Here is a 57671-nt window from a genome sequence, read left to right on the forward strand (position 1 = left end):
GGAGTTCCGGAGCCGCTCCCGCCACACGATCGTATGGTCACGACCGATCTCCGTCCCGATCTGACGGTCCGTATGGCCCGCCCGAATCCCCACCGCAATGTCCGCCCGATCAGCAAAAGGTTAACAACCTCCGCGCCACCAGCAACTCCCTCTACCCAACAATGTTTGTTGCTACGAGGCTATGACACCAAGCGGGTTTGTCAGCGGGAAAAGCTTCGCGTACTGGCTTTGTCACCCGAAGAGCCAGCCGCATTCGGTTCTCAAGCGACCCGCCGTAGTCGTCGGACCGCGGATTCGACCGTGGTGAGAGGAACTGATGCAACAGATACCCGTGGGCGGCATGGATCTCGACGACATCGTATCCGGCATGATCAGCTAGGCGCGCAGACTCCTCGAAATCCTCCACGACCACATCGATGTCCGCCATGGTCATCTCCCGCGGAACCGTCAGTCCACCAAACGGCACTGCCGAAGGAGCCCATGGGATCCACCCACCTTCGTCGAGTGGCACTGGGCTGTTCTGTCCGCCACCCTGCCACGGCACCTGATGCAAACTCTTGCGCCCCGCACACTGCAACTGCACTGCGGGAATTGCTCCGTTGCTGCGGATGATCCCTGCGAGACGGGCATGCGCTGCCACCTGGTCCTCGCTCGAGAGACCCAGATCCGCCGCCGTGGTCCGGTGGTCGGGACCAATACCGGTGGATTCCACCATCACAAGTCCACATCCGCCGACGGCACGTGAGCCGTAGTGCACCAGATGCCAGTCGGTCGGCAGCTACATCCACACCCGGTTGGGAATGGTGACCCCGCGAAGTGTGAGCCGAGTGTTCACAGCTGTTCGGCCGGCGGTTTCCATTAGTTTCGACCTCCCTGAGCCGACGCGACTGGTTCCTTTGCGGCGGCAGACAGGCCGGCCAGCAGTCCAGCCGCAAGACAGGTGCGTTCCAGCATCCCGTCGATGCTGATCCACTCCGTTCGGGGGCGTGCGCGCCGTCGCCGACAGCACCCAGACCATCCGCACCGGCAGGCCGAGGGCTGCCGCGAAGTTGCCGTCACTGGCACCGCCGACCGAGGTATCCTCCAGCGGAACCCCAGCTCTCCGGCGACGGCGAGCGCCTTACCGATCAAGCTTGCGATGTCCTCCGAGCGGACCATGACCGGTCGGTTCCATCCCCCGGTGACCTCGCATGCTTTGGCATTGTGTGGAGTCAATCCCGCCAGCACCCCATCGATGCGCTCGGCTTCCTCATCGGAGGACACCCGGACGTCAATGTTGGCGGTCGCCCGACCAGCCTTCACGTTAGCGCGGGTGCCACCCTTGAGCAGACCGACGTTAGGCGTCGTGCCGGCATCCAGGTCGGCTGCGCCGTGAAGTTCAAGGACCAGACGGGCGATCTCGTCGACAGCGCTGACGCCGGCGTCAGGATCAAGACCGGCGTGGGCTTCTTCCCCGCGGGCCTGGACCTGGAAGATGCCGACCCCCTTACGGGCGGCCTTCAGCGCTCCGTGGGCACTGGCTTCAAACACGAGCTCCGACTCGCCGCGCACCACTTCTTCCTCGATGACGGGTCGGGAAACAGGGCTGCCGATTTCTTATCACCGTTGAGGATCAGCCGCACATTAGGTCGGGGCAGCCCGAGAGATGCTGCGGCTTTCATGGCCCAGACCAGCTGGATCAAGCCGCCCTTCATATCAAAGGCACCGGGTCCGGTGAACCTGTCGCCGTCGACAGTGGCAGGCCACTGGCCATGGTGCCAGCGGACCAGACGGTGTCGTAGTGGCACAACGCAGTGACCCAGGGGCCGGCGTCGTCGTCGGCCGGGTAATCCAGGATCGCAATGTCACCCAGCTCGCCGCCGTCGACAATGCGACGAGACGCGGGATCGCCAATCCGGCGCCGCAGCCACCCTTCGATCCATTGCAGACCCTGTTCCAACAGGATCTTGTCATCCGAGGGGGTCTCGGCGCTGACGTAATCGGTGAGGTCCTGGACCATGGCGTCGCGGTGCTGGGCAACCCAGCCGGGCAGGGAATCGAGAGTGCTCATGCGCGGGCTGCCGCCTTCGTGTCGAGAGCTGTCAGGTGCTCCTCGGTCATCTGGATGGACTGGTTTTCCAGTTGCTGAATCAGGGACACCAGTTCGATTAGCAGGGGCTTAGCTATGCCGTGCTCTGCCCCGAGTTGGATAACCGGCAGATACTGGGTCGGCACCTCGGTGGGGCGTTTCCGCACCGCAATGTCGCGCCAGATCCCTGACCGGGTTTTCGTCTGGGTGACGAGCTGCGCCTTACAAAAGGCAGAGCCAACGACGTAGTCTGAAGAAGTAACGTCAATGGTGGCGTGCGGTGCACTAACCCAGCTGGGGAAAAGCGTGTCAACATTCTTCGGACGGTTCTCTGAACTCGAACTCCGGGAAGCTATGTCATTAGCTACCAAAGAGGCGACAAATCTTGGACGCGTAAAGTTGCGCCAGAAATACGGATTTGGATCAGCCACAAAGTTCGTAGCCGTTCTCGCGGGACATCATTTTGACAGCAAAGCTCTTGTGGCTGCGGCTGCCGCGCATCTAACTCCGCCCCTGGTGCTCACTCCCGACTTATCTTGGGGAGGGAACGCCACAACACGCATCCTTGATGTCTGCGAAATTTCTTGGGTAGAGACCAATCCTTTCCTGAATGTCCCTGGGCTTAGGGGCACTACAGACCAAGACAGCAACGACCTATCCAGTCCGAAATATTGGTGGGTCAACCAGAACAACAACTTTTCCGCAGTTATCGAACAAGGCTCCTTGTGGGCACCGGACCTCAGGGCAGACGGACAACAAGGACATGAAGATTGGCGAGCACTTCACCACATGTCTCCTGGGGACATTGTCTTTCACTACGCATCACAGCAGTTTCGGGCAATCAGTGTGATCGCAACTGGCGGTGTGAAGGCAGATCGTCCGCCCGACTATCTTCCGCTCGATGGATACCGGCACGGCACACTCGTGCTTCTCGATCCACTCATCACTGACATGGAAGTCCGAATCGATGCGCTTAAACATATTTTCCCTCCCGGGGTCGGCCCAATAAATAGCGCCGGTCAAGTGGGCCGGGTCTACACGGCACCAATTCCCCGATCGATTGGTGGAACGCTTGCCGAATACCTAACTGGTGGCATGCCCCGTCTGAGTACGCTTGTGGAACACGAGCTCCCAAATAGGGACTATGACCATCTCCCAAATTGGGTTGGAACAACGGACCTAGTCGGCACGACAGTCCGGCGTGCTGAGCAACGATTCCTCAGAAGGTCCCTCCTCTCCCGTTTCGGAAATCAGTGTGCTCTTTGCGGCAAGATACTTCCGGAAAACCTACTGGTTGCAGCGCACATTAAGCGACGTTCCGAATCAAGTGAAGAAGAACGTCTCAATTTCGAAGGGGTCGCAATGCTTGCATGTTCACTGGGATGCGACGCACTGTTCGAAGACGGCTACATCACTGTCGACGAAGCAGGTCTTGTGAAGCCCGGCGTCACAGCCAATTCTGATCTGTCGCAGATACTGAATGGTTTAGCGGGATCCAGGTGTCTAGCCTTCTCGGAGTCGACCAAGGAAAGCTTCGAATTCCATCGTCGTCAGCACTCTGGCCGGGATAAATCATGACGACTCCTCCGTTGGCGGACGGATGACCAGATTGAAGGGCCGCGACCCACTGACCTATTGATCGCGCGTTCGGTCGAATCGGCGGAAGGATCTGAGGCCCCGCCAGGCCCCGGTAGACCACAGCGCCCACACAACCAGGACCGGCTGAAAGAAGAGCCTCGTGAGACGAGCCAAGTCGGTGTCCAGACCGAAAGCGTCGACGCGGTCGACGTACTGGGCGATGTTGCCAGGAAAAACTGCCACGAAAAACAGTGCGACGATCCATCCGATCTGCACGCGCCAGCGCGGAAGGAAGACGAGCGCAGCACCCAGAACCAGCTCGACGATCCCGGACGCTATCACCACAAAGTCAGTATCAAGTGGCATCCACGCAGGAACCTGGGCTGCGAACTCGGCGCGGGCGAAAAACAGGTGAGCTGCCCCAGCGAAGAGCAAGAAGACGCCCAGCACGATGCGGGCGATAGTTCGGAGCGGGGACAGGGGGCGAAGGTCACGATTGTCGGTCACCCCGGGAAGCCTAGATGTATTGACCTGAGAGGTTGGTGACGCGGCTGGCTGGTGGCTGACCTTTGAGTGCGGTGTGGCCTCGGTGATGATTGTAGTGATGCAGCCATGCACCGAACGCGGCGACACGCTCGGCTTCTGAGCGGTAGGGGCGGGCGTAGGCCCATTCCTCGAGCATGGTGCGGTTGAAGCGTTCGACCTTGCCATTGGTTTGGGGCCGATAGGGGCGGGTGCGTTTGTGCTTGATCTCGCCGAGGGCGTCTTTGAAGGCGTGGGAGCGGTAGCAGGCTCCGTTGTCGGTCAGTACGCGTTGGACGGTGATCCCGCAGGACTCGAAGTACGCATTGGCCCGTATCCAGAAGCCTGCAGCTGTTTCCTTTTTCTCGTCGGGGAGATTCTCGGTGTAGGCCAGCCGGGAGTAATCATCGACCGCGTTATGCAGGTACGCGTAACCGGGTCGCCGGTTGGCTGCGGTGCCGGTCTTGTTCCGCTTTCCTTGACCGCGGCTCATCACCTTGTGCCCGCCGCCGTCGGGGATCCGGCCGAGCTTCTTGATATCCACGTGGACCAGATCCCCCGGCGCGGTGTGTTCGTAGCGGCGGATCACCCGGCCGGTGCCCCGGTCCATCCAGGACAGCCGGGCCAGTTTGTACCGTGTCAGGACCCTGTGCACCGTGGACGGATGGATGCCGAGCTGGTACCCAATCCGCGCCGGCCCCCACCGCTTGGTTACCCGGATCCCGATGATCCGCCGCTCGGTACGCGTCGGCGTACGACGGGGTGAGGTATGCGGGCGGCTGGAGCGATCGCCCATCCCATACTCACCGTATTCACGGTACCGATGAGCCCAGCGGGACGCGGTCGGTACCGAGACTTGAAACCGCTCCGCAGCCCGACGCAACGGCCACCCATCGTCAACAACACACTGAGCTAGTAATAACCGCCCGCGAGGCGTGAGTAGGGCGTTAGGGTGGGACATTGAAGACCTCCTGGTTCGGTGGATGCTCTTGACAAGCCCCACTTCACCCGGAGGTCTTCTTCATGTCACCAAACCACGCCGACCGTCACCAACCTCTGTGGTCAATACACCTAGCAGCGACAACTGGGGACCGGGATGTACTCGATCCCCAGCTGTGATCTATCGTCGCCGGTCGTTTCCTAGGTCAGCGGATCCTACCGATTGCGGAGTGCCTATGGGGCCCCAGGAAGGGACTCGCAGACAATACCGTCCTTGTTCCGGTCAAGCTGTGCCACATCGCCGTAGTACGGGAAGTACTTCTCGTACCAGTTCTGCGCTTCCCGCCAGGTACTGAAGTCCGAGCAGTTCTTTGAATCCCCAGGGTTCGCCGGCTTGGGTGGCGGGGTCGGCTTTGGGGTGGGTTTCGGCGTCGGCTTTGGTGCGGGCGCCGGAGCTGGGGCGGGTTTCGGCGCCGGGGTCATGACAACGGGAGCTGGTTGGGTAACTGCGGCAGGCTGACCGGCGCACTTGCTCAGCACTCCTGCCATTGCGTCACGCTCCGCCTGCGTCACCCATAGGCCATGGATCGCCTTGGCCGAGATCTGCCGGGAAACGTAGATGCAGCGATAGGAGTTGTTCGGCGGCAGCCAGGTGGCGGCGTCGCCGTCGCCCTTTTGACCGTTGGTGGGACCGTCAGTGGCCTGCAGGTTCAGGGGATCGTTGGCGAACATGAGCCGCTGATCCTTGCTGAGCTGCTGAGCACCCTTTTGCCAGGCATCGGACAAGGCCACCACGTGGTCAATTTGGACCGCAGTGCTCGTGGTGGTCCCCCGCACGAAGTTGATCACCATGCCGGTGTAGGGGTCGTTCAGGACACCGGTCGCAATCTGGCAGTTTCCATACGTGTAGGTGATGTTGGTGAGCTGGCGCTTCAACATGTCGTTGCGGGTGTCGCACCCGTTGTTGTCGGTATCGAACCAGGTGGGTCCGAACTGGTCCCGGGTGTACCCGGTTTTCGGGGCACGGCCCTTGACCGGGATGGTCTGCAGCACCTGGACCGCCGTCGAGCCGTAGGCGGCGGGACGGTTCAGCGGAAGCTCACTCTTCGTCCGGTACATGAAGGCGGCCATCGCGTCGCGCTTGACGGATTGCAGGGGCAGGAAGCGGCCGTCGGGCCAGCCGGTCGAGATCCCGATGTTCGCGAGCCAGCTGATCTCCTTGTAGAACATGTTTGAGGTCGGCACATCGCGGAATGCGCTGGACTTGGATGCGGTGAATGCGGGCTTGACGGAGAACCGGTAGAGGAACGCAGCCATAGCATCCCTATTGACTGAGCTGAGTGGCTTGAAGGTCCGGTCCGGGTAGCCGGTGGTGATCCCCTGGGACGCCAGCCAATGGATCTCCTTATAGAACTGTGTTCCCACTGGGACATCGGTGAACCACGACTGTGCGGGTGGTTGGTAGGCAGGCGAGCCAGCCAACCGGAAAAGGAAAGCTGCCATCGCGTCCCGCGCTACCGACTGCAGCGGGCGGAACGTGCCATCCGACCATCCCTTCGAGATCCCCTGATCGGCAAGCCACGTGATCTCGGTATGGAACTGGCTGGTCGATGGAACGTCCTTGAAGGTGGTGGCCGCACTGACGTGAGAGGGTGCCACCAGGGTGCCGGCGCCGATCACCAGCACAGTGAGCATCATGACGGCGGCTCTGATTGTTTTCATAGGTTCTCCAGTGAGTGCTAACGCGGATGAAAATGGCACAACGCGACACACAGGTAGAAGAACTTTGAACGCCTGAAACCCCAGCGCATGACGTCCCCCGCTCATGCTCGTGACTGAAGCTTACGGGCGGCCGGTACCTTCTCACTGGTTACTTGGCACAGCATTGCGTCAGGATTACCGAAAGAAGCGCCGTCCGCGGGGAGCCATCGGCAATGCTGAACCTGGAACGTTCACAAGTACGGGGGAAGCAGTGCCATGGGGGCAATGGATCGTGAGTGGTTCTATAAGGACAACGACACCAAACCGGTCCGTCGACCGGCGTCCGGGCCCGGAGTGGGATCCGGTGTACAGCGGTCACCTTCCGGCCGGGTACCTCTGTGGGCGCTCGAAGAATCCCTGAACGGACAACTCATCGAGTACGCGCCGAGTCGCGCGTCGCGCGGTCGGAAACCGAAACGCGTCAGTAGGCAACGACGTCGGAGGGCTGGCCGCGGACTCAGACTCGGCACGGTCGGTGTCATTGCACTGGTGGTGGGTCTGTACCTGACGCCGACCATCTTCGACCGGTACATTCTCGCCGCTGCACTCCCGTACCTTCCGGGTTCGCCTGTTCCGCCTCGCGGGGTCGACGCATCGGATGTTCCACTCAATCTGCCACCGGCGAGCAACGGGGCCACGTCCTTCGTTCTTCTGGAATCTCCGGACGATTCACAGGATTTTGTCGCGTACGACCCCTGCCGACCCGTGGATTACGTGGTTCGGCCGGACTTCGCACCAGCTGGCACGGACGGGTTGATCGAAGAGGCCGTCGCCGAAATATCTGCCGCTACCGGACTGACCTTTGCCTACCGGGGAATCACCACCGAGGCGCCCAGCGAGGACCGGGACGCCTACCAGCCCGACCGCTACGGCAAGCGCTGGGCCCCCGTCCTTATCTCCTGGACCAGCCCTTCAGAGATCCCGGGGCTTGAGGGAGACGTCGCCGGCCTCGGAGGCAGCCTTTACGCGCATACCCCTGGCAAGCCGTTCGTTTATATTGCCGGTCAGGTGCAGCTCGATGCACCCGACCTTACGGACCACCTTCAATATCCTGGCGGGCGCGACCAGGTAAGAGCACTTATTGTGCACGAGTTGGCTCACGTCGTCGGGCTCGATCATGTCGATGACCCCAGCCAGCTGATGTACGAGGAGAACAACGGGCTCACCACCCTGGGCGACGGCGACCGTGCGGGACTCGCACTGCTCGGCGCCGGCCCCTGCGTGCCGCAACTCTAAGGACCGCGGAACGCAGGAGCACTTCCCGCAATGCTCCGCCACGGGCGGACATCTGGCAGCCAGTGGAACAGGCGTAACAACTTAAGCCGCTCCCGGAACAACCGGACTCCTACCCGGGACCCAACCGTTGGCCGGAAGGAAATCCTGCCTTGAGAAGATTCATCTGAACCTGGAACAGCATGACCCATCAGCGCTTGGACGCTATGGAGAGCTATCGTGACCTGCAACTCGCTATTGGCCGCAATCAAGTTATCGCTCGCGACGAGTTGTCAGAGCCGGACGCTAGGATCAACTTTACGCCGAACACTAAAGTGGCGAAGACGTCAAAGGGGACCATGTCTTGGATACAAACGTTAAAACTCTTCAAGAGGTATTTCAAACGGGTCAGCGCTTACTTGTACCGCTGTTCCAGAGACCGTACGTCTGGAACGAGGACAAGCAATGGGAACCACTGTGGGAAGACGTTGAACGCCTAGCTAGTGCCGTTGCAGATAATGAAGTCGATATTGAGCCTCATTTCATGGGCGCCATCGTGCTCCAAAAGGTTGCTGGTTCATCACCCGTTCAGACCCGAACAATCATTGACGGACAACAGAGGTTAACGACGTTACAGCTACTTTTTAACGCTGCGTTTCTCGCAACAAGCGCCCATCAGGCGCCTGAGGCAGAGTATCTGCGCGCACACTTCAAGAATAGTGAAACATTCCTCCCGACGTCGGAGCGCTACAAGCTAACACCCACAACGAGAGATAAAAACGAGTACCTATCGTTGATCTCACAAGGTGACGAGAACTCATCGCCAAACATTCCCGAGTTCGCTCCCGGACTGCTTTCGGGGGCACACGAGTTCTTCAAAACTAAAATAGAATCTTGGCTCGGCAGGTCCGACCCCTTAGAACAGTCCAAAGCGCTTGCTACAGCGCTCATGCAGAAACTTAACCTTGTCTCGATAGAGCTAGAGCACAACGAAGATTCCCAGCAAATTTTCGAAACCCTCAATGCGCGAGGCACCCCCCTATCCGGCGCGGACCTGATAAAAAACTTCGTGTTCCAGAAACTCGAGATCGAACAAGTGAACACCGGCACCATGTATCAGCGGTACTGGTCCGATTTTGAGACCGCTTTTTGGGAGAAAGGAGTCAGTGTTGGGCGGGTACCAACACCAAGGATTTCGGTGTTCTTGAGTCACTGGCTGGTATCACAATCTGGACAAGAAACCCCGGTCCACGAGGTTTTCAGGAGGTTCAAGCTACAGGCGGACGGAGCTCCAGTTAGGTCCATGTCAGACACACTCCCAAAAATTCACGCAAGCGCTGAGACTTACCGCGGTTGGAGCCAAGCCTCCACGGTCAAGTCGGGAGATCTCGACCGAATTGGGCTCTTTGCTTACAGGACATCCGTACTCGGCACCCAAAGCGCGGGCGCGCTTCTTGTCTGGGCAACAGATCCCTCCAAGGACACAATTCCGCCGGACCAGCTCGAGCAGTTCCTTAGCTCTTTGGAGAGTTGGCTTATCCGAAGGGCTCTCTTACGGTCAGGAAACGGAGGAATCGGACAATTTATGGCGTTCCTCGTTTCACGGCTCGAGGAATCCTCGCGAGACGTTGCCGGTGACCGACTTTCCCAGCTCTTGGTGGAATCAAGCACCGTAAATCTAGCGTGGCCTTCCGATGAAGACTTGGTGTCAGAACTGAAGTTTGCGCCGGCATACAGGCGCTTCCGGCGGCCATTCACAAGAATGATCCTCGAGGCAGTTGAAGACCACCTAAGAGGTTACGGAACGGGAAAGAATTCGTTTGCCGAAGGACGAGTTCAACGTGAAACTCATTCGATCGAACACTTGTTGCCGCAACAATGGAGGACGAACTGGTCTGTCGGTCGAGATGTGGCCGCGCAGGACGAGCGGGATCGGCACGTACATCGGCTCGGCAATTTGACACTGGTAGCCGGCGGTCTGAATAGCAAGATCTCTAATGGCTCATGGGGTGGCCCAAAAGGAAAGCTCTCTAAGCTCAACCAACACAGCGTTCTTTTGATGAATCAAAATATTGGGCAGATTGGTGAATCCGGCTGGAACGAGGAATCTATTAGTAGCCGGACTGATCTTCTGATCGACGCCATGACGCAGATTTGGCCAGTGCCAGCCGAGGCGCTCGGTCTGAACCAGGGTCTGGTGAGTGAGGGAAGCAATCATGACGTGTCTGTTTATGATCTCGTTCGAGCGGGCCTGCTAAATGCTGGTCAGCGCATCCATGCGGGAAGCTCAGCAAATGGAACTTTGGGAACGGTGCTCGAAGACGGAGGCATCTTTGTCTCAGAATTCCGGTTCGACACGCCCTCTGGAGCCGCCAAAAAGGTCACGAAGCGGAACACTAACGGTTGGACCTTCTGGGTCGTCGATAAAGACCAGGGAGTAACTCTGTCGACCCTTCGAAGCAGGCTAGTTCGGTCCCGGTTAAGCTCGGGCTCCGTAAACTCGAACACGGCATAGGCTCTCCGGTCGCGCAAGGTTGCAGCCTGGAGCAGGGAGACAAATCGGATTGTGTACCTCGCGGGCCTTACATATATCACCTTACTTACATAGAACGGTGGCCAGGAGGCTCGGATAGAAACCCGAGCCGCCCGGCCACCGTTGAAAAGAACTCGCTGGATCAGCCGAGGATTGCGTTAGCGATGAACAGCAACGGGATAGAACCTGCCCAGACCGCCGTCGTGATGCCCGACCAACCCTTGAGAGCCGCAATGCCGTCGAGGCCGGCGAAGCGGGTGACTACCCAGAAGTAGGAGTCGTTGAAGTAGCTGAACACCATCGAACCGGCAGTGCAGGCCAGTGCTGCAACGATGGGGTCGATGCCTAGTGAACCCACCAGCGGAGCCGTCACTGACGCTGCAGTGATCATTGCGACGGTGCCCGAACCCTGAGCGATACGCACCAGCGTGGCAATGAGGAACGGCACCAGGAACGCTGGCAACGGCGTACCGGCGATTGCTTCGGCGAGGGCATCGCCCACACCGGAGCTGCGCAACACCTGGCCGAGTGCGCCACCGGCACCGGTGATGAGCAAAATCAGACCGGCCGAGGCAGCAGCCTCACCGAACCAGCCCTGCACCTTGTTACGCGGAGTCCAGCGAGGCAGCAGGACGTAGACGGCGAGGATGACGCCGATCACCAGAGCAACAACGGGGTTGCCAATGAACGCGAGGGGAACCACCCAGTCTGACGGCGTGTAATCGCCGCCGCCAACAACACCCTGGTTGTTCTGGTCGATGGCACCGCTCACGGTGTTCATGATGATGAGAAGCAGCGGTACCAACAGTGGCAGGGACGCGACAAACGCGCCAACCTTGTGCGGCTTGGCGCCAGCGGGAGGGGTGCCGAGGGTGTTGTTGTCGACGTCCATTGAGGGAGCGTCTTCCTCGGTGGTGTCAGCGCCGCCGTCGTGATCGGCAACAGCGGTACCGCCGCTACGGCGACCCGACTGGACGTGCGCCGTGCCGTATACGGCTTCGCGGACTGTCTGGTTCATGGAGGGTTCGATCTTCGGACCGATCCACTGGGCGTAGAAGACGACGATCGGCAGCAGCAGCACGGTGAACGCGAGACCCGCGAGGATCAGCGCACCCAGGTCGGCGCCGAGGATGCCGGCGACGGCCAGCGGGCCGGGCGTCGGTGGCACCAGGTGGTGGGTCAGGGTCATGCCACAGCCGAGGGCGAGCGCAAGGGTGATGTACCCGGCGCGCTTGACCCGTGCAATGGAGCGGGCCAGCGGGTTCATGATGACGTAGCCGGAGTCGCAGAACACCGGGATGGACACGAGTGCGCCCACGCTGCCGAGCGCCCAGGGTTCACGGCCCTTGCCGAAGAGCTTCAGGAACGCCATGGCCAGCGAGTTGGCGGCTCCCGAGACTTCGAGGATCTTGCCGATGCCGACACCCAGGCCAATCACGATGCCGATCGACGCCAGGGTGTTGCCGAATCCCGTCGTGATCGACGAGACGATATCCAGCGGGGCCTGGCCAGCGACAATGCCGGTCACCAGCGCCGCGATCAAGAGTGCTACAAACGCATCGAGCCGGGTCCGCAACACCAAAACAATAATGGTGGCGATACCCAGGACGAGCGCCAAAAGAAGTTGTATATCCACGTACTGCTCCTCGTTGAGCTGAGCAGGCCTCGTTGCCATCTCAGGGACTGCACCGGCCGGGTCTCGTACTTTTGACGGGCACTGTGCTGGGTGTCACACTAGCACTAGACATATGACATCTGACAAGTGCTCGTGGTGAAGACCCGGGAACGAAAGTGCGGACCAGTGATACTCGAAGAAGAGTTGCTCAGCGGCTACCCAGCTGTTCAGGCCATCAACCCGGAGGTGATCGCTGCAGCTGTCCGGACGTCCGACCGAATTCTGGTGGTGCTCGACGACGACCCCACCGGCACCCAGTCCGTCGCCGACCTTCCGGTCCTCACATCGTGGGAGCCGAGCGACTTCGAGTGGGCCTTCGCCCAGCGCATCGGTGGCGCACCGGCACCGGCGGTCTACGTCCTCACCAACACCCGCAGCCTCGACCCGGAGACCGCTGCATCGCGCAACCGGGAGATCGTCACCAACTCCCTCGACGCCGCCACCGCAGCGGGCGTCACCATCGGGTTTGTGAGCCGCAGCGACTCGACCCTCCGCGGCCACTTCCCGCTGGAGACCGACGTCATCGCCGCCACCCTGCTGTCCCTGGCAAACATCGCGACCGACGGCGTCGTCATGGTTCCCGCCTTTCCCGACGCCGGCCGCGTCACCATCGGCAGCGTTCACTACCTCCGCGGGAACGACGGCGCCCTCACCCCCGTCGCCGACACCGAGTTCGCCCAGGACGCCACGTTCGGATTCACCTCCTCGGACCTCGGCGACTATGTGGCGGAGAAAACCGGCGGGTCCGCGAGCGCTGTCATCCGCTTGGGCCTGTCGATCATCCGCGGCGGCGCGCAGGGCATTGCCGACGCTCTGATCCACGCGTCCGACGCCGTCCCGATTGTGGTGGACGCCGTCACCGAGGACGACCTTCGCGCACTCGCCCTCGGCCTTGAGGAAGCCGAAAGCCGTGGCAAGAAGCTGCTCTACCGCGTCGGACCACCATTTGTCCGCGCTCGGATCGGGCAGCAGGAACGCCCGCCGCTGATGGCCGAGGAAGTGTTCGCCGGCCTGGACGCTCCGGCCTCCGGTGGCCTGATTGTGGTGGGCTCCCATGTGGGACTGACCACCCGCCAGCTGGACGCCCTGGTGGCGCGACACCCCGACGCGCGACTCGTGGAACTCGATGTCGAGGCCGTCTTGGACCCCGAACGCCGGGATGCGGGAGTCGCCGAGGCGGTGCGCGCCGTCGTCGACGGCCTCCCCACCGGCGAGGTCATCCTCCACACCAGCCGCACCCTGATCCGCTCCGATGACCCGGAGCACAGCCTGGACATTGCCCGCACCATTTCGCAGGCAGTGGTCGACGTCGTCCGCGAAACCATCGCGACGGGTCCCGTGCGCTTTGTCATCGCGAAGGGCGGCATCACCTCGTCCGACGTCGCCGCCCACGGGCTGAGTATCCGCCACGCGCTGGTGCGTGGGCCGATGCTCCCGGGCATCGTCTCCCTGTGGCAGCCCGCCGACGGGCCGGCGCGCTCCATCCCGTTCGTGGTCTTCGCCGGGAACGTGGGGACTGATGATTCCCTGGCCGACGTGGTAGACATCCTCCGCTTCACCGCTGCCTCTCCTTCAACGACAGGATCCACCCATGACTCCTAATACTGTTGCGGTGCTAGGCCTCGGCGCCATGGGGCTGCCGATGGCCTCCCGCCTGGCTGGGGCGTTCGAGGTGACCGGGTTCGATCCGATGCCGGCTTCCCGCTCCCGTGCCGAAGCGACGGGACTGACCTGCGCCACGACGGCCGCCGACGCCGTCAACGGCGCCGGGCTAGTCCTGCTCGCGGTCCGCGACGCAGCCCAGGTGGAGGGTGTCCTGTTCGGCGACGACGGGATTGCTCCCGCGCTGACGCGGGGCGCCGTCGTCGTGATGACCAGCACCGTGGGGATGGACGCAGTTGCCTCGTGGACCGAGCGGCTCGGCGAACTGGGCGTTGCGTTGGTCGACGCGCCCATGTCCGGCGGCCCGAAGCGGGCCGGCGAAGGGGACCTGCTGATCGTGGTGGGCGCCGAACCCGCGGCGTTGGACACCGCCAGGCCCGTTTTGGAGCGGCTTGCCTCGACGCTCACCGTGGTGGGAGACAAGCCCGGGGACGGGCAGGCCATGAAAACCGTCAATCAACTGCTCTGTGGCGTGCACATCGCCGCCGCGGCTGAAGCCCTCGCCCTTGCGGACGCACTTGGGCTTGACCAGCAGAAGGCGTTGTCCGCGCTGGAGACCGGAGCGGCGTCGTCGTTCATGCTGTCCAACCGCGGACCGCGCATGGTGCAGGGGTACGACGGCGGCGCCGAGGTGCTCAGCCGCCTCGACATCTTCGTGAAGGACCTCGGCATTGTGGGCAAAGCCGCTCGGAGCGCAGAACTCGCGGCTCCGGTGGCGGCGGCGGCCGAGCAGCTGTTCCTGCTCGGGCAGACCCAGGGGCTGGGCACCGCCGATGACTCGGCAGTAATCAAGGTGGTCGCGCCCCAGCGGCGCACAACTGTCGATGACACCGCCTCTACAGTGGACAACGTCGAAGGGACGACCGGTGGCACGCAAGCCGCTCGCTGAGTCGGTGTTCGATGAGCTCCTGGAACGGATCATCGACGGCACCTACCCGCCCGGTTCCGCACTCCCGCCGGAGAACGACCTCGCGGCGTCCAGCGACGTCAGCCGCCTTACCGTGCGCGAGGCACTGAAGCAGCTCCAGGCGCAGAACGTAGTGCAGATCCGGCGGGGACTCGGCACCTATGTGAATCCCACGGCACAGTGGACCAACCTGCAGGCCATCGTCAGGTACGCCTCAACCACGGCCGACTCCCCCGATGTCTCGCTGCGGCTGCTGGAAATCCGGCGGATGGTGGAAACCGGCGCCGCCGAACTGGCGGCCCTGCATGCGACCGAAGAGGACCTCGCCCGGATGGAAGAGGCAAATAGTGCGCTGCAGGCCGCCCACGAGGCAAAGGACCTGGACGCCGTCACCTCAACGGACATCGCCTTCCATGAGGCGATCTTCCGTGCGTCAGCCAACCCCTTCCTTCCGGTGATTCTCGGGCCTCTCAGCGAGCTGCTCTACACGATGCGCCGGGAGACGTCGTCGTTCCATGAGGTGCAGCAGCACGCCATCGAGCACCACCGCCTGGTGCTGGAGGCGATCCGTAGCCGCAATCCCGAGGTAGCCGGCAAGGCGATGCAGGCCCACATCAACCAGACGTACGACGACTACGAACACTTCATCCACTCAGAAAAACAACAGCAGGAGATTCAGTGACCTTTCCGACAGAACGCACAGCAGTCCTCACCGGCGCAGCCTCGGCCCGCGGCATTGGCCGCGCGACGGCGGACCGGTTGGCCCGCGATGGCTGGTCCATCGCGATCCTCGACATCGACGGCGCCGCGGCCGAAGAAGCCGCAGCCGACATTGCGCAGCGTCACGGCGTACAGACCGTCGGCGTCGCAGCTGACGTGTCGGACCAGGCGTCAGTGGACGCCGCGATCACCGCTGTTGAAGCCTCAGCTGTGCCGCCGATCGTTGCGCTGGTGAACCTGGCCGGGATCAGCTCCCCCACCGAGTTCATGCAGGAGACCAAGGAAGCCTGGGACCGGGTATTCGCCGTCAACATGACCGGCACGTTCCTCGTCACGCAGCGCGCGCTGCACGGGATGATCGAACGCAAGCTCGGCCGCGTAGTAAGCATCTCCTCCATCTCGGCGCAGCGTGGCGGCGGCACCTACTCAAAGGTGGCCTACAGTGCGTCGAAGGCCGGAATCATCGGCTTCACCCGTGCGCTTGCCCGCGAAATGGGCGAGCACAACATCACCGTCAACGCTGTGTCCCCCGGACCGGTGGACACCGACATCATGGGCGGCACCCTCACCGACGAGCGCAAGCAGGACATGTCCAAGGACATCCTGATGGGCCGGGTCGGCACAGTCGACGACATCGCTGCCCTGATCTGCTTCCTCGTGGGCCCCGACGCCGGCTACATCACCGCCGCAACCTACGACATCAACGGCGGCCTGCAGATCTCCTAACTGGTGACAGTCGGGGGTTAGCCGTCCGTCGATGGGCGAGCCTCGGGCGCGGTATCCGGGACATTGTCGGCGTTCACGTCGTCCGCGGCGTCGTTGTGGTCGTTGCTATCGACGTCGTCGTCTTTGTCCTTGCCTCCGGTTGTCGGCTGTGAGTGCCGGCTGCCCGCCTCGTCCCGGGTGACGTTCTCGGCCAGTCCCAGTGCACGACAGGCATCATCCTCGCTGAGTCCGAAGAGCGTCTTGACGTGCAAGTCACGCTGCGGGAACGGGATCTCGATGCCATGCGCCTGTAGGGCGGAGTGCAGCGCCCAATTGTAGGCAGCAGTCACGGCCACCGGTTTCTTGGTTGCCTCAGGGTTGAGCCAGATGACAAGTTCAAAGTTCAGCGAGCTTGTATCGAACTTGCTCAGCCAGACTTGAGGCCGCTGCGGACCGTCGAGGTGAAGGGTGAATGGCACGGCAGCGGCCGCTTCGAGGGCCGCCTTCTTCACCACGTTCTTTTCCGTGCCGTAGGCGACCCCGAATGGCACACGAAGCCGCCGCAGCACGTCCCGGTGAGTCCAGTTCACCACCCGGCCGGCGACGAACTCGGAGTTCGGAACCAAGATGTCGATGTTGTCATTGGTGACGATCGTCGTCGCCCGGATCTTGATGTCGCGCACTTCCCCGGTCACGCCGGATTCGAGTTCCACAAAATCGCCGATCTTCAGCGACTTGTCCAACAGCAGCACCACGCCCGAAATGAAGTTGCTGAACAGCGTCTGCAGGCCAAAACCGAGGCCCACCCCCAGTGCACCGGCCACTACAGCGAAGTCACTCAGAGGTACTCCGAGCGCCGAAATCGCGAGGATAAACCCGACCACCAGAACGGTGTAGGCAACCAGCCTCGAAAGGGTGTACCAGGTCGCGATATGGGAGCTCTGCTGGGTACGGGAGCGACGCAAAATAATCCTGCGCAGCACGAATGCCATCACACCAGCAGCAACCAGGATGCCGACGGCGGTTAGCACTTCCACCAGGGTGATCGGCGTTCCGAAAACTTCGACCGCGGCACTGGCCTGCTCATCATCCATCCGCTGAGCCAAGCATAGGATGCTGCGATGACGCAAAGGCGCGCCGAGACCGCTCGGGAGGCGAACCAAATCGGGGATCGGCTGTCCGTGGCCTCACCACCAGTCCTGATACCCCGCCTCGTGCTGAGGTGCGTACAATAATCCTGCTGTCATCAGCCAGATGAAGGAGTGATCACCTGATACGGGCCGTTAGCTACAACCTGCGCGAACACAAGGCCAGCGATGAGCTGGAGGACCTTGTCCAGCGGTACGCAGTAGATCTGCTGTGCCTTCAGGAGTGCGATGCCTCCGATCTGCCGGCAACTGTGGGCGACCTGCAGCTGGCGATTGCCACGCAGGAGAACCGGCTCGGGCTTGCCCTCTACTATCGGGAGGAGCGCTTCACTGCCCACCAGACCAGGGCCATGGCGTTGAAAAAGTCGCTTCACGACCGCGTGCTCGCCCCGGCACATGAGCGACTGATCGGCCTGCAACTCACCGACAACACGACCCACCACGACCTCGTGGTGGGATCCTTTCACGCTGCGCCGCTGACGGCGTCGAACTCGTTGCGCCGCAAACAAATCCATGCCTCGCACGCCGAACTCCTCGGGATGGGCCCCGGAGTGGCAACGCTCATGGTGGGTGATTTCAACTACCCGTTCTTCACCCAGCGCCTCACCAGGAATATGAAGGACGCCGGCTACGACCTGTCGCTCAGCGATCTGCGGACCTACACCCGGTACCGGGTCTTCCGGGGACACTTCGATTTCGCGACCTCCCGCGGGCTGGACATCCAGAGCGTCGAGACGCTGCCGCGCGGCGCTTCGGACCACCTCCCCATCCTGGTCCGGGCTGACTACAGCCCGCCGGAAAGTCAGGCCCCGGCCGCGGCGTAGCCGCACGGGGCCGCAGCCGTGAAGCCGCACGGGCCGGAGCCCTGAAGTGATAGCCGGATGGGGCAAGGCAACCCCGTCCGTCGCACCGGCGAGGGCATTCGGCGCAGATCCATTGACCCTCCCCTTGGCACCCCCTAGGCTTTTATCCAAACAGCAGAAGTGTTCTTCCACAATGTGAATAAGTTTGCAGCGTGTTTGGACTCAGCTGGTCGGTATAACAAAGGGGTTCTACGACATGTCAGTGCACACCAGCTCCACTTCGGCCGTTCTGGACGGACTCCACAACAGTTCGGTGTCCGACGCCGACCGGCTCGAAGCCAGCACCGACCGGTCCGGCTACGTTGCTCAATCGGTGCCGGATGGGGTGGTCTTCGCTCGGACCACCGACGACGTCGTGCACACCCTGAAGCTCGCCGCCGCCCATCACACGCCCATTGTCACCCGTGGAGCCGGAACCGGGCTCGCCGCTGGCGCCTCGGCCCGGTCGGGCGAAATCGTCCTCGATGTATCCCGGATGAACAAGATTCTGCGGATCGACCCGGTGGAACAGCTTGCCGTCGTTGAGCCCGGCGTTCTCAACGCGGAACTGAACGCCGCCGCGGGTGAATACGGGCTGTTCTACGCGCCCGACCCGGCGAGCACCGCCATTTGCTCCATCGGCGGCAACGTCGCGACGAATGCTGGCGGGATGCGGTGCGCGAAATACGGTGTCACCCGGGACGCGGTGCTGTCACTGAACGTGGTCCTCGCCGATGGCCGTCAGCTCCGGACCGGCCGCGAAACCATGAAAGGCGTCTCGGGGTATGACCTCAACGCACTGATCGTCGGCTCCGAGGGGACGCTCGGCGTCGTCACCGAGGCGACGCTGCGGCTCCGCCCACTCCCGGTGGCGACGGCGACGGTCGCCGCCTTTTTCTCGGACTTCGCCACCGCGGCGCAGGCGGCATCGGCGGTCATCGCGTCCCGGATTCAGCCGTCCATGCTGGAGCTGATCGACGGTCAGACGCTCGAGGCGATTGACATGGCGATGGGCACCACCTACCGGTCGCAGGGCGGAGCGTTCCTGCTGGCGCAAACCGACGGCTATGGCGCCCATCTGGAGCAGGATGTGCTGATAGAGGCCATCAGGCCGTTCGCCACCTCGATTGAGAAAGCGAAGGACGACGAACACGCCGCGGAACTCATTACCGCCCGCCGGGAAGCCATTCCCTGCCTGGAGAAACTGGGCCGGGTGTCCATCGGCGATATCGGCGTCCCGCGGGGCCGGCTGGCCGAGGTAGCGGTCGGGTTGAAGGACATCTCAGAGCGCACCGGGGTGCGGATCTACTCGGTGGTCCACGCGTCGGACGGCAACCTGCACCCCATGCTGGTCCTGAATCCCGAGGACTCAGTCACCGAGGGGCCAGCGAAGGTCGCCCTCGGCGAGATGTTCTACCTGGCGAAGAGCCTCGGCGGCACCCTCACCGGCGAGCACGGCATCGGGCTGCTCAAGCGTGACTGGCTCCTGCCTGAACTGGGCGAGGTATCCCTCGACGTGATGCGGTCCATCAAGGACGCCATCGACCCGCACGGACTCCTCAACCCCGGGAAGGCCATCTAGGTTCTGAGCCTCACGGCCTAGGCATTCCCGGGTAGCTGTCATCAGGAAAGTGCCCTAGCTGTAGAGAAGTGGATCCCTCACCACTCCCCTGCTGCTAGGGCACTTTTCTGCGTGGGGTGCGGCTAGACCCGGTCTGGAGTGTCGACGTCGTCGTCCTTGCCTGAGGGCGCATGGCGGTCGGCCGTCGACCCGCTGATGCCCGCCGTCCGCCCTCCAGCCGACTCACGGTCACCACCGGACCTACCGCCACCGACCAGCGAGAGCGCCTCCTTGCCCTGGAATTTCATCATCCACCGGGTTAGGAAAAACAGCCCGATCAGCAGGGCCGCCAGCACAAAGGTGCCGAGATTCAGGCCCAGACCGAAGATGAACAGCGACGCAACAGCTCCTGCCGCCACACAGTAGTAAAGGGTCACGAGGATGGTCTTGCGCAGCAGGTCACCCTCCCGGCCCAGCAAGCCAACGGTCGCGGAGGCCGCAACGATGTTGTGGATCGCAATCGGGTTACCACCGGCACCGCCCACCGCCTGTGCGGCGACAACCTGCTCAGGTGGAACACCGATGGCCACACCGGTGGAGAACTGGAACTGGGCGAAGGTCAGGTTCGACACGGTGTTCGACCCGGCAACAAACGCCCCAAGCGCGCCGATGAACGGCGCGATGACCGGCCACGAGACTCCGGATATGGCTGCGGCGCCCTCGGCCAGGGTGACCGGCATGCTTGAGAGGCCCGAGTCGTTGAGGTCCGGACCCGACTGGATCAGCACCCGCACCAGCGGAACGGCGAACAGCAGCGCTACCGCTGTGCCAGCGAGCTGGCGGCCCGACACCTTGAGCGTCTGGGCAATCTGCTTCCCGCTCATCCGGTGAATCAGGTAACCGAAGATAGCGGCGAGGATCATCAGGAACGCCGGCGAGTAGAACGGCTGCACATTGGTGGTGATGCTCGTGCCGAGGATGTTCTCAAAGGGAATCTGGATTCCGGTCAGGAACTCCTTCAGCGGAGCGATCACCCGGGTGCCTACCAGCAGGACCGCCATCAGCACGTAGGGCGACCAGGCGCTGATGATGCTCATGTGGGTCCGGACGTCCGTTGCCTCGGACGGTTCGATGGTGCCCATCCAACGGTCGGACCAGGAGGAGCGCGGTCCGAAGTCGAAGGTGTCCTTCGGCATCAGGAAGCCCTTGCTGGAGGTGAACATGACCAGCATCAACCCGATCAGCCCGCCGAACAAGGACGGGAACTCCGGTCCGAGGAAACGCGCAACGGTCACATACGGGATGGTCATCGCGAGCGACGCGTAAATGGCGAACGGCCAAACGGCCAGGCCGTCACGGAAACGCCGCTCCGGGCCAAAGAAACCGGTGAGCATGCAGACCAGAATCAGCGGGATCAGGATGCCGACAATCGCGTGGATGGCCGCCACCTGGAAACCGATGTTCGAGACGTACTCCGGCATCGTCAGCCCGAGGACGGCGATACGCTCGCCCACTGCCGGGTCTCCGCCCAGCCCGTTGGTCACACCCACAAGGATGGGCGTACCGACGGCGCCGAAGCTCACCGGCGTGCTCTGGATGATCAGCCCAACCATGACGGCTGCCATCGCCGGGAATCCCATGGCCAGCAACAACGGGGCGACGACGGCGGCCGGCGTGCCGAAGCCCGACGCGCCCTCGATGAAGCTGCCGAACAGCCAGCCGATGATGATGGCCTGCACCCGGCGGTCGGCCGAGATGTTGTTGAAGCCGGCCCTGATGCTCGCCATGGCGCCACCGATGGTGAGCGTCGAGAGCAACAGCAGCGCACCGAAGACGATATAGAGCAGGGTCGCAGCGACGATCAACCCTTCGAGCGACGCCGCGAGAATGCCAGTGAAATCCATCTCCCAAACAAGCAGCGCCACGAGCACCACTAAAACGTAGCCGACCGGCATGGCGTATTTCGCTGGCCAGCGGAACCCCGCCAGCAATACCCCCACTACCAGGATCGGCGCCAACGCCAACAAACTAAGCACCGCAAGATTGTCCATAAACCAGTCCCCTTTGACTGTGGCTAGCGAATGACTCCACGACTATGAACGCCACCGACCGTGCGTTTCACACGACGAAGCCCTTCCGCATTGTGGAATAAGTTTTCTACCAACGAATAAGACCTTAGGTCTGACCACAGGATCAGTCAATGGTTGGCACCCGTATTCGGCCACGATGGTCCGATTCTGCGACAAGCGGTAGTCAGCTAGGCGCCGTCGTCGGACACCTCCCGCAAATGCATCCGCTCACCCTGCCGACCGAACAGGCTCATGAACTCCACCGGGTTGTCATCGGCCCGGCCGAACCAGTGTGGCGTCCGGGTGTCGAACTCGGCAGCCTCCCCCGCCGGCAGCACGATATCCCGGTCCCCCAGCACCAGCCGCAGGTTGCCGTTCAGCACGTAGAGCCACTCGTACCCCTCGTGCACCTGCTGCGTCGGCGTCTCCTGCCCTGTACCGGCCGGCAGGATGTGCTTGTATGCCTGGATGCCGCCGGGCTTGCGGGTCAGCGGTATCAGCGTGCCCCAGCTGGCAGTGATCGGGCGCAGGTGCACCCGCGGATCTCCGGTGGTCGGGGCGCCCACCAGCTCATCAAGCGGTACCTGATGCACCTTCGCCAGGGGCATAAGCAGTTCCAGCGTGGCCTTCCGCTGGCCGGTCTCCATCCGCGAGAGGGTGCTGACCGAAATGCCGGTGGCCTTGGCGAGCGCGGTCAGGGTGATGTCCCGGCGGATCCGCAGGGCCTTCAGGCGGGGCCCGACGGCGGCCAGCGCCTCATCGATTGCTTTGTCCATACCCCTAGTTTGCCATCTCAGCAAATATGTTTGCATTCGCTAAGAAGTGGGCACAGGATGAACGACATGAGCACACACACCACTTCATTTACGTCCCCCATCAGGTACGACGTCGTCGTCGTCGGCGGCGGTGCTGCTGGCCTGAGTGCCGGGCTGATGCTCGGCCGCTGCCGCCGCTCGGTCGCGATCATCGACGGCGGCGAGCCACGCAACGCTCCCGCCGCGGGGGTCCACGGCTTCCTGACCCGGGACGGTATGAAGCCCGTCGAACTGCTGGCGATCGGCCGCGGCGAGGTCGAGTCCTACGGCGGCATCATCATTGACGGGCAGGTGATCGCCGCTGGCCGCGACGGCGAGGACTTCACCGTCACCCTCGCCAGCGGTCAGGTCGTCACGGGCAAACGCCTGCTGATCGCGACCGGCCTGATTGATGGGCTGCCCAACGTCCCCGGCGTCAGCGAGCGCTGGGGCCGCGACGTGCTGCACTGCCCGTTCTGCCACGGTTGGGAGGTCCGCGACCAGGCGATCGGCATTCTCGCCACCGGCCCGATGGCCTCACACCAGGCCCTGTTGTTCCGGCAGTGGAGCACTGACATCACCCTCTTCCTCCACACCAACCCCAGGCCCTCCGCCGAGGAGCTGGAGAAGATCGCCGCCCGGGGTATCCGCGTGGTCGAGGGCACCGTCCGGGAACTGACAGTCGAGGAGGACTCGCTGCGCGGCGTCGCGCTCGACGACGGCCGGACCATCCCGCTGGACGCCGTCGTCGTTGGGCCGACCTTCAACGCCCGCGCCGACGTGTTCGCTGATCTGGGCGTGGCGACGGTCGCGCACGAATCTGGCCTGGGGACCTTCATCGCCACTGGTGATGCCGGTGCCACCAACGTTCCCGGCGTCTGGGCCGTTGGGAACGCGGCGAACCTGATGGCGCAGGTGCTCGCGTCGGCGGCCGAAGGCTCGTGGACAGGCGCGATGATTAATATGAGTCTCATGGAAGACGAGCTGCAGCGCGACCTCGCGGCACACCGCAGCACCCGTGACGCCAATCAAACGAAGGTGACCGCAGCATGACCTCCCACAACCACCACAGCCACGATGATCACCCGCCCACCGAGTACGACCAGACCTACTGGGACACCTTCTACAACGAGCGCCCCGCGGCCTGGAGTGGTCAGCCCAACCCGCAGCTGGTCGCCGAGGCGGTCGATCTGACGCCGGGGACAGCGCTCGACATCGGTAGCGGCGAGGGCGCCGATGCGATCTGGCTGGCCCGCCGCGGCTGGACGGTTACCGCCGTCGACATCTCCGAGGTGGCGCTCACACGTGGGGCGGCCATGGCGGCAGCCGACGAGGACTCCGCCGCCCGGATCACCTGGGACCGCCAGGATCTGTTGCGATGGGCCCCGCAGGAGCTGTCGTTTGACCTCGTTACCGCCCAGTTCCTGCACCTGCCCAAGGCCGAGCGTGAGCCCCTGTTTACCCGGCTGGCGGCGGCTGTCGCTCCGGGCGGCACCCTGTTGATCGTGGGGCATCACCCGAGTGACATGGAGTCCGGCGCGCACCGGCCGCCCCGGCTTGACCTCTTCTACTCGGCGGAGGAGATCGCCCCGCTGCTCGATCCGGGGCAGTGGGAGATTGCGACCGAATCCCGGGAACGGGTGCAGGATCACGACGGCGAGGCGATCACCATTCACGACGCCGTGCTGAGCGCGCGCCGGAAGGCGTAGGGAACATTGTCTTGCCCTCGGGAAGGATTCGAGGACTCCATGCCTTATAGAAGGGGAGCTGCTCGCAGCATCACACCCCCACACTTAAGGAATTCCATGACGTATCAAGCACACACGCCTGTCGCTGCGACCACCGCGCAGACCATCTTCCGGGTTGCCCTGGGCAGCGTCCTGGTGGCGCACGGGTCGCAAAAACTGTTCGGCTGGTTCGGCGGCGGAGGCATCGACGGCACCAGCAAGGGCATGGACGCCATGGGCTTCCGCCCGGCCAAGACCAGCGCTGTGTTGGCCGGAGTCGGCGAGGCCGGAGCGGGTCTGGCCCTCGCCGTCGGCCTGGGCACCCCGGTAGCCGGTGCTGCCGCGGCAACCACGATGGGTGTCGCCGCCAGCGTTCACACCCCGAACGGTTTCTTCGCGTCCGACGGCGGGTTCGAGTACCCGGTGGTGTTGGGCATCGCAGCGGCATCGTTCGCTATTGCGGGTGCGGGCGCCGTCTCGCTGGACTCGGTCACCGGGCACGTCCTGGACCGGCCGTGGATGCGGGCCACCGCGTTGGCTGCGATCCCCGTCGCGATCGGCATCCAGCTCTACCGCCGGCACCAGACCCTGGCGGGCGACGCCAAGTCAGAGTCGGAGAAGACTCCCGTCGCCGAGGGTTCGACCGACCCAGCGTAGGCAGTACCTCACAGAGGCCGTGCACCGGAGTTCCGGTGTGCGGCCTCTGGCGTTAAGGCTGCTGGCACAATCGCTGGTGACACAATGAGTGCCATGACGGCAATCATGCTCGGGTGGGACCCGGATCACCGGGAGGGGTGGCAATTCGCCTACGCCTCAGCGGCTGACACCATCCGTCACGACAGCGTCGTGTCGATCCGCTGGCCGGTGTCTTTCCCTTTTGTTGCTGCTGGGGCCGATGTCTGGATCCTTCTGCAGGGTGCTCACGAGCGCGGTCTTCTTGGGCACGGCACCGTTGCCCCGTCCTCCCTCGGCACGGCCGACCGTTCAGCCGACGACGGCGGCTCCCTCACCGTCGACCTGGACCTGCTGCTCCCCCGCGGTGAGCACATCACGGAGTCGGTGCTGCTCGACCGGGTGCCGGGGGTCGGGTGGGACGCCGATCCGCCGTCGGGAACGTCACTCGCTCCATGGGACGAATTGCTGCTGCGTACGGTATGGGCCGAGCGAGTGCCAGCGTCGGTCTTTGATCCCGTGACCCCGATCCCTGGCACCCTGCCGACCAGTGCGCTCACCCGGATCGCGGTGAACCGGCATGAACGCGATGCCGACGCCGTCCGGCAGTGCATCGCTCACCACGGGACCAGTTGCGCAGTCTGCCGGTTCAACTTCGAGGAATCCTATGGGGAGCTGGGGCGCGGGTTCATCCAGGTCCACCACATTGTGCCGGGGTTGCGCGTGGATGCCGATTACGTGTTGGATCCGCTCACCGACCTTGTTCCGCTGTGCCCCAACTGCCACGCGATGGCGCACCGACGAACGCCTGAGCCGTATTCGCCGGCCGAGTTGCGGCGGCTGATTCGCCCGTCGATTCATCTGGCGGGGTCCGTCGTCGACCCTGTGGAGCTGCGCGCTCAGGAGGATGCTGCCCGGATCCTCGGGTCCTAGATGTATTGCCCCGGGTGGCCGGTCATCCGGCGCTATCGGCGGGTTGGCTCACCGTGGGAGTGGGTTGCGGCACCATCACATCCGACGGGTCCGGCCCACCGATAAGGTTCACCAAATAAATCAGGGCCACACCGATTGCCGCTAGCTGAGCCGATACGGCCAGGCAGCCTGGCTTCTTTTTCGATCGTCCCGACTTCCGCCGTTGAGGCCTGGTGCCCTGTGAACGCCTCACACCTGTGGGGCCGATCGACCTGTCAGCCTGTTGGGACCGCATACGTCCGCTCGCCATACGGCGCTGCTGCAGGGTAGCGCCAGCACCATCTGCCGATGCCAGACCCGCGGTTGTCAGCAGGGCCGGGCTCCGCTCTCCGCCTAGAAGCTGCAGGAGGTAGTGGTGGATGGCACCGACGAATTCGGGTTCCAGCACTTTCGGCAGTTCCAGTACCGATGCCGAGATCGTGTTCAACCCCTCGACCCGTACTCCAGCTCCCGTCACAACCTTGAGATCCGGATGCCCCACCATGCACAGCCAGGTTTGGACGAGCTGCCGATGTTGAGGTTCAAGGAGTGCGGCAACCGCTCCCGCCTGGTCCAGGGCGGAAACCGACTCCTTGGACCGGACCGAACCGTTCTGGGTCAGTTCACCGCGCCGCAGTTGAACCTCACCGGACCAATTCTTCGCATCGACGATCACTATGCCGCCCGGCCCGACAAGGAGGTGATCGAGGTTGGCCTTTGGCCTGCCCGGCCAGTGCACATCGTGCAGAGCAAGCCAGCCGTCACTTGCAAGCAGATCAAGGCGGTCGGCCACCAACAACTCACCCGCAGCGCCAGCGTTCCACGCCCGTTCGGCACGCTCAGCGTGCTGAACCTGTTGCTGCAAGCGTTGAACGGCCACGTGGGCGTCTGCTAACTCACGCTTCAGGCGAATGACACGTTCAGCGGCCAGGCGCGCCTGTTCAGTCGCTCCAGCACCAGCAGCCATCGCTCATCCCCCATCAGATCCTGCATCCCAGCCTAGATCTGCACTGGATCGATGTGGTGCAGTATTCACGCAGGAGAGCATCAGGAATATGCCCCTTCGCAGTGAGGCGGGACGACGCAGCCAGCCTGAATTTCTAGTCGGTCCGTTGCGATACCCCGGCGTTGATAAGGAGCAGGGGTATCGCGGATAAACGAGCCGTTAAGGGGTTAGAGCCGCGGAACCTATTGCCGATGCGCCGAGGCAAGCACTGATGCCAGAAGGCCAGGAAAGGCTGACTCCAAGTCGTCCCTACGCAGACTGTTCATTCGAGCAGTACCCTCGTAACGCTGTCTCACAATGCCCGCTTCGCGAAGTACGCGAAAGTGGTGTGTGCTGGTCGATTTCGTCACAGGAAGATGAAACGCGCTACAGGACAGCTCGGAGTCCGACTCGGCCAGCACCGCAACAATGTCCAACCTGAGCGGGTCTGAAAGCGCCTGGAGCACCTCCGTCAGAAGGAACTCCTCTGCCGAAGGGTGCCCCACCTGCCGTGGAAGGGATTCTGCGCTCATGGTGACTTCCTCAAAATTCGAACTAGTACGATCAAAGTTGTACTAAGGCTTTTATCGTTGTACGTTGACTATCGTACCAATCAACCGATCGATAGGCATTGCCATGGCTGACGCAACACTTTTTGACACCACCACCGTCGGTGGTTTGCAGCTCGCGAACCGCGCCGTCATGGCGCCAATGACCCGCTCCCGCGCCAATGACGACGGTGTCCCCACCGAGATGATGGCCACCTACTACGCGCAGCGCGCATCGGCCGGATTGATCATCACCGAGGGGACGCAGCCCAATGCCGTAGGCCAGGGATACCCTTTTACCCCCGGTCTCCACAATGCTGAGCAAGTTACCGGCTGGCGCTCAGTCACCGACGCCGTGCATGCCGAGGGCGGCAAAATCTTCGCCCAGATCATGCACACCGGCCGCATCGGCCACCCCAGTCTGCTGCCCGACGGACAGGTCCCCCTCGCACCCTCAGCCGTCCGCCCGGCCGGCCAGGTCTTCACCGCTGAGGGCATGCAGGACTTTGTGGTCCCGCAGGCGATGACCGTGCAAGACATCACCGACACTGTCGCCGATTACGCCACAGCTGCACGCCTCGCTGTCGAAGCCGGATTCGAGGGCGTCGAAATCCACGGCGCCAATGGGTACCTACCCCACCAGTTCCTCGCAAGCGGCACCAACCAGCGCACCGATGAATACGGCGGCTCGCCGGTTGCCCGCACCCGCTTCCTGGTCGAAGTGATGCAGGCTGTCGTGGCAGCTATCGGCGCAGGACGAGTGGGCTTCCGCCTCTCCCCCGGCAATGACTTCAATGACATTTCCGAAGACGACGTCCTGGACACCTACACGTCCCTCCTCGAGCAGCTGGTTCCCCTGGGCCCCGCCTACCTTCACATCGTGGAAGCGCGCGAGGATGACGTCAACCGACGCATCCTGGGCCTCTGGGAGGGGACTCTTATCGTCAACCCGTCACCCCTGGTCCAGAACCAGGAGGCAGCGGACAAGGAACGTGCTGACCAGTGGCTGGCACGCGGCGCGGACCTCATCGCGTTCGGCCGCATGTTCATCGCCAACCCGGACTTCGTGGAGCGGCTCGCCACCGATGCTCCGCTCAACGAAGCCGACGGCAGCACATTCTATGGCGGCACCGAGGTGGGCTACACCGACTACCCCACCCTCGTCACCAGCTCCTAGTTCAGCGTACCCGTCTGCCTACTGCCGAAACGCGCGGCGGGAGGCAGACGGGATTGGTGCGTTTCGCGTCATAATGGCAGGTGCTGAACCGGCATGGGATTATGAATCCCGTGAATCTACACATTGATCGGCCGACCGCCGACGACGCCGATCGGCTCGCCGACCTCGCCGCCATCACCTTTCCGCTGGCGTGCCCCGCCTCGTCCCAGCCCGACGACATCGCGCACCACATCGCCACTGAGCTCTCCGCCGGGAAGTTCCGCGAACACCTCGCCGATCCAACCAAGACCCTGCTGTGCCTGCGCGACGGCGACCGCCTCGACGGCTTCAGCATGCTCATCCACGGTGACCCGACCGACGCCGGGGTGCGCTCTGCCCTGTCGAGGTTCCCCACCATCGAAGTGAGCAAGTTCTACGTCCACCCGGACCATCACGGTCAAGGACAGGCCTCTACCCTGATGCAGGCAACTCTTGAGGCTGCCGCGCAGACCGGCGTGCAAGCGGCATGGCTGGGAACGAACAACGAAAACCTTCGTGCGATCCGCTTCTACGAGAAGCACGGCTTCACCAGGGTGGGGGTCAAGACGTTCCGCCTGGGCGCCGGGGTCGAGCACGACTTCATCCTTGAACTGACGCTGCCGGAGCGCTAACCGGCAGGGAAGACGAAGCTAGCTCTCGGGCTCGGTCTTGAAGTTGATCATCTTGTGGCTGCCGTCGCAGTAGGGCTTCAGCATGGACGCGCCGCACCGGCAAAGCGCGACGGTCTTGCGGCTACGGCGCAACTGGTTGCCATCGGGGTCGACGATGTCGAAGTCCCCCCGCACCAACAGCGGACCGTTGGGGAACGCCACAATGGTCTGCAGGGAGTTGGCGGGCGTCGGACCCTCCTCCGGGGAGGCGCCGTCGTCGTCGCGCGCGTCCCGCTCACACCCGCTCACGCGTCTACCGTGGCGGGCGAATAGAGAGAAGATGCGCCGGCGTTCCAGGCGTCGAGGATGTGCCCGGTCATCCAGGTGTCGACGACGGCGGCCGCCGCCGCGCCGAAGAACACGTCCTCGAGGAGGTCCGGATCGGATTCAACCAACCCGCCGGCCATGTCCCGGCCGGCGATCTGCTCGTGCACGGCGTCGGCCTCCACATGCTCATCGAAGTAGGCGGACACGGCGTCGTCGTACCCGAGCCGGCGGAACCCCCGCGCATACATGCGGTTCGCGAGCGATGAGGTCATCTCGTAGGCGGCAAGGTGACCCACAATCGCCCCACGGAGGCGTCGGTTGAGTCCAAACAGCGACATCATGTTCGACGACGCAAGGGTGATGGCGGGGACGGCGTCGAGGTAGTGGCCGTAGCTGTCATTCAACCCGGCGCCGCGCATTGACTGGGCGAACAGGGCGGAGTGCATCCGGTCGGGCACTCCTCCCCCGTACTCGTCCGCCTGGATTTCCACCATCGCCGCCTTGGCCCGGCCGGTGAGCCGGGGAATGGACCAGGTGTGCGGGTCGGCTTCCTTGAGCGTGTAGATGGACTTCTGAATCAGGAACTCCCCGATCTGCTCCTCGGTAGCCCGCTTGGCGACGTAGCGGGACATGCTCGGCCCGCCGTCGGCGCCCGTCAGTTCGAACAGGCTGGCTGCGACGTCGGCGCTGGTGGGCGCGGGCAGTTCGGGCAGGGTCGTGGCCGATCGAAGCTGTGCCTCGTACGCCTGCTCCAGCAGACCCCGGGCAGCAATCAGGTCCGGATTCCACTCCCAGTCGGAGCCGGTGCCATCGATGCCGCTGTAGTGCAGTTCAAACAGGCAGAACAGGGTCAGCTGGAGATCGTCGTCAAACGCGAAATCATCGGTCGCCGTGATGGCGTCGCGCACGGCGGGAACAAGGTCGCTGGCCGCGATTGGCGCATCGGCGCTGCTGTGCGCCGAACCGTTCAAAATGTTCAGGAGCAGCGAGCTCACCGCACCGCGAGGCTGAGGTTGCTTCATGACGGACCCCTATCGTAGGCAGTCAAACAGTTAGTGGAGCAGGTCCTAAGCATACTTGCTATTCGTCGGGTTGCGCTCCCGGAGGCGGGGTTCAGCCGAGGGCGGATGCCTGCACGGCATCGTGGCGCAGCACCGCATGGACACCCCACGTTTCGTTGGCGATCTGCGTGATGCGCAGGTCGACGACGGCGCTGGCGAGGGCGAGCGCATGGGTGCGCTCCATGCCGTACAGCATCTGCATCCAGGTCAGCATCGCGGCGAGCGCCCCGGCCGTCGCGAGGTTAAGGTCCGCGTTGAAGCCGAAGGTGATCTTCGCCGTCGGGGTGAGCGCATGCACGGATTGCAGCGGCGCGTCTCGGACGACGTCGAGCACCAGGTCGGTGGTCATCCCGCACTCGATTGCGGTGCCGCCGACCTCACCGTCGCCCTGTACCGCGTGGCCGTCGCCGATGCTCAGCAGTGCGTCCGGGACGGTCACGGGCAGGAACAAGGTGGACCCGGCAGTGAGCTCCTTGCAATCGATGTTGCCGCCGCCGTCGGCGCGCGGTGGGGTGGTCGCGAAGTTGCCGGGGCGGTTCGGCGGGACGCCGACGACGCCGAGGAACGGGTTGAGCTTGACGCTCTGGCCCAGCTGGTTAGTGGCGGTGCCCTGAGGCACGTCGATATCCCAGAGCAGCCACTGCGGGGTGCCGCCCTCGACGTCGAGGAGCCGGGTGAAGGCGTCATCCTTCCGTCCGGCATTGGTGAAGCCCCACGTATCCGGGGTCAGGGACACGAAGGTGACCGCCAGCATGTCCCCCGGCTTCGCGCCCGCCACCGCGATGGGGCCGGTCAGGCAGTGTCCCTTCCGCTCGGGGAAGAGCTGTGGTTTATCCTCCCCGGGAACGGTCTGGTGCTCCAGATGCCCCCAGGCGTCAAGGGACCTGACCCGCACCGAGTCGCCCGGGTTGACGGTCAGCACCGGTGGCGCGTCGCGCGAGAACACCTGTGTGGTGGTGTCCGGGGTCGGCTTAAGGAAGGGAATGGTCATGGGGTCAGCCTACGACGCTCTGATGGGAGGGTCAGTTCTTGAGGATCCGCAAGGCCATCAGGCAGGTCGCTTGCCCCTCCAAGGTGGAGAGGGACAACTTCAACAACCCTTCGAGTTTGCCGATCCGCTGGCTCAGAGTGTTCCGGTGAATGTACAGGCTCGCGGCGGCGCGGGACGGTTGCGCATCGTGGGCGAGGAAGCATTCGAGGGTGTCTAGCAGTGCCAGCGAATGCGTCGAATCGTAGGCGACCACGGGGGCCAGGAGCTTCTGCGCGCCGGCCCTCGCTCCGTGGGTGGCGGTCGAAGCGATTAGAGCGCTGATCCCCAGCTCCGGGGCGATGGTTGGCCCCCTCACAGCCGCCAGCAATTCCTGAGCCTGGTAGACGCCGAGTCGCAATTCATCGCTGCTCGCACACGGACCCTTGAGCACCACTGCCTGGCCCGGCATCTCCTTCATGAACCAGGACAGCAGCGGCTCAAGGTCTTCGGTTTGCGCACCGGTCGCCTGTGGCCGCTGGGCGAACGCGAACAGGGTCCCGCCACGCACCTGCACCCTGACGACGTCGAACGCTGACTGCAGCATAAGCCGGGTCTTCCACGCGTCAGACAGGGTGCCGTGGCCGGTGCGGACCGCGATGACGACCGTCGCCTCGTCGTTGAGGAGCCCGGTGGACCGCACGGTCTCGGCGAACTGCTCCAACGCAACCCCATTCCAGTCGGCCACCTGGTCCAGCAGCGTCATCAGCTCGGATTGCTTGGACGTGGTGGTGAGCAGCGCGGTCTGCAGCTGCACGGCAATGATCGATGCAACGGGCGCCAGCAGGGTGGAAATAGGGTGCTCCACCTCGGCACCCCGCACCACTAACTGGAAGGAATCCCCTGTCCCCATCGGCAACGGAACCGTGGCGTCCATCCCTGCCGATGCCGCTACCTCCAGGTCCTTCTGACTCCAGGCTGACCGTTCCGGCGACCTGGCGATGACCGCACCCACGGCGTCGGCAATCGCCACCTCACCCCTGACCGCCGCAGCGACCGCATCGAGGATGACGGAAAGTCTTGCCCCCGAGGACGCGAGACCGGCACATGTCTGAGCGAGCTCCCAGGACCTGGTGATCGCGGTGAAACGCTCAGACTGCAGCACATTGGTGACGTGGCGGTGCACCTGCAGGAACGGGACAGACCGTGGAATCTCCAATAGCGGCAGATCGTGGTCTGCTGCGGCGCGCACCAGTCCCGGCGGGATCAGGTGATGGGCGAACCCGGTGCCGAACGCCACGGCGGCCACCTGCACTGAGACCAGCCGCTCAACATAGGCCGACCAGGTGCGGTCATCCTCGATATTCAGGCCGATGCCGTTGGTCAGGAGGAGGACGTTCCGGCTCAGGAATGGGGTGGGGTCGATGGTTTCGGCGGGGGCGCACCAGCTGATCTCACGGGCTAACCTGTCGCTCGAACTGGGGGTATGCAGCCGGAGTTGGAGGGTGTCTTCGGACAGCAGATCAGCAATAATCATTGAGCCCACCTGTGCAGGCGCCCATCAAACCGGTTTATCCGAGGGCGAATGTCCACTATATCGGCTGCGTCGACGGCCACTAGTGTGAAGCGCATGACTTCGCCGGCTGTGACCCGCACCACCAGCACGCCTATCCCCAGCCTGAATTCGGATATGGGGGAGTCTTTGGGCCTCCATTCCTTCGGCAATGACCTCGCCCTGATGGAAACCGTCGACGTGATCAATGTAGCGTGCGGATTCCACGCCGGGGATCCCGACACCATGGCCGCAACAGTGTCCGCTGCCGCCGAACGGGGGCTCGGCATCGGTGCCCATCCAGGACTGCCGGACCTTGTCGGCTTTGGCCGTCGCGAAATGAAGCTGACGCCCGAAGAGGTGGAGAACATCCTGCTGTATCAGGTGGGGGCACTGCAGTCGTTCCTCACCGCTGCCGGCGCCACAATGCATCACATCAAACCGCACGGGTCGCTGTACGGGATGTTAGCCAGGGACCGCTCACTGATGACCGCAGCAGCCAAGGTTGCAGCACTCTATGACGTGCCGTTCTATGGTCTGGCCGCCACCGAACACCAGACGGTCTGCGACGAGTTGGGTGTGCAGTTCGTCAGCGAGCTCTATGTGGACCTCAACTACGGGCCAGGTGGCCAACTGCTGATTCAGCGTCGACCCGAACCCACCGACCCCGCCATGGCCGCAGCGCGGGTGCGCCGCGCATTGGCGGACGGCGTGGTCGAGGCGTCGGACGGCACCGAACTTCACATCGACTTCCAGAGCATCTGTGTGCACTCGGACGCGCCCAACTCCCCCGACGTCGCCGCCGCCGTGCGCGCCGTTCTCTCTGGCTAGTGTCTTATCGTTCCCCAGACCCACCAGTCCACCAATTAATGAAGCAATCCCGACCAAAGCCCTGAAAGGCCACCCATGACCGACATCATCTCCCCGCTGCCCGGCATCTTCTACCGCAAGCCTGGCCCCGACAAGGAGCCCTACGCTGAGGTTGGAGACCGGATTGAGGCGGGCCAGACGGTCGGCGTCGTCGAAATCATGAAGCAGTTCTCCGAGGTGCGCAGTGATGTCTCGGGGACTCTCGAAAGTTTCGCCATCGAGGATTCGGGCACCGTCAACCCGGGCGACGTCATTGCGACGGTGACCGAGGGATGACCGTGGACAAACTGCTGGTCGCGAACCGTGGCGAGATTGCCGTCCGGATCATCCGCGCGGCCCGCGAGCTGGGTATCCAGACGGTGCTGGCGGCCAGTGAGCCCGATGAAGGCTCCTACGCGGCGCAACTGGCTGACGAGGTCCACGTCATCGGCCCTGCCCCGGCCGGAAAGAGTTACCTCAACGCTGAAGCGGTCCTTGCGGCGGCATCGGCCACCGGGTGTGATTCCCTGCATCCTGGCTACGGCTTCCTCTCCGAGAACGCCGGTTTCGCCCGGGCCGTCACTGATCGGGGACTGACCTGGATTGGGCCGTCCGCTGATGCGATTGAGCTCATGGGCAACAAGTCCCGCGCCCGGCAGGCGGCCAGGGCCGCGGGCGTTCCCACCCTGCGCGGCAGCGACGGCGCTCTCACAACCGACAGCGACATTCTGGGTATCGCCGAGAAAGTGGGCTTTCCCCTCGTGGTCAAAGCCTCCGCTGGTGGTGGCGGCAGGGGCATCCGCCTCGTCACCGCAGCACCAGACCTCCTGTCGACGGTGGAGATCGCACAGGCCGAAGCCCAGGCGGCCTTCGGGGACTCCACCGTGTACCTTGAACAATTTGTCCACCGCGCCCGGCACGTCGAAGTCCAGATCATCGGCGACGGAGTCCAGATCATCCACCTGGGTGACCGGGACTGCTCCCTGCAGCGCCGGCAGCAGAAAATCGTAGAGGAAGCCCCAGCCCCCGGGCTGCCCGACAATGTCAGGTCAACCATCCTGGCATCCTCCATCGAGCTGGGCCGCCAATGTCACTACAGCGGGCTTGGCACTGTCGAATTCCTCTACAACCCTGACACCCAGGAGGCAGCGTTCATCGAGATGAACACCCGTCTGCAGGTCGAGCATCCCGTCACGGAAATGATCACCGGCCTGGACCTGATCCGTGAGCAGATTCTGGTGGCGCGTGACGGCGTGCTCCGCCTCACCCAGGAGGACGTCAGGTTCAGCGGCCACGCCTTCGAGTTCCGGATCAATGCCGAAGACCCCGAAAACGGGTTCATGCCGAGCCCGGGCACCCTGGAGCGGCTGCAATGGCCGGGAGGGCCGGGCGTCCGCATCGACTCGGGGGTGGTGGCGGGGTCAGCTGTGGCGCCGTTCTACGACTCCTTGCTGGCCAAGCTCATCGTCTGGGATTCCAGCCGGGACCAGGCGATGGCCCGGTCTGCCGGGGCGCTCGGCGAGGTCCTCATTTCAGGGGTGAAAACCACTCTCCCCTTGCTTAAGGCTGTCCTCGCGCGGAGCGAAGTGGCCGCCGTCGAGCACCATTCCAAATTCATCGAAACCACCCCTGACCTGTTAGGAGCTAGTGCATGAGCGACACAGCCCTGCACCTCAATGCGGCCCGTTACACCTGGGGTGGAGACGAATTTCTCTTCGTCGAAATTGCCGAGGGAATGAGCCTCGCCGCCAACTTCAAGGCCAACGCGATGGCTGCCGCCCTCGGGTCCCGCAAGCTGCCGGGGATCACCGATATCTGCCCGGCCAACGCGTCACTGTTGATCCGCTTCAACCCGGACGACCTCCCGCCCAACGCTCTTGAGGAAGCTGTCAGGGGTGTCGAGGCCGAGGTGGCGCAGATGTCGCAGCACACCCTTCAAACCCGCATCATTGAGGTACCGGTGTGGTACGACGATCCTTACACTAGGGAAACCGGCGCTCGTTTCCGCTCGGGACACCAGCGTCCGGAAGGCAACGACCTCGATTTCGCGGCCCAAGAGAATAATCTGGCGTCGCCGGCCGAGTTCATCAGCCGTCATCACGAGTCTCCATGGCTGGTGTCGATGGTCGGTTTCGTGGCAGGCCTGCCCTTCATGTTCCAGATCGTGCCGCAGGACCAGCAACTCGAGGTACCCAAGTATCTGAGCCCCCGCACCGACACTCCCGCCCTGACCGTGGGCCACGGCGGCTGTTTTGCCTGCATCTACTCGGTCCGGGGCGCCGGCGGGTACCAGATGTTCGGGATCGCCGCAGCGCCGATCTTTGATCCTGCCCAGCGTCTGTCGAATTTTGACGACTTCATGATCTTCTTCAAACCCGGAGACATTGTGAAGTTCAAACCGGTGGACGAAACCGAATACCGGCATATCCAGGAGTTGGTGGCCGACGGGTCATTTACCTACCGGCAGGCGCCCGTGGTGTTCGACCTTGAGCAGGCGCTCGCCCACCCCACCGAATACAACCAGGAGATCATGGAGCACCTCAATGGCCATTAAGATCACCGAGCCCGGGCTTGCAACGACGGTCCAGGACACAGGTCGGCCCGGCTACTACCATGTCGGCATCCCCCAGGGCGGGTCAATGGACCAGCTGTCGGCCGAAATGGCCAACGCGCTCGTCGGTAACACGCCGGCGGAGGCTGTCCTGGAGTGCACCTACATCGGACCTAGGTTCACCACCGATGCCGACGCCGTCATCGCCGTCGCCGGCGCCCCCGTGGACGTGCTGGTCAACGGAACGCCCCGGGAGCAGTGGACCCGGCTTGAGCTGGTCGCAGGCGACGAAGTGTCCTTCGGGATGATCCACGCCGGAACCCGCTACTACATCGCCGTCCAGGGCGGAATCGACGTCCCGGTGGTGCTGGGCAGCCGTTCCACCTACGCGTTGGGTGCCATGGGCGGATTCGAGGGGCGCACCCTCAAAGCGGGCGACACCCTGGACATCGGGGCGGCTGGATCGGAACGCCACGCCTCGGCTGCGGACTTCATCGACGAGTCCCTCCGGCCAACCTTCGCCAAGGAGATCACGGTGCGAGTCATGCCCGGCCTGTATGACCATCGGTTGACCGAGGAAGGCCTTGACACGCTGTTTAGCGCCACGTGGAAGCTAACGCCCGTCGCTGACCGGACGGGCCTGCGATACTCCGGCCCGTCAGTCTCGTGGAAGCCGCGGGTCCAGCCGTTCGGTGCCGGTTCCGACCCGTCGAACATCGTCGACGCCGGCTACGCGATCGGCTCCATCCAGATTCCCGGCGGCAAGGAACCCATTGTGCTCCACCGCGACGCAGTCTCCGGCGGCGGCTACGCCATGGTGGCCACCGTCATCAGCTCCGATATGGATCTGCTGGCGCGGAGTGCTCCGGGAACGCGGACAACCTTCACGCCGGTCACCATGGAAGAAGCCCTTGCCGCCCGCGCGGAAGGGAAGGAGATCAGGTCCAGAATCTGGGGGTCAGCTGGCCAGTGAACGCTGCGATTCATCGAGGGGTGCCGCTGCGCTGCTTTCACGAACAAAGAGCTCGGGGGTCATCCTGACCGACTCGACCCGCTCGCCGTTGATGACCCGCCGCAGCATCAGCATCGCCTGACGGCCAATCTGGAACATCGGCGAGCGCACCGAGGACAGCGGAATAGGCAACTGCGCCGCGAGCGAGGTGTCGTTGAAGCCGACGACGGCGATGTCCAGGCCCAAGGTCAGGCCATGGGCGCGGAAGGTTCCCATGGCTCCGATCGCCGCGAAGTCGTTGACCGCGAAAACCGCTGTCGGTGCCGGACCGGGCTGCCCCACGATGGTTTCCGCTGCGTCCCTGCCGCCCTCAGTGTCGAAACGCGACCAGATCACCGAGCTGTCCGGAAGCTCGCCGCCGAGATCCCGCCAGCGCTGCCGGAACCCGGCGGTACGGTCAAGGGCAGTGCTCGCATACGGTTCTCCGGCGATCAGGGCGACACGGCGGTGACCTGCCTGCCACAGGTGGTCGGCCACCAATTCACCACCAACGACGTCGTCACACGTCGCCGAGGGAAACCCTGGGTGCCGCCGGTTCATGAGCACGAACGGGATCTGTCGAGCACGAAGATCCGGTAACAGGTCGCTGCCGGCGTGCGCGTCGCCGAGGATGAGCCCATCCACGCGGCGGGCCAGCATGATCTCGGCCTTCCGGCGCTGCTCGTCGGTACTGTCGTGCGAATTCATCACGAAGGTCGAGTAGTTATTTTCGGCTGCCGCTTCCTCAATACCCTCATACATCGTGGCCAGCACAATGTCGGAGAGCCGTGGGACGATCACACCGAGGGCCCTGGTGCGGCGGGTCCTGAGGCTCTTGGCCTGGGGATCCGGCGAATAACCGAGCTCGCGGGCCAGGTCCCGCACCTTCCGGGCGGTGGCCGACGACGCGGCGCCACGGGCCACGTCCGACGTGGAATGCAGGACCCTGGACACCGTCGAGGGGTGAATCCCCAGCTCGCTGGCCAGGTCCTTCAGCGTGATCGGCGCACGGCCTGATCCTGATCCTGATCCTGATGCATCCATGAAGCTTCCCCTCCGTCCAGCCATTGCGTAGTACGTCGATTGTTTCAGACAGGAAAACTTTTACCCGAACTCTTGACGAGATCCAGATCACATCCTAGTCTTTTTCTCAACGCAACCCAAACGATTGGGTTGCGTGGGCAAACAGGACATTCACGTCGGCTGTCTGGGGGAAATCGCCCCAGGGCGGAGCATCTGACAGGCGCGGATTGCCGCTTACCCAAACGATTGTGTAGGTGCGTGTCGAACGAATTGGAGGTGACCATGAGCGCAAGCGAGGATCGGTACGTGGTGCTGCTGGCTACCGGTGGCACCATTGCCTCCCGCAACTCCGCCGCGGCCGGCGGCGCCACCGTTGCTGAAGACTCTGGCGCGGCGCTGCTGCAGAGTACGGGGTACGGATCGATCCCGGTCAAAGTGGTCGATGTGATGCGGAAGGGCTCCTACCGGCTCACCTTCCCCGACATGCTGGACATCTGCTCGGAAGTCAAAGCGGCGCTGAGCGACCCTCTGGTGGTGGGCGTCGTCGTCACCCATGGGACCGACACCACCGAGGAAACCTCCTATCTGGCCGATCTGCTCCACAACGACTGGCGGCCCGTGGTTTTCACCGGCGCCCAGTACGCCGCCGATCATGCCATTCCTGATGGGCCGGATAACCTGCGGCGGGCCATCGCCGTCGCCACCTCCCGTGACGCGGGTGGGCGAGGCGCCCTGGTCAGCTTTGCCGGGCAGATCTTCCATTCGGCGGGAGTGCGGAAGGTTCACACCACCGCCCATGCGGCCTTCGACAGTCCCGACAGCATCCCGGCCGGCAGCGTCACCGGCACCGGCGTCGTGTCGATGGACTCCCGCCCGGCCCGCTTCGAACCCCTGCCCGCCCCCCAGACAGGCGACGACGTCGGTTTCCCCCGAACCGACGTCGTCGCCTCCTACCCCGGCGCCGACGCAGTGATGATCGAGGCCGCGCTGGCGGCGGGAGCAGCAGGAATCGTGCTGGAGGCCACGGGGATCGGCAACGCTAACCCCGTCCTGTGCACGGCGGTTGCGGAGGCGACGGCCGGAGGCGCCGTCGTTGTCACAAGTACGCGGGTCCATGCCGGACCTGTGGTGCCGGTCTATGGCACGGGCGGCGGGAAGGACCTCCTCGCCGCGGGGGCGATCCCGTCCGGCCTCCTCCGCCCGGGGCAGGCGAGGATTCTGCTGCAACTGCTTCTCGCCCTCGGGATGACCCGCCCCCTCATCGAACAACATTTCCACCGGCGGGGCCTCCTGGTCCCGCAGGACAGCGACGCCCTGACCGCTTTGACCCCATCGAAAGGCTGACCCATGACTAAGAACATACAGATTGCATTCGGCGTAGACGTCGACGCCGTTGCTGGCATGCTCGGCTCCTACGGCGGCGAGGACTCCCCCTGCGACATCTCGCGCGGGCTGTTCAGCGGCGAGGTGGGAGGTCCCCGCATTCTCCGACTTTTCGAAAAGTACAACCTTCCCTCCACCTGGTTCATCCCGGGACACTCACTGGAGACCTTCCCTGAGCTGACCCGGATGGTGGTGGAGGCCGGTCACGAGATCGGGGTCCACGGCTACTCCCACGAAAACCCGATCGCGATGACCCGTGAGCAGGAAACGGCCATCCTCGACCGGTCGATCGAACTCATTGAGCAGGTCTCCGGGAGGCGACCCACCGGGTATGTGGCGCCGTGGTGGGAGTTCTCAACCATCACCAACGAAATCCTGCTTGAGCGGGGCATCAAGTACGACCATTCCCTGATGCACAACGACTTCGAGCCGTACTACGTCCGGGTGGGCGACAGCTGGACGAAGATCGACTACAGCAAGCCCGCCGAGGCGTGGATGAAACCGCTGGTGCGCGGCCACGAAACTGACCTGGTGGAGATCCCGGCCAACTGGTACCTCGACGATCTGCCTCCCATGATGTTCATCAAGGCGGCCCCCAACTCCCACGGATTCGTCAATCCCCGCGATATCGAGCAGATGTGGAAGGACCAGTTCGACTGGGTTTACCAGGAGATGGACGACGCCGTCTTCACCATGACCATCCACCCCGATGTGTCGGGCCGCCCCCAGGTCCTGCTCATGCTTGAGCGCCTCATCCAGCACTTCAACTCGCACGACGGCGTTACCTGGCGGACGTTCGACCAGATCGCCGACAAGTTCCTGTCCGACAATCCCAGAAAGGAAGCCAACTCATGAAGGCTCCGGCACTGATTGACCTGTCCACGCCCACCGCTGACGAAAAACGCGCGCTGCCCATCTTCAGCAAGAAAAACACCAATACGGCGATGATCCTGGCACTGCTCGCGTGGACCGTCGCGGTCTTCGACTATGGGTTGTTCGGCACGCTGCTTCCCGCCATGCAGGAAGAATTCGGGTGGACCGAGACCGAGGCCTACGCGATCAACACCTGGATTGCTGTTGGCACGGCGATCGTCTGCTTCGGCATCGGCCCGGTAATTGACCGGCTCGGCCGGCGCAAGGGAATGATGCTCACCGTCGGTGGCACCGCCGTCGTGTCAGCGCTCACCTCGGTGATCCCCGCCGGACTGGGTTTCATCAGTAACGCCATGCTCGTGGTGGTTCGCTCCTTCGGTGGGCTCGGCTTCTCGGAGCAGGCCGTCAACGCGACCTACATGAACGAGGTTTTCCAGGTCACTGAGGACGAAAAGAAGCGCAAGCGTCCAGGCTTCTACTACTCCTTCGTCCAGGGCGGCTGGCCGTTGGGCTTCCTGCTTGCGGCTGCCCTCGCCTTCGCCTTCCTACCCTCCCTCGGGTGGCGTGCGCTGTACATCATGGCGGCCATCCCCGCGGCAATCATCGTGTACCTGATCGCGAAGAAGCTCAAGGAAACCCCTCAGTTTGAACTGCACGAGAAGCTGACCCAGCTGGAGAAGTCCGGCAACGTAGACGAAGCCCACGCGCTGGCCGGCTCCTTCGGCGTCCAGCACTCCTCGACGGCTCCCCTGAAGCGCATCTGGGAACCACAGCTGCGACGAAACACGATCGTCTTCTCCCTGGCCTGGATTGTGAACTTCTTCGGCATCATGGTCTTCAGCATCCTGGGTTCCTCGGTGCTGGTGAACTCCCGCGGAGTGGAACTGTCAGACGCCTTCTGGATGCTGATCGTCATCAACGGTCTCGCCTACTTCGGCTACGTCTTCCACGGCTGGTTCGGCGATGTCATTGGCCGGAAAAAGACCATCATCATCGGCTGGATCATCTCCGGCATTTCCTTCTCGGTCATGCTCAGCCCCATCGCTTCCACCCCCTTCCTCATCATCCTCACCTACGGCGTCGGGCTCTTCTTCCTGGTGGGCCCGTACGCAGCCATCCAATACTTCATGGCCGAGTGCTACCCGGTCAGCTGCCGGGCCACCGGGCTGGCCTTCATCGGTGCGATGAGCCAGCCGGGCATCATCCTCGGCGGAGCGTTGTTCACTGTGGTCACCGCTGCCGCAGGGACCACAGCGGCGGCCCTGTGGGTCGGCGCCCTTGGCACCCTGATCTCCGGGTTGCTGATGATGATGGCGAAGCCCATCCCCAAGGAGCTGCTGGAGGACCCGAGTGCCTGAGTCACCTGTAGCCATCATTACCGGCGCTGCCAGCGGTATTGGACGTGCTCTCGCCGTCCACTACGCGCAACGCGGGGTCCGCTCGATCATCGGCACGTTCCCCGGCGATCCGCACGACCCGGAGGAAACCCTCCACCTGGTGGAGCAGGCCCGTGGCCAGGCCTGCATCCAGGAAGTGGACGTGAGGAACACCGAGTCTGTGGAGACCTTCGCAGACCGGGCGCTCACCGAGTTTGGACGGCTGGACTACGCGGTGGCCAACGCCGGCGTGCTGCGCAACGCACCCCTGGGTGAGCTATCCGACTCTCGCTGGAACGACATGCTCGACGTCGATCTAACCGGTGTGCTGCGGACCCTGCGGGCCGGCTCCACCCGTATGGACGACGGCGGCGCCATGGTCGCCGTCTCGTCCATCGCGGGTGGAGTCTACGGCTGGGAGGAGCACGCGCACTACGCGGCGGCCAAAGCGGGAATCCTCGGGCTGGTGAGGAGTATCGCCGTCGAACTGGGTCCCCGCGGGATCCGGGCCAACGTGGTCATTCCCGGACTGATCGAAACTCCGCAGTCCCTGGATCCCGTGAACTCGCTCGGCCCGGACGGCCTGGAACGGGCGGGGCAGGACATCCCGTGGGGCCGCGTGGGGCGGCCGGAGGAGGTAGCCAGTGTGATTGGGTTCCTCACTTCGGCCGACGCTGCCTACGTGACCGGGCAGTCCCTGATTGTCGACGGCGGCCTCACGGTCAAGATGAAGGCATGAGTACCGCCCGGACCGTCGTCGTCACCGGCGGTGGGAGCGGCATCGGAGCGGCAATCGCCGAGGCCTTCAGGGCAACCGGTTCGCGGGTGGTGGTGCTGGACCGGACGCCCTCGCCCCACTCGATTACCGTCGACGTGGGGGAGGAAGTTAGCGTGGTGGCTGGCTTCGCTGCAGCGCGGGCGGAGCTGGGCAGCATCGACATCCTGGTCAACAGCGCGGGACTGCTCACCGAATCACCGCTTCAGGACATGTCTTTGGCCCGGTGGCAGGAAACTATCACGGTCGACCTGACGGGGGTCTTCCTTTGCTGCCGCGAGGTGGTCGCAGACATGCGGGCGAACAAGTGGGGGCGGATCATCAACATTTCGTCCCAGCTGGGCATCAAGGGCGGCACTGGGCTCAGCCATTACAGTGCGGCGAAGGCGGGTGTGATCGGCATGAGCAAATCCCTCGCCCTCGAGGTGGCTGGCGACAATGTGCTGGTCAACTGCATAGCTCCGGGACCGATTGAAACACCGCTGGTGGAGGGGATCTCTGAAGACTGGAAAGCCGCCAAACGGAGGGAGCTTCCCTTGGGCCGCTTCGGCACTCCGGCCGAAGTTGCACCCGTCGCCCTGCTCCTCGCCAGCGACCCCGGCGGAAACCTCTTCGTCGGACAAACGTTGGGGCCCAACTCCGGCGACGTGATGCAGTGATGATTCCCAGTATTTGTCCCGCACGTGAAAGAAGCGCCGGGTAATGTGTGGCGCCTGCGGGCGGACCGTCACTGCCGATGAGGTGCTCGGCCCAGTCAGCACCCTCCGTCACCGGCTGATTGCGGCGCAGACCATCAACGCCCTCTGCCACGGCCTGCCAGGTATCCCCAGCGTGCAAGCTGCTGGGGATACCTGGCTGGTCCGCGGGGTGACCGGCGCCGTCATCCAATGCACAACGGTCACTGACGTATGGCTGACCATTCTGAACGACCCCGCTGCGACACTCCACCGGGACAGACTGTTGCAGCGGATACGGAGCCGCACCGTGATTGAGACGGGGGTCGCCCTGAACGTCGTCAATGCCGGGCTTGGGCTGTGCTCGACCCTTGTCTTGGGTAAGGCTTAGCCAGGATACCGTTGCCAATTACTGTGATCGCGTGTGATCATCCTCACTATTAATTTGCATCACTCGTCCCTGGTCTCTTAGTGTAGGTACATCTTGTCCGTACAACTTTGAGTTGCCGTCGTTTTGCGACAGCCCCGACCAGAGAGAAGATTCGCCATGGTAGCCGAATCCCTTCCCAAGTCCCGCGTCCCCCTGTTCGACAGCATGAACCGCATCCCCGGCGGGTTGATGCTCATTCCCCTGATTCTGGGGTCGATCGTCGGAACCTTCTTCCCCGCCTTCCTGGAGATGGGCAGCTTCACCACCGCCCTCTTCAAGGACTCGGCACTCCCCCTGATCGCGATCCTGATCTTCGCTACCGGCATGCAGATCACCGCCAAGACCTCCGGCCCCGTCCTCGCGACCACCGGGGTCATCCTCCTTTTCAAGACCATCATTCCGGCCGCCCTGGTTGCCGCATTGGGCCTGATGGTCGGCATCGACGGGATCCTCGGCATCTCCATCCTTGCCCTGCTGGCCTCCTTCGATAACAGCAACGGCGGTCTCTGGCTCGCCTTCACCGGGCGCTACGGCGACAGCCGGGACCGCGGCGCCTACATGGCCTCCGCGGTCAACGACGGCCCGTTCTTCACGCTGCTGTTCCTCGGCATCTCAGGACTCGGCAACATCCCGTTCCTCGTCCTGCTGGCCGCGATCATCCCCCTGATCCTCGGGTTCATCGTCGGCAACCTGGACCGCAAATGGACCGAGGTCATGCGCCCGGTTCCGAACATTGTGATCCCGTTCTTCGCCTTCGCCCTCGGCACCGGCATCAACCTCGGCAACGTCCTCACCGGCGGTCTCTCGGGCATCTTCGTCGGCATCGCCGCCACCCTGATCACCGGCGCCCTGGTCTACTTCGGTTACCGCTTCATCCTGCGCCGCGGTAACAAGTCCGGCATCGGCATCGCCTCCGCCACGACCGCCGGCAACTCGATCGCCACTCCCGCCGTCGTCGCTGCAGCCGATCCCACCTTCGCTCCCTTCGTTGAAGTTGCCACGGCACAGGTCGCCTCGGCCGTCCTCGTCACGGCGATTTTCGCGCCGCTACTGGCCAGCTGGGTCCTCAAACGCCAGGGAGGCCTCTACGGCGAGAATGACGCCCCCGACGGCGACGCGCGCGCCGCCGCGGCTCCGCACGACGACGGCCGTCCCGCCGGAACCCACAACTCACCGCAGGCTGATCCGTGACCTCTGCCCCCTCCGGCCCGGCGCGGGTCATCGGTATCGCAGCCGATGACCTGACCGGGGCCAACGATTCGCTGGTCCAGTTCGCCGGCGCGGGGTGGACCTCCCGCCTCGCCCTCGGCGGGCTCGACCCCCAGCACACGGGCAGCACGCTCGCGACGGTAACCGATTCCCGGGCGCTGCCGCCCGCCGCCGCCTCCGCAGTGACTGCCGACGCCGTCGCGCGGCTTCTGGTTGCAGGCGCCGACCGGTTGTACGTCAAAATCGACTCAACCATGCGCGGCAGCATCCCGGCCCAGATTGACGGTGCGCTGCATACCTGGCGGCAGCATCACGCCGGAGCGTTCGCCGTCGTCTGCCCCGCGTACCCGGCGATGGGCCGCACGGTTGCTCAGGGCCAGCTGCTGGTCAACGGCGAACCGGTCGAATCCACGTCCGTTGGACGGGACCCGGTGACCCCTGTGAGCACCAGCGATCTGTCCACCCTGATCCCCGGCAGCCGCAGCATCCGCCTCGGAAACGGCACGGCGACGGAGCAGGCCCATCGGCTGGCCGAGGCGTCAGGGCACGAAGGTGCCACCGTCGTCGTCGATGCAGTCACCGACGCCGACCTAGACCAGCTGGCCGCGGCGCTCAGCGAACTGGGTCCCTGGGCGGTGCCGGTCGGCTCGGCCGGCTTGGCGGCCGCTTTGGCGTCACGCTGGGGATCCGACGCCGGACTTTCTGTCCTGTCGCGTTCAGCCAGCTCTCCCACTGGACCGGTCCTGATTGTGGTCAGCTCGTTGCATGACGTGTCCCGAGGACAGGCTGAGCGGCTGATCAACGAATCGGCCGACGACGATCTGCTGGTGCTGCGTCCCGCCCTCACCGACGTCCGCAGCCGGGCCTCGGCCCTGGCGTGGGCTGCCGCCCAGGAGCGGTCCGTTGCGCAGCAGGCCACCCTGCTGCTCTCCCCCACCGATCGTGGCAACACCCCTGATGCCCTGACCGGCGCGGAGATTGCGGACAGGCTGGCGGCGATTGCCGGCGTCGTCCTGGCCGAATCAATCCTGCCCCAATCCACTGCGGCGGCGCTCGTCCTGATGGGCGGGGACGGTGCCCGCGCGGTCCTGCGGGAAACCGTTGCGCAGTCCGTGGTCGTGGCCGGCGCCCTGCAGGAAGGCGTGCCGGTCGGCGTCGTCGACGGCGGCACCGCCCACGGGCTGCGCGTCGTCACCAAGGCCGGCGGGTTCGGCACCCCCGATTCGCTGACCGATATTGTCCACCAACTTTGCAACTTATCCCCATCCTCGGAGGCACTTCCATGACCATCCCTACTCTTGCCCTGACCATCGGCGACGTGGCGGGTATCGGCCCAGAGATCACCGCGAAGTCGCTGCTCGGCCACGACGACCTGCGCGCCGAATGCCGCCCGATCGTGATTGGCGATGAGGCCGCGATGCGCGCCGGCGTTTTCAACGTGGGCGGGGATCTGGACAAGGTCCGCGTCATCGGCTCCGTCGCCGAAGCCACCAATGAGCCCGGCACGATCGAGCTGATCCAGACCGGGCCGTCCCTTGCACATGTGCCTCTGGGGGAGCTCCACCCCGACGCCGGCGACGGTTCCTACCGCTTCGTCGTCGAAGCCTGCCGGCTGGCCCGCGAGGGTCAGGTGGACGGCATCGTCACCGCCCCGCTGAATAAAGCGGCTATGCATGCTGGCGGCCACAAATGGCCCGGTCACACCGAGTTGCTCGCGCACGAATTCGGCGTCGAGAACTTCTCACTGGTGCTCTCCGCTGGGGACCTGTACTTCTTCCACCTCACCACCCACGTGTCGCTGCGCCAGGCCATCGAGGACATCACCCCGAAACGCACCCGCAGCGTCATCGACCTGGTCAGCGCGTTCACCAAGGCGCTCGGCAACCCGGACGAGCCCATCGGCCTGGCTGGATTGAACCCCCACGCCGGCGAGAACCGGTTGTTCGGCGACGAAGACGCCGACATCCTGGCACCCACGGTCGAAGCCGCCCGCGCGGCGGGGATCAATGTGACCGGCCCGCTACCCGCTGACGCGCTCATCCCAGCAGCCGTCAAGGGCAAGTGGAACATGGTGATTGTCTGCTATCACGATCAGGGTCACGCCCCGTTCAAGGCTGTGTACGGCGACGACGGCGTTAACATCACCGTGGGCCTTCCGGTCGTCAGGGTGTCGGTGGATCACGGCACCGCGTTCGACATTGCCGGCCAGGGCATCGCCCGCGAGGCGAGCCTGGTGTTGTCCCTCCGCCGGGCAGCCCAGCTCGCTCCCGGGTGGGACCATGTGTGGCAGACCGCCCGGCAGGGCTAGCGCCTGGCCGCTAGCCATTGAACGGGGAGGCGCCCAGAGTTTGGGATGATGAGTGCAAATGAAGACTTATCAGTTTGAGGAACGCCCGGTCGATCCCGACAGCAGCCTGCCCCTGCACCACCAGCTGAGCGCACATCTGCGAGCGCAGATTGTGAACCACTCGCTGCCGCCGGGCACGCTGCTTCCCAGCGAGGCCCAGCTGCAGGAGCGCTACGGTGTATCGCGTTCGGTGGTCCGCCAGGCGCTGGGCGCTCTCACCGCGGAGGGGCTTATCGATCGTGGTCGGGGGCGCGGCAGTATTGTCTCGCCCCGCCGGGAACATCACCGGTTGGTGCACCGGATGCCCGGCCTGTCCACACAGATCGCCGAAACCGGCGTGTCCGTGACTACCGAAGTGCTGTCCTTCAGTGTGCAGCCGGCGCAGGGCCTCGCGACGGCGCTTGGCACCCCCGAGGTGCTGGCCATCGAGCGGCTGCGTTCGGTGGAAGGGGCACCCCTTGCCCTGATCCACACGTGGCTTGCGCTCCCCCTGTGTTCCACCCTGACCGCCGAGGAGCTGCAGGACACCTCACTGCATTTAGTGTTGCGCCAGAAGTACGGTATCGAGATCGTTGCTGGCAAGCGCCAGATCCGGGCAGCACCGGCCGACGCCGAGCTGCTCGCCCTGCTGCGCATGGCACCTCACACACCGGTGCTGGTCCTTGAAGGAACCAGCCTCGACGCGGCGGGAGCCCCCGTGGAGGTCTTCACTACCTGGCATCATGCGGACCAGATGGTCTTCGACATCGAGGTAGTCCACGACGCCGCCCCGCGGCCCCCCTCCCGAGGTGCTGGGACCAGTGATCTCGCGGCGGATACGTCGCGGCCCGCGGAGCCCCACTCACCCGTGCGAATGGGTGGCCAGGCGGCGACCGCCCCGGTCACACCGACCGGCCCCTCTTCATTGGGCACCCGTGCGCACCAGCTCAGCCTGGAACTCCAGCATCTGGCAGAGGACATCGCTGCTGCCGAACGAAACCCGATCCAGACACCCAGCTAGCTCGTCGCGTAGCGGGTGACAAAGTTCCGCAGAATCGCCGCTGGCCACTCGACCCGCGCCGAGCGGGCGCGACCCATATAGTTTTCGGCCTCTTCCGGAGGAAAGTACCCGGCGTCGCGGTAGATGTCGATGCGCTGGATCAGCCCGTCGACGTCGAGCTCTGGGTGGAACTGGGTGGCATAAAGGTTGGTGCGGATCCGGAACATCTGGACCGGGCAGGTTGTCGACGACGCGAGCAGCACGGCGCCGTCGGGCAGGGTGGTGCAGGCTTCCTTGTGCCCCACGAAGGCGTCGAACGACGACGGCAGCCCGGCCAGTAGCGGGTCCGCAGTGCCCTCAGCGGCCACCGTGATGGGCACGGCCCCGATTGGTTCGGAAAAGGTCCTGTCAATCACGGCACCCTGATGACGCCCAAGGGTGCCCACGCCGTAGCAGGCGCCGAGGAAGGGGAAGTCGGCGGCGACAACCCGATCCAACAACCCGCCGATATCGCGTTCCACCCGCCGCTGGACCTCGGACTTCTGGTGTTCCGGGTCGGATGAGTTGAACGGGCTGCCACCCACCATGATGCCCGAATAGTACTCAAGGTCGATGTGCGGCAGCGGGCCGGATTCGGCACGCACACGGTGTAGCTGGTGCGGCTCAAGCCCGCCGAAACGCTGGAACGCCTGGTACTCGCCGTCGGCGGCGGCGTCCTCGGCACGGGTGGCAATCAGCAGAAACGGTTTCACCTGTCGAGACTACTGCCCTGATGGGTCAGATATGCACGAGACTCGGCCCCCGACATCGACCGGACCTTGCGGTACGCGGCGCTGACTGCTAAGTCTGGGGTATCGAAGTAAGAAAGAGAAGTGGAAAATGGTCCGCACAAATCCGCACGTAGAAGAAGCCGACGAGAGTGACATCGAGGTTGGCAAACCCAAGGAATGGGCCGCTGGTGTCCCGGGTGTCATTCACTCAATGCAGCCGGCGATCAAGCACATGGGCCCTAACCGGACACGGAAGACCCTGCTCGCACTGAACCAGAAAGATGGCTTCGACTGCATGAGTTGCGCCTGGCCCGATCCGGGGAAGCGTAGCAACTTCGAGTTCTGTGAGAACGGCGCAAAGGCTGTTACCTGGGAAGCAACTCCCGTTCTGGTGTCCTCCGAGTTCTGGGCCGAGCATTCAGTCACCGATCTACTCACCAGAAGCGAATACTGGCTGGGCATGCAGGGCCGCCTGACCGAGCCTGTCTACAAGCCGGCGGACAGCGATCACTACCAGCCGGTCAGCTGGGAGAAGGCGTTCTCCCTGGTTGCCGACAAGCTGAACGGGCTGGAGACCCCGCACCAGTCAGCGTTCTACACTAGCGGCCGCGCCTCGAACGAAGCTGCGTTCTCCTACCAGTTGTTCGTCAGGGCCTTCGGAACCAACAATCTTCCCGACTGTTCCAATATGTGCCACGAGTCCTCTGGCTGGGCGATGGGCCAGACCATCGGAATTGGCAAAGCCACTGTCGCATACGACGACTTCGCCAAGGCTGATCTGATCATCATCATGGGCCAGAACCCGGGTACCAACCACCCCCGGATGCTCACGGCCCTGGAACACGCGAAGGAGAACGGCGCCGAGATCGTTGCGGTCAACCCCCTCCCCGAAGCGGGACTGAAGCGGTACAAAAACCCTCAGGAGGTCAAGGGAGTCCTTGGTCGTGGCACGGAAATTGCCGACCAGTTCATGCAGATCCGTATCGGCGGCGATATGGCCCTCATGCAGGCCATCTGCCGGCGGGTCCTCGACGCCGAAGCGGAGAACCCAGGAACGGTCCTGGATCATGATTTTCTGGAGAAGCATTGTCAGGGTCTTGACGAACTCAAAGTCAGTCTGACCCAGCTGGACGAGGGTGCTGTCCTCGAAGCAACGGGGCTTTCAGTCGAGGAAATCGATGAGTTGGCTGCACGTTACATCAAGGCCGACAAGGTCATCATTACCTGGGCCATGGGCATCACGCAGCAGAAAAAGGGCGTGGCAACCATCAAGGAGATCATCAACCTCCTCCTGCTGCGTGGAAACATTGGCAAGCCAGGCGCCGGCGCATCACCGATCCGCGGGCACAGCAACGTTCAGGGCGACCGGACCATGGGTATCTGGGAGCAAATGCCGCCGGCGTTCCTCGACGCCCTTGAGGAAGAGTTCGGTTTCGACCCACCCCGGGACCACGGTACTGACGCAGTGGAAACCATTCGCCAGATGCGCGACGGCGACATTAAGGTCTTCGTCGCACTCGGCGGGAACCTTGTCGCAGCGATCTCGGACACGCTCGCCGCCGAAGAAGCGATGCAGGCCACCGACATGACGGTGCAGATTTCCACCAAGCTGAACCGATCACACGCGGTGATTGGGAAAGAGGCGGTCATCTTCCCGACCATGGGCCGTTCCGAGATCGACATGCAGGCCAACGGTCCGCAGTTCGTCACGGTGGAGGACACGGTTTGCGCCGTGCACCCATCGCACGGCACCGTTGATCCCGTCGCACCGAATCTGCTCTCCGAGGTGGCTATTGTCAGCCGCCTCGCGCGCGCCGTGCTCGGCGACAAGGTGAACGTGGACTGGGATGGGTTCGAAGCTAACTACGACGTGATCCGCGAGCACATTTCGCACGTCGTCGACGGGTGTGAGGATTACAACCAGAAGGTTCGCCGGGAAGGCGGGTTCGTGCTGCCGAACGGACCACGCGATTCACGAACCTTCAGCACCCCCACCGGCAAGGCGATCATCACGGTGAACGACCTGCAGCCGGTCGAGCGTCCAGCAGGCACCCTGATCCTGCAGACCCTCCGCTCCCACGACCAGTTCAACACCACCATCTACGGTCACAACGATCGCTACCGTGGCATCAAGAAGGGCCGCCACGTGGTGTTCGTGAACCCGGAGGACCTGGCCGAGCTGGGCTTCACTGACGGTCAGTACGTAGACATCCGCGGCGAATACCAGGACGGCCGGGAACGCGTGCTGCGGAACTGGCGCGTGGTCTCCTACCCGAGCTCCCGTGGCTGTGCCGCCGCGTATTATCCGGAAGCCAACGTGCTGGTCCCCCTGGAGGACCTCGCGGAGGGCAGCAACACGCCCGTGTCGAAGGCAGTGATCGTGCGGCTGGAGCCGACGAAGGGCGACGCGACGGCATCCGCCGCAGCCGCGAAGGCTTCCATCTCGTAGCCCATCTCGTAGCTCCCAGCGTCCACCAGGGCGCAAAAAAGTGGCTCACCCGCAGGATCGTGGTCTAGCAACCACTTTCCTGCGGGTGAGCCACTTTTTTGGTGACTGGCCGGGCAAATACCGTGACTGACCGAGCAAAGACCCCTGCTACTGGGCGGTCTTCGTCCAGCCGTTGGCGTCCGGACCGTCTTCGAGGCCTTTCGCACGGACCTGCATGACGACGTCGGCCGCTGACTGCACGGCGTCGTCCGAACCTTTACGGCCGCTGGTGTCAGCTGTGCCCGCCGCATAGCCGATCAGGAACGCGCTGATTGCCCCGGCGTTGGGGGACACCGTCTCGGACGTCTGGGCGGCGACCTCCACGATCCGCTCGTGGTCCACCTCCAGGTCGAGGATCTGCAGTGCCTGGGTGAGCTGGCGGCTCCATTCGCTGAGAGTGCGCAGTTCGTCGTCGTTGCCTGTCATATGGGACTCCGTAAATTGTGGGAAGTTTGGTGCCCTCAAGGATTAGCACCTGCGGGCACTTTCCACAACGTTGGCCAGTCGAGCGGACGGTACCCAATAATGGACTCATGGCCTCCCCCATAGAGCACCTCGACGTCGCGATCATCGGGGCGGGACTCTCGGGCATTGGCGCAGGCCACCGTCTGCAGACCGAATGCCCCGACAAGTCGTTCGCCATCTTCGAGGCGCGCGATGCGATCGGCGGCACCTGGGACCTGTTCCGCTATCCCGGCGCACGGTCCGATTCCGACATGTTCACCCTCACGTACCCCTGGCGGCCCTGGACCGCGCCGGAATCCATCGGCGACGGGGCATCAATCCTTCGATACCTGCAGGACGCCGCCGAAGAATCGGGGCTGAACCCCTATATTCGTTTCGGGACCCGGCTGGTGAGCGCCGACTTCTCCTCTACAACCTCCCGCTGGACACTGCAACTGGAGATTGACGGCGCCGCCCGTCGGCGAACGATCACCTGCTCGTTCCTCTACGTCTGCTCCGGGTACTACAACTACGCCAGGGGCTACCAGCCAGACTTCCCCGGCCTTGAAGACTTCGCCGGCAAGGTGGTCCACCCCCAGTTCTGGCCGGCCGATCTCGACTACGCCGGCAAGCAGGTCGTGGTGATCGGCAGCGGCGCCACCGCCGTCACTCTTGTGCCATCAATGGTCGACGACGCCGCGCACGTCACCATGCTGCAGCGTTCACCGTCCTATCTGGTGACGGTGCCGCGCCGCGACCGGATCGCCGATGCTGCCCGGAAGGTCCTGCCCGCTGGAGCGGCTCACCGTGTAGCCCGGGCCCGCAACGTGGTGTATCCGCTGGCGTTCTACCAGCTCTGCATGCGCCTGCCGCGGGTAGCGAAGGCGTACCTGCGAAGTCAGGCCCGCGGCATCCTCAAGGACGAGCAGCAGATCCGGGAGCATTTCACGCCAGCCTACAATCCCTGGGAGCAACGCCTCTGTGTGGCTCCGGGTGGTGACTTTTACCGGGCCCTGACATCGGAGAAGGCGTCGGTGGTGACCGAGCGGATCGACCGGTTCACGCCGGGCGGGATCACGCTTGAGTCGGGGCGGGAGTTGGCTGCCGACGTCGTCGTCTCTGCTACCGGACTCGCCCTTCAATCGCTCGGGGGCGCACAGCTGAGTATTGACGGTGTCCCGGTTGATCTCGGTGACGCGTGGGTCCACCAGGGGGTGCTGGTCACCGGGGTCCCTAACCTGGGGTACTGCGTGGGGTACACGAATGCGTCGTGGACGCTGCGATCGGACCTGAGCTCCCGGTATGTCTGCCGGTTGCTCAAGTACATGGACCGCAAGGGGTACACGGTGGCGATCCCGGTGCCGGAGGCGGGCATGTCGCGGCGTCCGCTGCTGGACCTTTCCTCTGGATACGTTCAGCGGACAGCCGACGTGTTTCATCGGCAAGGATCGGGCCGGCCGTGGACCGTTGGCGCCAACTATCTGCTGGATACCCCGGCGGTGCTGCTCGGAAATGTCAGCAAGCACATGGCATTCGACTCAATCCCGGGTCAGGACGCCACCCGAAACCGCAAAAAAGTGGCGTAGCTACACCCGAGCGGTTGCCCCACCACGCGTCTGCACCTAAGCCACTCCTTTGGTTGAAACCAGCGTCTGCAGGAGAGCTACTCGGTCTTCGCCGCCGATTTCAACAGTTCAAGCCGCAAAGCACGGGCGGTTTCCATGTGCTGCCGGGCGATCTGGCGCGCATCGTCGGCTCGTTGATCAACTATGGCCTTCACCAAAGCTTCGTGCTCATCCAGCGCATCTTCCCACCGGTTTCCCACTGACAGGGTGGACCGTGGGGTGTTGATGAGGTGGGTGGAGAGCCGTTCCAGCAGATCCTGCAGTACCCGGTTATTTGCCGCTGTGCTGACCGCCGTATGAAACTCGATATTGCAGCGGATGCGTGTCTGATCGTCAGGGTAGCCGAGATCGCGATCCCGTTCCACCAGGGCTTCAAGCCGCATGATGTCCGATGCGGTTCGACTGCTGGACGCCTGGCCGGCAGCTTCCTGTTCAAGCATCACCCGCAGATCATAGATCTGGATGACCTCCTGCGGGTCGATCTGCGGTACCTGAAGACCCCTCGCCGCGCGCTCCAGCAGACGCTCGTGCTGGAGGCGGCTGAGCGCCTCGCGGATGGGAGTCCGCGAGACGCCAAAGCGCTCCGAAAGGCCCACCTCGCGAAGCGGTGTTCCGGGAGGATGAATACCTGCCAGAATCTCGCTGCGCAGCACGCGGAAGACCACTGAGCCGTCGACGCGTCCCGTCGAATCTGCCGGATCAGACACTTTCAACCGGTTCAGACACTTGGTGCTCCTATAAGTAGGACCTGAATTTTAGGCACCCTATCCACGAGTGTGGGCTAGGACATTACTCATGGAACAGCCATTCGGACGCGTCGACAGGCGACAGGGTGTGCTGCTAGACGGCGATCTGACGCAGGACGTACTGCAGGATGCCGCCGTTGCGGTAGTACTCGGCTTCACCGGGGGTGTCGATCCGCAGCACTGCCTCAAAGGTGACCGGCTGGCCGCCATCTTCGGGGGTAGCGGTAACGGTGACGGTCTTCGGGGTGGTGCCGTTGTTCAGTTCGGTGACGCCTGACACCGCGAAGGTCTCGGTACCGGTGAGGCCCAGCGATTCAGCGTTCTGCCCCTGGGGGAACTGCAGGGGAAGCACTCCCATACCGATGAGGTTGGAGCGGTGGATCCGCTCGTAGCTCTCGGTAATCACTGCGCGCACACCCAGGAGCGCGGTGCCCTTGGCAGCCCAGTCACGCGACGAACCCGAGCCGTATTCCTTACCAGCCAGGACGACCAGCGGTGTTCCCGCTTCCTGGTAGTTCATTGCAGCGTCGTAGACGGCAGCCTGTGGCGCATCTGCCTGGCTGAAGTCGCGGGTAAATCCACCCTCAACGTCCTCAAGGAGCTGGTTGCGGATCCGGATGTTGGCGAATGTCCCGCGGATCATCACCTCGTGATTTCCGCGGCGTGAGCCGAAGGAGTTGAAGTCCTTGCGTTCCACACCGTGCTCCAGCAGGTACCGGCCCGCGGGAGTGTCTGACTTGAACGAACCGGCGGGTGAAATGTGGTCAGTGGTGACCGAATCTCCCAGCTTCAGCAGAACCCGTGCACCCTCGATGTCGGTGACTGGCTCAGGCTCGGACTTCATGCCCTCAAAATACGGAGGCTTCCGAACGTAAGTGGATTTTGAATCCCACTCGAAGGTGTCGCCGGCCGGGGTCGGCAGTGACTTCCAGCGCTCATCGCCGTCGAAGATGGTCGAGTAGCTCGTCTTGAACATCTCCTTGTCGATGGACTCGTCAATGATCTGCTGCACCTCGACCGGATTCGGCCAGATGTCGCGCAGGAAGACGTCGTTGCCGTCGTCGTCCTGGCCGAGTGGATCGGCAGCGAAGTCGAAGTCCATCGTGCCAGCCAGTGCGTAGGCAACCACCAGCGGGGGGGATGCCAGGTAGTTCATCTTGACGTCCGGGTTGATCCGGCCCTCAAAGTTACGGTTACCGGAGAGGACAGCTGTGACGGCCAGGTCGGCGTCCTGGATGGCCTGGGTGATCTCCTCATCGAGGGGACCCGAGTTGCCGATGCAGGTGGCGCAGCCGTAACCGACAACGAAGAAGCCCAGCTTCTCCAGATACGGGATCAGGCCTGACTTTTCGTAGTAGTCGGTGACTACCTTCGAGCCGGGAGCAACAGAGGTCTTGACCCAGGCCTTGGACATCAGGCCCTTGTCGACGGCGTTGCGGGCCAGCACTGCTGCAGCCATCATCACCGACGGGTTGGACGTGTTGGTGCAGGAGGTGATCGAGGCGATGGTGACCGCACCGTGGTCGAGCGTGAAGCTCCGGCCGTCAGCGGTGGTGACCTCCACGGGGCTCGAGTCGCGGTTGGCTTCGGTCTCGGTGACCGTCTCGTGTGGGTGATCGTCGATCTTGGTGGCGGCACCGTTGGACGAGGGTGGGTCGGAGGCGGGGAAGGATTCCTCAAGGGCCTCATCGACGGTCGCACCCTCTTCCTCGACCGAGCGGTGCACGTAGTTTTCCAGGTCGCTGCGGAACTGAGGCTTGGCGTTGGTCAGTTCAACGCGGTCCTGGGGACGCTTCGGGCCGGCGATCGAGGAGACAACCGTCGAAAGGTCCAGTTCCAGGTACTCGGAGAAGGCAATCTCCTTGCTGGGGTCATGCCACAGGCCCTGAGCCTTGGCGTAGGCCTCGACCAGTGCCAGGTTCTCATCCGAGCGGCCGGTCAGCCGCAGGTAGTCCATGGTGACGTCGTCGATCGGGAACATGGCAGCAGTGGAGCCGAACTCCGGGCTCATGTTGCCGATGGTGGCGCGGTTGGCCAGGGGCACAGCGCTGACGCCTTCGCCGTAGAACTCGACGAACTTGCCGACGACGCCGTGCTTGCGCAGCTTCTCGGTGATGGTGAGCACGACGTCGGTCGCGGTGGCACCGGCGGGGATCTCACCGGTGAGCTTGAAGCCCACCACCCGAGGGATCAGCATGGAGACGGGCTGGCCCAGCATGGCAGCCTCGGCTTCGATGCCGCCGACCCCCCAACCGAGGACGCCGAGCCCGTTGACCATGGTGGTGTGCGAGTCGGTGCCGACGCAGGTATCGGGGTAGGCCTGCAGGGCGGTGGTGCCGTCGGTGGTGACCTCGCGGGTCATCACCGTGCGGGCCAGGTACTCGAGGTTGACCTGGTGGACGATGCCCATGCCGGGCGGGACCACCAGGAAGTCGTCGAACGCGGTCTGACCCCAGCGCAGGAACTGGTACCGCTCGCCGTTGCGCTGGTACTCGATCTCGATGTTGCGCTCGAGTGCGTTGGCGTTGCCGGCGAAGTCGATCTGCACCGAGTGGTCAATGACCAGTTCGGCGGGGGCCAGCGGGTTGACGCGCTTGGGGTCTCCACCGAGTTCGACGACCGCCTCGCGCATGGTGGCAAGGTCGACGATGCAGGGCACACCGGTGAAGTCCTGCATGATCACGCGGGCCGGGGTGAACTGGATTTCGGTGTCGGGCTCAGCTTCGGGGTCCCAGTTGGCCAGGGCACGCACGTGGTCGGCCGTGATGTTGGCGCCGTCCTCGGTGCGGAGCAGGTTCTCCAGGAGCACCTTGAGACTGTAGGGAAGCTTCTCTGATCCCTCTACA

54 protein-coding genes and 1 pseudogene (1 of these 55 running past the window's edge) are annotated in these 57671 nt (G+C 63.7%); 32 read left to right on the top strand and 23 right to left on the bottom strand.

From position 1 onward, the window contains the following. The 5 genes and pseudogenes from IWX64_RS17240 to IWX64_RS04315 all read right to left on the bottom strand — a co-directional run. A pseudogene (locus tag IWX64_RS17240) lies at positions 1-139 on the bottom strand (helix-turn-helix domain-containing protein); the annotation flags it as partial. 12 nt (positions 140-151) lie between these two features. Beyond that, positions 152-778 carry an oxidoreductase gene (locus IWX64_RS04295; RefSeq protein ID WP_442859031.1) on the bottom strand — a complete coding sequence of 209 codons (627 nt, stop codon included), beginning with the start codon at positions 776-778 and terminating at the stop codon, positions 152-154. Between the two features lie 80 nt (positions 779-858). Continuing rightward, positions 859-1551, bottom strand: a complete 693-nt coding sequence (locus IWX64_RS04300) for a peptidase dimerization domain-containing protein (RefSeq protein WP_196865933.1) — start codon at positions 1549-1551, stop codon at positions 859-861. 139 nt (positions 1552-1690) lie between these two features. After that, entirely contained in the window at positions 1691-2050 is a 360-nt protein-coding gene (locus tag IWX64_RS04310; protein WP_196865935.1) for a hypothetical protein, read from the bottom strand. Further along, complete coding sequence (locus IWX64_RS04315) at positions 2047-2235, bottom strand: hypothetical protein (RefSeq protein ID WP_196865936.1); 189 nt, start codon at positions 2233-2235, stop codon at positions 2047-2049. The genes IWX64_RS04310 and IWX64_RS04315 overlap by 4 nt, the downstream gene beginning before the upstream one ends. 139 nt (positions 2236-2374) lie before the next feature. Between IWX64_RS04315 and IWX64_RS04320 the strand changes: the two genes are divergently transcribed. Next, a complete protein-coding gene (locus IWX64_RS04320; protein ID WP_196865937.1) occupies positions 2375-3646 on the top strand; it encodes a hypothetical protein in 1272 nt (423 codons plus the stop codon). A gap of 54 nt (positions 3647-3700) precedes the next feature. On the opposite strand, the gene IWX64_RS04325 is transcribed toward IWX64_RS04320, so the two are convergent. From IWX64_RS04325 to IWX64_RS04335, 3 genes are all read right to left on the bottom strand, one after another. Further along, positions 3701-4153: a DoxX family protein gene (locus IWX64_RS04325; RefSeq protein ID WP_334683150.1), complete on the bottom strand. Its 453-nt coding sequence runs from the start codon at positions 4151-4153 to the stop codon at positions 3701-3703. A gap of 10 nt (positions 4154-4163) precedes the next feature. After that, a complete protein-coding gene (locus tag IWX64_RS04330; protein ID WP_196865938.1) occupies positions 4164-5129 on the bottom strand; it encodes an IS481 family transposase in 966 nt (321 codons plus the stop codon). A gap of 212 nt (positions 5130-5341) precedes the next feature. Then, positions 5342-6829: an S-layer homology domain-containing protein gene (locus IWX64_RS04335; protein ID WP_334683151.1), complete on the bottom strand. Its 1488-nt coding sequence runs from the start codon at positions 6827-6829 to the stop codon at positions 5342-5344. 264 nt (positions 6830-7093) lie between these two features. Between IWX64_RS04335 and IWX64_RS04340 the strand changes: the two genes are divergently transcribed. Then, positions 7094-8104, top strand: a complete 1011-nt coding sequence (locus IWX64_RS04340) for a peptidase (protein WP_196865940.1) — start codon at positions 7094-7096, stop codon at positions 8102-8104. 340 nt (positions 8105-8444) lie between these two features. Then, positions 8445-10595 carry a GmrSD restriction endonuclease domain-containing protein gene (locus IWX64_RS04345; RefSeq protein ID WP_196865941.1) on the top strand — a complete coding sequence of 717 codons (2151 nt, stop codon included), beginning with the start codon at positions 8445-8447 and terminating at the stop codon, positions 10593-10595. A gap of 160 nt (positions 10596-10755) precedes the next feature. Here IWX64_RS04345 and IWX64_RS04350 read toward each other — a convergent pair whose 3' ends face one another. Further along, positions 10756-12288: a GntP family permease gene (locus tag IWX64_RS04350; RefSeq protein ID WP_334683152.1), complete on the bottom strand. Its 1533-nt coding sequence runs from the start codon at positions 12286-12288 to the stop codon at positions 10756-10758. Between the two features lie 126 nt (positions 12289-12414). Here IWX64_RS04350 and IWX64_RS04355 point away from each other — a divergent pair, with 126 nt between their 5' ends. From IWX64_RS04355 to IWX64_RS04370, 4 genes are read left to right on the top strand one after another with little or no spacing between them, the layout of a single operon-like run. Then, a complete protein-coding gene (locus tag IWX64_RS04355; protein WP_196865942.1) occupies positions 12415-13890 on the top strand; it encodes a four-carbon acid sugar kinase family protein in 1476 nt (491 codons plus the stop codon). Beyond that, positions 13880-14839 (top strand): NAD(P)-dependent oxidoreductase, encoded by a 960-nt coding sequence (locus IWX64_RS04360; RefSeq protein ID WP_334683153.1) that lies wholly within the window; start codon positions 13880-13882, stop codon positions 14837-14839. Before IWX64_RS04355 ends, IWX64_RS04360 begins: the two co-directional genes overlap by 11 nt. Next, positions 14817-15539 carry a FadR/GntR family transcriptional regulator gene (locus tag IWX64_RS04365; protein WP_196865943.1) on the top strand — a complete coding sequence of 241 codons (723 nt, stop codon included), beginning with the start codon at positions 14817-14819 and terminating at the stop codon, positions 15537-15539. The genes IWX64_RS04360 and IWX64_RS04365 overlap by 23 nt, the downstream gene beginning before the upstream one ends. Continuing rightward, positions 15536-16303: an SDR family NAD(P)-dependent oxidoreductase gene (locus IWX64_RS04370; RefSeq protein WP_196865944.1), complete on the top strand. Its 768-nt coding sequence runs from the start codon at positions 15536-15538 to the stop codon at positions 16301-16303. The genes IWX64_RS04365 and IWX64_RS04370 overlap by 4 nt, the downstream gene beginning before the upstream one ends. Positions 16304-16320: 17 nt before the next feature. Here the strand turns inward: IWX64_RS04370 and IWX64_RS04375 are convergent, their stop codons facing one another. Beyond that, positions 16321-17376, bottom strand: a complete 1056-nt coding sequence (locus IWX64_RS04375) for a mechanosensitive ion channel family protein (RefSeq protein WP_245345742.1) — start codon at positions 17374-17376, stop codon at positions 16321-16323. A gap of 179 nt (positions 17377-17555) precedes the next feature. Between IWX64_RS04375 and IWX64_RS04380 the strand changes: the two genes are divergently transcribed. Together IWX64_RS04380 and IWX64_RS04385 are read left to right on the top strand one after the other, a co-directional pair. Next, positions 17556-18254: an endonuclease/exonuclease/phosphatase family protein gene (locus IWX64_RS04380; RefSeq protein WP_196866074.1), complete on the top strand. Its 699-nt coding sequence runs from the start codon at positions 17556-17558 to the stop codon at positions 18252-18254. 235 nt (positions 18255-18489) lie between these two features. Beyond that, the gene (locus tag IWX64_RS04385) at positions 18490-19854 is read left to right on the top strand and encodes an FAD-binding oxidoreductase (protein WP_196865945.1); all 1365 of its coding nucleotides are present in this window, start codon (positions 18490-18492) and stop codon (positions 19852-19854) included. A 122-nt stretch (positions 19855-19976) separates the two neighbouring features. On the opposite strand, the gene IWX64_RS04390 is transcribed toward IWX64_RS04385, so the two are convergent. Continuing rightward, entirely contained in the window at positions 19977-21884 is a 1908-nt protein-coding gene (locus IWX64_RS04390; RefSeq protein ID WP_334683154.1) for an L-lactate permease, read from the bottom strand. 206 nt (positions 21885-22090) lie between these two features. Continuing rightward, positions 22091-22678, bottom strand: coding sequence for a helix-turn-helix domain-containing protein (locus IWX64_RS04395; RefSeq protein WP_196865946.1), 588 nt, complete (start codon positions 22676-22678; stop codon positions 22091-22093). 66 nt (positions 22679-22744) lie between these two features. Here IWX64_RS04395 and IWX64_RS04400 point away from each other — a divergent pair, with 66 nt between their 5' ends. The 4 genes from IWX64_RS04400 to IWX64_RS04415 all read left to right on the top strand — a co-directional run bounded on the left by IWX64_RS04400 (position 22745) and on the right by IWX64_RS04415 (position 26028). After that, positions 22745-23749 carry an NAD(P)/FAD-dependent oxidoreductase gene (locus tag IWX64_RS04400; RefSeq protein ID WP_196865947.1) on the top strand — a complete coding sequence of 335 codons (1005 nt, stop codon included), beginning with the start codon at positions 22745-22747 and terminating at the stop codon, positions 23747-23749. After that, positions 23746-24405 (top strand): SAM-dependent methyltransferase, encoded by a 660-nt coding sequence (locus IWX64_RS04405; RefSeq protein WP_196865948.1) that lies wholly within the window; start codon positions 23746-23748, stop codon positions 24403-24405. The genes IWX64_RS04400 and IWX64_RS04405 overlap by 4 nt, the downstream gene beginning before the upstream one ends. A 96-nt stretch (positions 24406-24501) precedes the next feature. Then, positions 24502-25080: a DoxX family protein gene (locus IWX64_RS04410; RefSeq protein ID WP_196865949.1), complete on the top strand. Its 579-nt coding sequence runs from the start codon at positions 24502-24504 to the stop codon at positions 25078-25080. A gap of 93 nt (positions 25081-25173) precedes the next feature. Then, positions 25174-26028 carry an HNH endonuclease gene (locus tag IWX64_RS04415; protein WP_196865950.1) on the top strand — a complete coding sequence of 285 codons (855 nt, stop codon included), beginning with the start codon at positions 25174-25176 and terminating at the stop codon, positions 26026-26028. Positions 26029-26050: 22 nt separating this feature from the next. On the opposite strand, the gene IWX64_RS17245 is transcribed toward IWX64_RS04415, so the two are convergent. Continuing rightward, complete coding sequence (locus IWX64_RS17245; protein ID WP_196865951.1) at positions 26051-27013, bottom strand: nuclease-related domain-containing protein; 963 nt, start codon at positions 27011-27013, stop codon at positions 26051-26053. Positions 27014-27234: 221 nt separating this feature from the next. After that, positions 27235-27564 (bottom strand): ArsR/SmtB family transcription factor, encoded by a 330-nt coding sequence (locus IWX64_RS04425; RefSeq protein WP_196865952.1) that lies wholly within the window; start codon positions 27562-27564, stop codon positions 27235-27237. A gap of 103 nt (positions 27565-27667) precedes the next feature. On the opposite strand from IWX64_RS04425, the gene IWX64_RS04430 reads away from it, so the two are divergent. Both IWX64_RS04430 and IWX64_RS04435 read left to right on the top strand, forming a co-directional pair. Continuing rightward, complete coding sequence (locus IWX64_RS04430; RefSeq protein WP_196865953.1) at positions 27668-28756, top strand: alkene reductase; 1089 nt, start codon at positions 27668-27670, stop codon at positions 28754-28756. Between the two features lie 101 nt (positions 28757-28857). Next, positions 28858-29406, top strand: coding sequence for a GNAT family N-acetyltransferase (locus IWX64_RS04435; protein WP_196865954.1), 549 nt, complete (start codon positions 28858-28860; stop codon positions 29404-29406). A gap of 18 nt (positions 29407-29424) precedes the next feature. Here IWX64_RS04435 and IWX64_RS04440 read toward each other — a convergent pair whose 3' ends face one another. The 4 genes from IWX64_RS04440 to IWX64_RS04455 all read right to left on the bottom strand — a co-directional run bounded on the left by IWX64_RS04440 (position 29425) and on the right by IWX64_RS04455 (position 33277). Further along, positions 29425-29694 (bottom strand): CDGSH iron-sulfur domain-containing protein, encoded by a 270-nt coding sequence (locus IWX64_RS04440; RefSeq protein WP_196865955.1) that lies wholly within the window; start codon positions 29692-29694, stop codon positions 29425-29427. Next, a complete protein-coding gene (locus IWX64_RS04445) occupies positions 29691-30734 on the bottom strand; it encodes an iron-containing redox enzyme family protein (RefSeq protein WP_196865956.1) in 1044 nt (347 codons plus the stop codon). The genes IWX64_RS04440 and IWX64_RS04445 overlap by 4 nt, the downstream gene beginning before the upstream one ends. A gap of 91 nt (positions 30735-30825) precedes the next feature. Beyond that, positions 30826-31764: an acetamidase/formamidase family protein gene (locus IWX64_RS04450; protein WP_196865957.1), complete on the bottom strand. Its 939-nt coding sequence runs from the start codon at positions 31762-31764 to the stop codon at positions 30826-30828. A 31-nt stretch (positions 31765-31795) separates the two neighbouring features. Then, positions 31796-33277, bottom strand: a complete 1482-nt coding sequence (locus tag IWX64_RS04455) for a PucR family transcriptional regulator (protein ID WP_196865958.1) — start codon at positions 33275-33277, stop codon at positions 31796-31798. Positions 33278-33370: 93 nt separating this feature from the next. Between IWX64_RS04455 and pxpA the strand changes: the two genes are divergently transcribed. From pxpA to IWX64_RS04480, 5 genes are all read left to right on the top strand, one after another. After that, positions 33371-34123 carry a 5-oxoprolinase subunit PxpA gene (pxpA, locus tag IWX64_RS04460; RefSeq protein ID WP_245345743.1) on the top strand — a complete coding sequence of 251 codons (753 nt, stop codon included), beginning with the start codon at positions 33371-33373 and terminating at the stop codon, positions 34121-34123. Positions 34124-34198: 75 nt separating this feature from the next. Continuing rightward, positions 34199-34438, top strand: a complete 240-nt coding sequence (locus tag IWX64_RS04465; RefSeq protein WP_196865959.1) for an acetyl-CoA carboxylase — start codon at positions 34199-34201, stop codon at positions 34436-34438. Continuing rightward, a complete protein-coding gene (locus IWX64_RS04470; RefSeq protein WP_334683156.1) occupies positions 34435-35796 on the top strand; it encodes an acetyl-CoA carboxylase biotin carboxylase subunit in 1362 nt (453 codons plus the stop codon). The genes IWX64_RS04465 and IWX64_RS04470 overlap by 4 nt, the downstream gene beginning before the upstream one ends. Further along, positions 35793-36695 carry a 5-oxoprolinase subunit B family protein gene (locus IWX64_RS04475; protein ID WP_196865960.1) on the top strand — a complete coding sequence of 301 codons (903 nt, stop codon included), beginning with the start codon at positions 35793-35795 and terminating at the stop codon, positions 36693-36695. The genes IWX64_RS04470 and IWX64_RS04475 overlap by 4 nt, the downstream gene beginning before the upstream one ends. Then, a complete protein-coding gene (locus IWX64_RS04480) occupies positions 36685-37665 on the top strand; it encodes a biotin-dependent carboxyltransferase family protein (protein ID WP_196865961.1) in 981 nt (326 codons plus the stop codon). Before IWX64_RS04475 ends, IWX64_RS04480 begins: the two co-directional genes overlap by 11 nt. On the opposite strand, the gene IWX64_RS04485 is transcribed toward IWX64_RS04480, so the two are convergent. Next, positions 37651-38727: a LacI family DNA-binding transcriptional regulator gene (locus tag IWX64_RS04485; RefSeq protein WP_196865962.1), complete on the bottom strand. Its 1077-nt coding sequence runs from the start codon at positions 38725-38727 to the stop codon at positions 37651-37653. The two genes, IWX64_RS04480 and IWX64_RS04485, sit on opposite strands and share 15 nt — an antisense overlap. Positions 38728-38988: 261 nt before the next feature. Here IWX64_RS04485 and IWX64_RS04490 point away from each other — a divergent pair, with 261 nt between their 5' ends. The 10 genes from IWX64_RS04490 to IWX64_RS04535 all read left to right on the top strand — a co-directional run bounded on the left by IWX64_RS04490 (position 38989) and on the right by IWX64_RS04535 (position 48773). Beyond that, positions 38989-40050 carry an asparaginase gene (locus IWX64_RS04490; protein ID WP_196865963.1) on the top strand — a complete coding sequence of 354 codons (1062 nt, stop codon included), beginning with the start codon at positions 38989-38991 and terminating at the stop codon, positions 40048-40050. Between the two features lie 3 nt (positions 40051-40053). After that, positions 40054-40944 carry a polysaccharide deacetylase family protein gene (locus tag IWX64_RS04495; RefSeq protein WP_196865964.1) on the top strand — a complete coding sequence of 297 codons (891 nt, stop codon included), beginning with the start codon at positions 40054-40056 and terminating at the stop codon, positions 40942-40944. Continuing rightward, on the top strand, positions 40941-42320 hold the full coding sequence (locus tag IWX64_RS04500; protein WP_196865965.1) for an MFS transporter: 1380 nt from the start codon (positions 40941-40943) through the stop codon (positions 42318-42320). The genes IWX64_RS04495 and IWX64_RS04500 overlap by 4 nt, the downstream gene beginning before the upstream one ends. Then, positions 42313-43077, top strand: coding sequence for an SDR family NAD(P)-dependent oxidoreductase (locus IWX64_RS04505; protein WP_196865966.1), 765 nt, complete (start codon positions 42313-42315; stop codon positions 43075-43077). The genes IWX64_RS04500 and IWX64_RS04505 overlap by 8 nt, the downstream gene beginning before the upstream one ends. Next, entirely contained in the window at positions 43074-43772 is a 699-nt protein-coding gene (locus IWX64_RS04510) for an SDR family NAD(P)-dependent oxidoreductase (RefSeq protein WP_196865967.1), read from the top strand. The genes IWX64_RS04505 and IWX64_RS04510 overlap by 4 nt, the downstream gene beginning before the upstream one ends. 43 nt (positions 43773-43815) lie before the next feature. After that, positions 43816-44178: a hypothetical protein gene (locus IWX64_RS04515; protein WP_196865968.1), complete on the top strand. Its 363-nt coding sequence runs from the start codon at positions 43816-43818 to the stop codon at positions 44176-44178. A 156-nt stretch (positions 44179-44334) separates the two neighbouring features. Next, positions 44335-45408: a 2-keto-3-deoxygluconate permease gene (locus IWX64_RS04520; protein ID WP_196865969.1), complete on the top strand. Its 1074-nt coding sequence runs from the start codon at positions 44335-44337 to the stop codon at positions 45406-45408. Continuing rightward, the gene (locus tag IWX64_RS04525) at positions 45405-46712 is read left to right on the top strand and encodes a four-carbon acid sugar kinase family protein (RefSeq protein ID WP_196865970.1); all 1308 of its coding nucleotides are present in this window, start codon (positions 45405-45407) and stop codon (positions 46710-46712) included. The genes IWX64_RS04520 and IWX64_RS04525 overlap by 4 nt, the downstream gene beginning before the upstream one ends. Then, complete coding sequence (pdxA, locus tag IWX64_RS04530) at positions 46709-47734, top strand: 4-hydroxythreonine-4-phosphate dehydrogenase PdxA (protein ID WP_196865971.1); 1026 nt, start codon at positions 46709-46711, stop codon at positions 47732-47734. The genes IWX64_RS04525 and pdxA overlap by 4 nt, the downstream gene beginning before the upstream one ends. Positions 47735-47792: 58 nt before the next feature. Continuing rightward, positions 47793-48773 carry a GntR family transcriptional regulator gene (locus IWX64_RS04535; RefSeq protein ID WP_196865972.1) on the top strand — a complete coding sequence of 327 codons (981 nt, stop codon included), beginning with the start codon at positions 47793-47795 and terminating at the stop codon, positions 48771-48773. Here IWX64_RS04535 and IWX64_RS04540 read toward each other — a convergent pair. Beyond that, positions 48770-49504 carry a glutamine amidotransferase gene (locus IWX64_RS04540; RefSeq protein WP_196865973.1) on the bottom strand — a complete coding sequence of 245 codons (735 nt, stop codon included), beginning with the start codon at positions 49502-49504 and terminating at the stop codon, positions 48770-48772. The genes IWX64_RS04535 and IWX64_RS04540 overlap by 4 nt on opposite strands. Before the next feature lie 127 nt (positions 49505-49631). Here IWX64_RS04540 and IWX64_RS04545 point away from each other — a divergent pair, with 127 nt between their 5' ends. Next, a complete protein-coding gene (locus IWX64_RS04545) occupies positions 49632-51971 on the top strand; it encodes an FdhF/YdeP family oxidoreductase (RefSeq protein WP_196865974.1) in 2340 nt (779 codons plus the stop codon). Positions 51972-52118: 147 nt separating this feature from the next. Here the strand turns inward: IWX64_RS04545 and IWX64_RS04550 are convergent, their stop codons facing one another. Next, positions 52119-52436, bottom strand: coding sequence for a DUF6457 domain-containing protein (locus IWX64_RS04550; RefSeq protein ID WP_196865975.1), 318 nt, complete (start codon positions 52434-52436; stop codon positions 52119-52121). A gap of 107 nt (positions 52437-52543) precedes the next feature. Between IWX64_RS04550 and IWX64_RS04555 the strand changes: the two genes are divergently transcribed. Beyond that, entirely contained in the window at positions 52544-54040 is a 1497-nt protein-coding gene (locus tag IWX64_RS04555) for a flavin-containing monooxygenase (protein ID WP_196865976.1), read from the top strand. A gap of 77 nt (positions 54041-54117) precedes the next feature. On the opposite strand, the gene IWX64_RS04560 is transcribed toward IWX64_RS04555, so the two are convergent. Together IWX64_RS04560 and IWX64_RS04565 are read right to left on the bottom strand one after the other, a co-directional pair. Continuing rightward, entirely contained in the window at positions 54118-54786 is a 669-nt protein-coding gene (locus IWX64_RS04560) for a GntR family transcriptional regulator (protein ID WP_196865977.1), read from the bottom strand. Positions 54787-54919: 133 nt separating this feature from the next. Beyond that, positions 54920-57671 carry the 3' portion of an aconitate hydratase gene (locus IWX64_RS04565; protein ID WP_196865978.1) on the bottom strand. The gene runs 80 nt beyond the window's last position, so the window shows 2752 of its 2832 coding nt (coding positions 81-2832); the start codon falls outside the window, past its right edge; it ends in the stop codon at positions 54920-54922.

The organism is Arthrobacter sp. CAN_A212 (assembly GCF_015752345.1).
Classification (GTDB): domain Bacteria; phylum Actinomycetota; class Actinomycetes; order Actinomycetales; family Micrococcaceae; genus Arthrobacter_D.

Coding starts and splice junctions, on each gene's coding strand:
- IWX64_RS04310 (WP_196865935.1), bottom strand. CDS start 2,050: ATGAGCACTCTCGATTCCCTGCCCGGCTGGGTTGCCCAGCACCGCGAC.
- IWX64_RS04330 (WP_196865938.1), bottom strand. CDS start 5,129: ATGTCCCACCCTAACGCCCTACTCACGCCTCGCGGGCGGTTATTACTA.
- IWX64_RS04335 (WP_334683151.1), bottom strand. CDS start 6,829: ATGAAAACAATCAGAGCCGCCGTCATGATGCTCACTGTGCTGGTGATC.
- IWX64_RS04340 (WP_196865940.1), top strand. CDS start 7,094: ATGGATCGTGAGTGGTTCTATAAGGACAACGACACCAAACCGGTCCGT.
- IWX64_RS04350 (WP_334683152.1), bottom strand. CDS start 12,288: ATGGCAACGAGGCCTGCTCAGCTCAACGAGGAGCAGTACGTGGATATA.
- IWX64_RS04360 (WP_334683153.1), top strand. CDS start 13,880: ATGACTCCTAATACTGTTGCGGTGCTAGGCCTCGGCGCCATGGGGCTG.
- IWX64_RS04375 (WP_245345742.1), bottom strand. CDS start 17,376: ATGGATGATGAGCAGGCCAGTGCCGCGGTCGAAGTTTTCGGAACGCCG.
- IWX64_RS04385 (WP_196865945.1), top strand. CDS start 18,490: ATGTCAGTGCACACCAGCTCCACTTCGGCCGTTCTGGACGGACTCCAC.
- IWX64_RS04390 (WP_334683154.1), bottom strand. CDS start 21,884: ATGGACAATCTTGCGGTGCTTAGTTTGTTGGCGTTGGCGCCGATCCTG.
- IWX64_RS04395 (WP_196865946.1), bottom strand. CDS start 22,678: ATGGACAAAGCAATCGATGAGGCGCTGGCCGCCGTCGGGCCCCGCCTG.
- IWX64_RS04400 (WP_196865947.1), top strand. CDS start 22,745: ATGAGCACACACACCACTTCATTTACGTCCCCCATCAGGTACGACGTC.
- IWX64_RS04405 (WP_196865948.1), top strand. CDS start 23,746: ATGACCTCCCACAACCACCACAGCCACGATGATCACCCGCCCACCGAG.
- IWX64_RS04410 (WP_196865949.1), top strand. CDS start 24,502: ATGACGTATCAAGCACACACGCCTGTCGCTGCGACCACCGCGCAGACC.
- IWX64_RS04415 (WP_196865950.1), top strand. CDS start 25,174: ATGACGGCAATCATGCTCGGGTGGGACCCGGATCACCGGGAGGGGTGG.
- IWX64_RS17245 (WP_196865951.1), bottom strand. CDS start 27,013: ATGGCTGCTGGTGCTGGAGCGACTGAACAGGCGCGCCTGGCCGCTGAA.
- IWX64_RS04425 (WP_196865952.1), bottom strand. CDS start 27,564: ATGAGCGCAGAATCCCTTCCACGGCAGGTGGGGCACCCTTCGGCAGAG.
- IWX64_RS04430 (WP_196865953.1), top strand. CDS start 27,668: ATGGCTGACGCAACACTTTTTGACACCACCACCGTCGGTGGTTTGCAG.
- IWX64_RS04435 (WP_196865954.1), top strand. CDS start 28,858: ATGAATCCCGTGAATCTACACATTGATCGGCCGACCGCCGACGACGCC.
- IWX64_RS04445 (WP_196865956.1), bottom strand. CDS start 30,734: ATGAAGCAACCTCAGCCTCGCGGTGCGGTGAGCTCGCTGCTCCTGAAC.
- IWX64_RS04450 (WP_196865957.1), bottom strand. CDS start 31,764: ATGACCATTCCCTTCCTTAAGCCGACCCCGGACACCACCACACAGGTG.
- IWX64_RS04455 (WP_196865958.1), bottom strand. CDS start 33,277: ATGATTATTGCTGATCTGCTGTCCGAAGACACCCTCCAACTCCGGCTG.
- pxpA (WP_245345743.1), top strand. CDS start 33,371: ATGACTTCGCCGGCTGTGACCCGCACCACCAGCACGCCTATCCCCAGC.
- IWX64_RS04465 (WP_196865959.1), top strand. CDS start 34,199: ATGACCGACATCATCTCCCCGCTGCCCGGCATCTTCTACCGCAAGCCT.
- IWX64_RS04470 (WP_334683156.1), top strand. CDS start 34,435: ATGACCGTGGACAAACTGCTGGTCGCGAACCGTGGCGAGATTGCCGTC.
- IWX64_RS04475 (WP_196865960.1), top strand. CDS start 35,793: ATGAGCGACACAGCCCTGCACCTCAATGCGGCCCGTTACACCTGGGGT.
- IWX64_RS04480 (WP_196865961.1), top strand. CDS start 36,685: ATGGCCATTAAGATCACCGAGCCCGGGCTTGCAACGACGGTCCAGGAC.
- IWX64_RS04485 (WP_196865962.1), bottom strand. CDS start 38,727: ATGGATGCATCAGGATCAGGATCAGGATCAGGCCGTGCGCCGATCACG.
- IWX64_RS04490 (WP_196865963.1), top strand. CDS start 38,989: ATGAGCGCAAGCGAGGATCGGTACGTGGTGCTGCTGGCTACCGGTGGC.
- IWX64_RS04495 (WP_196865964.1), top strand. CDS start 40,054: ATGACTAAGAACATACAGATTGCATTCGGCGTAGACGTCGACGCCGTT.
- IWX64_RS04500 (WP_196865965.1), top strand. CDS start 40,941: ATGAAGGCTCCGGCACTGATTGACCTGTCCACGCCCACCGCTGACGAA.
- IWX64_RS04510 (WP_196865967.1), top strand. CDS start 43,074: ATGAGTACCGCCCGGACCGTCGTCGTCACCGGCGGTGGGAGCGGCATC.
- IWX64_RS04515 (WP_196865968.1), top strand. CDS start 43,816: ATGTGTGGCGCCTGCGGGCGGACCGTCACTGCCGATGAGGTGCTCGGC.
- IWX64_RS04520 (WP_196865969.1), top strand. CDS start 44,335: ATGGTAGCCGAATCCCTTCCCAAGTCCCGCGTCCCCCTGTTCGACAGC.
- pdxA (WP_196865971.1), top strand. CDS start 46,709: ATGACCATCCCTACTCTTGCCCTGACCATCGGCGACGTGGCGGGTATC.
- IWX64_RS04535 (WP_196865972.1), top strand. CDS start 47,793: ATGAAGACTTATCAGTTTGAGGAACGCCCGGTCGATCCCGACAGCAGC.
- IWX64_RS04545 (WP_196865974.1), top strand. CDS start 49,632: ATGGTCCGCACAAATCCGCACGTAGAAGAAGCCGACGAGAGTGACATC.
- IWX64_RS04550 (WP_196865975.1), bottom strand. CDS start 52,436: ATGACAGGCAACGACGACGAACTGCGCACTCTCAGCGAATGGAGCCGC.
- IWX64_RS04555 (WP_196865976.1), top strand. CDS start 52,544: ATGGCCTCCCCCATAGAGCACCTCGACGTCGCGATCATCGGGGCGGGA.